Source organism: Streptomyces sp. NPDC091682 (assembly GCF_044756625.1).
GTDB lineage: Bacteria > Actinomycetota > Actinomycetes > Streptomycetales > Streptomycetaceae > Streptomyces.
The window spans coordinates 1-57,299 of record NZ_JBIVTH010000007.1; the positions used below are offsets into that span (position 1 = coordinate 1).

The 57,299-nt window shown below is 73.0% G+C and carries 49 protein-coding genes, 1 tRNA gene and 1 pseudogene (1 of these 51 running past the window's edge); 22 read left to right on the top strand and 29 right to left on the bottom strand.

Annotation, left to right across the window (positions count from 1 at the left end):
- Positions 1-248: 248 nt before the first annotated feature.
- The 5 genes from ACIQK6_RS17400 to ACIQK6_RS17420 all read right to left on the bottom strand — a co-directional run bounded on the left by ACIQK6_RS17400 (position 249) and on the right by ACIQK6_RS17420 (position 6,337).
- On the bottom strand, positions 249-1,544 hold the full coding sequence (locus ACIQK6_RS17400; RefSeq protein ID WP_329101874.1) for a hypothetical protein: 1,296 nt from the start codon (positions 1,542-1,544) through the stop codon (positions 249-251).
- A 223-nt stretch (positions 1,545-1,767) separates the two neighbouring features.
- Positions 1,768-2,985, bottom strand: coding sequence for a S8 family serine peptidase (locus ACIQK6_RS17405; protein ID WP_329101876.1), 1,218 nt, complete (start codon positions 2,983-2,985; stop codon positions 1,768-1,770).
- Between the two features lie 210 nt (positions 2,986-3,195).
- The gene (locus tag ACIQK6_RS17410) at positions 3,196-4,866 is read right to left on the bottom strand and encodes a serine/threonine-protein kinase (RefSeq protein ID WP_329101878.1); all 1,671 of its coding nucleotides are present in this window, start codon (positions 4,864-4,866) and stop codon (positions 3,196-3,198) included.
- Positions 4,867-5,053: 187 nt separating this feature from the next.
- Positions 5,054-5,536, bottom strand: a complete 483-nt coding sequence (locus ACIQK6_RS17415; RefSeq protein ID WP_329101880.1) for a GNAT family N-acetyltransferase — start codon at positions 5,534-5,536, stop codon at positions 5,054-5,056.
- A 279-nt stretch (positions 5,537-5,815) separates the two neighbouring features.
- Positions 5,816-6,337, bottom strand: a complete 522-nt coding sequence (locus ACIQK6_RS17420; protein WP_329101881.1) for a hypothetical protein — start codon at positions 6,335-6,337, stop codon at positions 5,816-5,818.
- A gap of 190 nt (positions 6,338-6,527) precedes the next feature.
- Here ACIQK6_RS17420 and ACIQK6_RS17425 point away from each other — a divergent pair, with 190 nt between their 5' ends.
- The 11 genes from ACIQK6_RS17425 to ACIQK6_RS17475 all read left to right on the top strand — a co-directional run bounded on the left by ACIQK6_RS17425 (position 6,528) and on the right by ACIQK6_RS17475 (position 21,439).
- On the top strand, positions 6,528-6,992 hold the full coding sequence (locus tag ACIQK6_RS17425; RefSeq protein WP_402695031.1) for a phospholipase: 465 nt from the start codon (positions 6,528-6,530) through the stop codon (positions 6,990-6,992).
- A gap of 276 nt (positions 6,993-7,268) precedes the next feature.
- Positions 7,269-7,733, top strand: a complete 465-nt coding sequence (locus ACIQK6_RS17430) for a hypothetical protein (protein WP_402695032.1) — start codon at positions 7,269-7,271, stop codon at positions 7,731-7,733.
- The gene (gene pstC / locus ACIQK6_RS17435; protein WP_402695033.1) at positions 7,730-8,761 is read left to right on the top strand and encodes a phosphate ABC transporter permease subunit PstC; all 1,032 of its coding nucleotides are present in this window, start codon (positions 7,730-7,732) and stop codon (positions 8,759-8,761) included. The genes ACIQK6_RS17430 and pstC overlap by 4 nt, the downstream gene beginning before the upstream one ends.
- Entirely contained in the window at positions 8,758-10,188 is a 1,431-nt protein-coding gene (gene pstA / locus ACIQK6_RS17440; RefSeq protein WP_329101889.1) for a phosphate ABC transporter permease PstA, read from the top strand. Before pstC ends, pstA begins: the two co-directional genes overlap by 4 nt.
- Before the next feature lie 71 nt (positions 10,189-10,259).
- Positions 10,260-12,014, top strand: coding sequence for a phosphate ABC transporter substrate-binding protein PstS (locus tag ACIQK6_RS17445; protein ID WP_402695034.1), 1,755 nt, complete (start codon positions 10,260-10,262; stop codon positions 12,012-12,014).
- Positions 12,014-14,731 carry a hypothetical protein gene (locus ACIQK6_RS17450; protein ID WP_329101893.1) on the top strand — a complete coding sequence of 906 codons (2,718 nt, stop codon included), beginning with the start codon at positions 12,014-12,016 and terminating at the stop codon, positions 14,729-14,731. Before ACIQK6_RS17445 ends, ACIQK6_RS17450 begins: the two co-directional genes overlap by 1 nt.
- A gap of 100 nt (positions 14,732-14,831) precedes the next feature.
- Entirely contained in the window at positions 14,832-15,827 is a 996-nt protein-coding gene (locus ACIQK6_RS17455; protein ID WP_329101894.1) for a substrate-binding domain-containing protein, read from the top strand.
- A gap of 82 nt (positions 15,828-15,909) precedes the next feature.
- The gene (locus tag ACIQK6_RS17460; protein ID WP_402695035.1) at positions 15,910-17,484 is read left to right on the top strand and encodes an Ig-like domain repeat protein; all 1,575 of its coding nucleotides are present in this window, start codon (positions 15,910-15,912) and stop codon (positions 17,482-17,484) included.
- A 144-nt stretch (positions 17,485-17,628) separates the two neighbouring features.
- Positions 17,629-19,635, top strand: a complete 2,007-nt coding sequence (locus tag ACIQK6_RS17465) for a WxL protein peptidoglycan domain-containing protein (protein ID WP_402695036.1) — start codon at positions 17,629-17,631, stop codon at positions 19,633-19,635.
- Between the two features lie 65 nt (positions 19,636-19,700).
- Entirely contained in the window at positions 19,701-20,612 is a 912-nt protein-coding gene (locus ACIQK6_RS17470; protein WP_329101900.1) for a sortase domain-bontaining protein, read from the top strand.
- Positions 20,613-20,623: 11 nt separating this feature from the next.
- Positions 20,624-21,439, top strand: a complete 816-nt coding sequence (locus tag ACIQK6_RS17475) for a phosphate ABC transporter ATP-binding protein (RefSeq protein ID WP_329101902.1) — start codon at positions 20,624-20,626, stop codon at positions 21,437-21,439.
- Between the two features lie 32 nt (positions 21,440-21,471).
- On the opposite strand, the gene ACIQK6_RS17480 is transcribed toward ACIQK6_RS17475, so the two are convergent.
- From ACIQK6_RS17480 to ACIQK6_RS17500, 5 genes and pseudogenes are all read right to left on the bottom strand, one after another.
- Positions 21,472-22,593: a sulfite oxidase gene (locus ACIQK6_RS17480; protein WP_329101904.1), complete on the bottom strand. Its 1,122-nt coding sequence runs from the start codon at positions 22,591-22,593 to the stop codon at positions 21,472-21,474.
- A gap of 96 nt (positions 22,594-22,689) precedes the next feature.
- On the bottom strand, positions 22,690-23,973 hold the full coding sequence (locus ACIQK6_RS17485) for a phosphoribosyltransferase family protein (RefSeq protein WP_329101906.1): 1,284 nt from the start codon (positions 23,971-23,973) through the stop codon (positions 22,690-22,692).
- Positions 23,974-24,074: 101 nt separating this feature from the next.
- Positions 24,075-25,475 (bottom strand): serine hydrolase domain-containing protein, encoded by a 1,401-nt coding sequence (locus tag ACIQK6_RS17490; protein WP_329101908.1) that lies wholly within the window; start codon positions 25,473-25,475, stop codon positions 24,075-24,077.
- Between the two features lie 255 nt (positions 25,476-25,730).
- Positions 25,731-25,901 (bottom strand): annotated as a pseudogene (locus ACIQK6_RS17495) (HAD family hydrolase); the annotation flags it as partial.
- 227 nt (positions 25,902-26,128) lie between these two features.
- Positions 26,129-26,204: transfer RNA gene (locus ACIQK6_RS17500), tRNA-Arg, on the bottom strand.
- A 332-nt stretch (positions 26,205-26,536) separates the two neighbouring features.
- Between ACIQK6_RS17500 and ACIQK6_RS17505 the strand changes: the two genes are divergently transcribed.
- From ACIQK6_RS17505 to ACIQK6_RS17525, 5 genes are all read left to right on the top strand, one after another.
- Entirely contained in the window at positions 26,537-28,153 is a 1,617-nt protein-coding gene (locus ACIQK6_RS17505) for a dynamin family protein (RefSeq protein WP_329101910.1), read from the top strand.
- 4 nt (positions 28,154-28,157) lie between these two features.
- Positions 28,158-30,029, top strand: coding sequence for a GTPase (locus tag ACIQK6_RS17510; RefSeq protein ID WP_329101913.1), 1,872 nt, complete (start codon positions 28,158-28,160; stop codon positions 30,027-30,029).
- A gap of 122 nt (positions 30,030-30,151) precedes the next feature.
- Positions 30,152-30,559 carry a single-stranded DNA-binding protein gene (locus tag ACIQK6_RS17515; protein WP_329101915.1) on the top strand — a complete coding sequence of 136 codons (408 nt, stop codon included), beginning with the start codon at positions 30,152-30,154 and terminating at the stop codon, positions 30,557-30,559.
- 131 nt (positions 30,560-30,690) lie between these two features.
- A complete protein-coding gene (locus ACIQK6_RS17520; RefSeq protein ID WP_329101917.1) occupies positions 30,691-31,956 on the top strand; it encodes a thioester domain-containing protein in 1,266 nt (421 codons plus the stop codon).
- A gap of 80 nt (positions 31,957-32,036) precedes the next feature.
- Positions 32,037-33,509, top strand: coding sequence for a phosphatase PAP2 family protein (locus ACIQK6_RS17525; RefSeq protein ID WP_329101919.1), 1,473 nt, complete (start codon positions 32,037-32,039; stop codon positions 33,507-33,509).
- A gap of 47 nt (positions 33,510-33,556) precedes the next feature.
- Here ACIQK6_RS17525 and ACIQK6_RS17530 read toward each other — a convergent pair whose 3' ends face one another.
- The 14 genes from ACIQK6_RS17530 to ACIQK6_RS17595 all read right to left on the bottom strand — a co-directional run bounded on the left by ACIQK6_RS17530 (position 33,557) and on the right by ACIQK6_RS17595 (position 45,815).
- On the bottom strand, positions 33,557-34,117 hold the full coding sequence (locus tag ACIQK6_RS17530) for a hypothetical protein (protein ID WP_329101921.1): 561 nt from the start codon (positions 34,115-34,117) through the stop codon (positions 33,557-33,559).
- A gap of 338 nt (positions 34,118-34,455) precedes the next feature.
- A complete protein-coding gene (locus tag ACIQK6_RS17535) occupies positions 34,456-35,703 on the bottom strand; it encodes a tyrosine-type recombinase/integrase (protein WP_402695037.1) in 1,248 nt (415 codons plus the stop codon).
- Positions 35,704-35,777: 74 nt separating this feature from the next.
- On the bottom strand, positions 35,778-36,014 hold the full coding sequence (locus ACIQK6_RS17540; protein WP_402695038.1) for a helix-turn-helix transcriptional regulator: 237 nt from the start codon (positions 36,012-36,014) through the stop codon (positions 35,778-35,780).
- Between the two features lie 449 nt (positions 36,015-36,463).
- Positions 36,464-37,936: an ATP-binding protein gene (locus ACIQK6_RS17545; protein ID WP_402695039.1), complete on the bottom strand. Its 1,473-nt coding sequence runs from the start codon at positions 37,934-37,936 to the stop codon at positions 36,464-36,466.
- Between the two features lie 2 nt (positions 37,937-37,938).
- The gene (locus ACIQK6_RS17550; RefSeq protein WP_402695040.1) at positions 37,939-38,823 is read right to left on the bottom strand and encodes a bifunctional DNA primase/polymerase; all 885 of its coding nucleotides are present in this window, start codon (positions 38,821-38,823) and stop codon (positions 37,939-37,941) included.
- Positions 38,824-38,894: 71 nt separating this feature from the next.
- Positions 38,895-39,074: a hypothetical protein gene (locus ACIQK6_RS17555; protein ID WP_402695041.1), complete on the bottom strand. Its 180-nt coding sequence runs from the start codon at positions 39,072-39,074 to the stop codon at positions 38,895-38,897.
- Positions 39,075-39,085: 11 nt separating this feature from the next.
- Entirely contained in the window at positions 39,086-39,586 is a 501-nt protein-coding gene (locus tag ACIQK6_RS17560; RefSeq protein ID WP_402695042.1) for a hypothetical protein, read from the bottom strand.
- Between the two features lie 198 nt (positions 39,587-39,784).
- The gene (locus tag ACIQK6_RS17565; RefSeq protein WP_402695043.1) at positions 39,785-41,932 is read right to left on the bottom strand and encodes a hypothetical protein; all 2,148 of its coding nucleotides are present in this window, start codon (positions 41,930-41,932) and stop codon (positions 39,785-39,787) included.
- Positions 41,932-43,557 (bottom strand): hypothetical protein, encoded by a 1,626-nt coding sequence (locus ACIQK6_RS17570; RefSeq protein ID WP_402695044.1) that lies wholly within the window; start codon positions 43,555-43,557, stop codon positions 41,932-41,934. The genes ACIQK6_RS17565 and ACIQK6_RS17570 overlap by 1 nt, the downstream gene beginning before the upstream one ends.
- 75 nt (positions 43,558-43,632) lie before the next feature.
- Positions 43,633-43,848, bottom strand: a complete 216-nt coding sequence (locus tag ACIQK6_RS17575) for a hypothetical protein (protein ID WP_402695045.1) — start codon at positions 43,846-43,848, stop codon at positions 43,633-43,635.
- A 14-nt stretch (positions 43,849-43,862) separates the two neighbouring features.
- Entirely contained in the window at positions 43,863-44,198 is a 336-nt protein-coding gene (locus tag ACIQK6_RS17580; RefSeq protein ID WP_402695046.1) for an RRQRL motif-containing zinc-binding protein, read from the bottom strand.
- A complete protein-coding gene (locus ACIQK6_RS17585) occupies positions 44,195-45,226 on the bottom strand; it encodes a DUF2637 domain-containing protein (RefSeq protein WP_402695047.1) in 1,032 nt (343 codons plus the stop codon). Before ACIQK6_RS17585 ends, ACIQK6_RS17580 begins: the two co-directional genes overlap by 4 nt.
- Positions 45,223-45,549, bottom strand: coding sequence for a DUF6303 family protein (locus ACIQK6_RS17590; RefSeq protein ID WP_402695048.1), 327 nt, complete (start codon positions 45,547-45,549; stop codon positions 45,223-45,225). Before ACIQK6_RS17590 ends, ACIQK6_RS17585 begins: the two co-directional genes overlap by 4 nt.
- A complete protein-coding gene (locus ACIQK6_RS17595; RefSeq protein ID WP_402695049.1) occupies positions 45,546-45,815 on the bottom strand; it encodes a DUF6284 family protein in 270 nt (89 codons plus the stop codon). Before ACIQK6_RS17595 ends, ACIQK6_RS17590 begins: the two co-directional genes overlap by 4 nt.
- Positions 45,816-46,375: 560 nt before the next feature.
- Here ACIQK6_RS17595 and ACIQK6_RS17600 point away from each other — a divergent pair.
- From ACIQK6_RS17600 to ACIQK6_RS17620, 5 genes are all read left to right on the top strand, one after another.
- On the top strand, positions 46,376-47,242 hold the full coding sequence (locus ACIQK6_RS17600; protein WP_390545764.1) for a GntR family transcriptional regulator: 867 nt from the start codon (positions 46,376-46,378) through the stop codon (positions 47,240-47,242).
- Positions 47,220-47,942, top strand: a complete 723-nt coding sequence (locus ACIQK6_RS17605) for an HAD family hydrolase (RefSeq protein ID WP_402695050.1) — start codon at positions 47,220-47,222, stop codon at positions 47,940-47,942. Before ACIQK6_RS17600 ends, ACIQK6_RS17605 begins: the two co-directional genes overlap by 23 nt.
- A 229-nt stretch (positions 47,943-48,171) precedes the next feature.
- Positions 48,172-49,836: an energy-dependent translational throttle protein EttA gene (ettA, locus tag ACIQK6_RS17610; RefSeq protein ID WP_329101970.1), complete on the top strand. Its 1,665-nt coding sequence runs from the start codon at positions 48,172-48,174 to the stop codon at positions 49,834-49,836.
- Between the two features lie 10 nt (positions 49,837-49,846).
- Complete coding sequence (locus ACIQK6_RS17615) at positions 49,847-50,296, top strand: thioesterase family protein (RefSeq protein WP_329101973.1); 450 nt, start codon at positions 49,847-49,849, stop codon at positions 50,294-50,296.
- Positions 50,293-51,006, top strand: coding sequence for a hypothetical protein (locus ACIQK6_RS17620; protein ID WP_402695051.1), 714 nt, complete (start codon positions 50,293-50,295; stop codon positions 51,004-51,006). Before ACIQK6_RS17615 ends, ACIQK6_RS17620 begins: the two co-directional genes overlap by 4 nt.
- A gap of 15 nt (positions 51,007-51,021) precedes the next feature.
- On the opposite strand, the gene ACIQK6_RS17625 is transcribed toward ACIQK6_RS17620, so the two are convergent.
- A complete protein-coding gene (locus tag ACIQK6_RS17625; RefSeq protein WP_329101977.1) occupies positions 51,022-51,426 on the bottom strand; it encodes a globin in 405 nt (134 codons plus the stop codon).
- Between the two features lie 104 nt (positions 51,427-51,530).
- Between ACIQK6_RS17625 and ACIQK6_RS17630 the strand changes: the two genes are divergently transcribed.
- Positions 51,531-52,520: a methyltransferase domain-containing protein gene (locus ACIQK6_RS17630; protein ID WP_329101979.1), complete on the top strand. Its 990-nt coding sequence runs from the start codon at positions 51,531-51,533 to the stop codon at positions 52,518-52,520.
- 1 nt (position 52,521) lies between these two features.
- Here the strand turns inward: ACIQK6_RS17630 and ACIQK6_RS17635 are convergent, their stop codons facing one another.
- The 4 genes in view from ACIQK6_RS17635 to ACIQK6_RS17650 are tightly spaced (at most 60 nt apart) and all read right to left on the bottom strand, a layout consistent with a single transcriptional unit that may run on beyond the window.
- Entirely contained in the window at positions 52,522-53,556 is a 1,035-nt protein-coding gene (locus ACIQK6_RS17635) for an FHA domain-containing protein (protein ID WP_329101980.1), read from the bottom strand.
- A gap of 47 nt (positions 53,557-53,603) precedes the next feature.
- Positions 53,604-54,938 (bottom strand): VWA domain-containing protein, encoded by a 1,335-nt coding sequence (locus ACIQK6_RS17640; protein WP_329101982.1) that lies wholly within the window; start codon positions 54,936-54,938, stop codon positions 53,604-53,606.
- Positions 54,939-54,998: 60 nt separating this feature from the next.
- Positions 54,999-56,528, bottom strand: coding sequence for a protein phosphatase 2C domain-containing protein (locus tag ACIQK6_RS17645; RefSeq protein ID WP_402695052.1), 1,530 nt, complete (start codon positions 56,526-56,528; stop codon positions 54,999-55,001).
- Between the two features lie 3 nt (positions 56,529-56,531).
- Positions 56,532-57,299 carry the 3' portion of a tetratricopeptide repeat protein gene (locus tag ACIQK6_RS17650; protein ID WP_402695139.1) on the bottom strand. It continues 2,058 nt past the right edge of the window, so 768 of the gene's 2,826 nt are visible here — the last part of the coding sequence; the start codon falls outside the window, past its right edge; the stop codon is at positions 56,532-56,534.

Below are 57,299 nucleotides of genomic sequence, written 5' to 3' on the forward strand. Positions count from 1 at the left end.
GCCGGCGGGGCTGGGTGGTGTGGGGCGGTGCGGGGTTGCTGCGCGGTGCTTGGCTGTGGCTGGTCGGGGGTGTTGGGGCTTGGCCCCGTCTCCTGGGCCGCAAGCGCCCGCGGGGCGGGGGGGTGTGGGGGGGGGGGCCCCCCGCGGGGGGGGGGGGGGGGGGGCGGCGGGGGGGGGGGGCCGCGGGGGGGGGGGGGGGGCGGCCCCCCCCCCCCCCCCCACCACCCTGGGCCGTGCGTCCGGACGGATCAGCTGATCGAGAAGGTCACGACCGTCTGGTAGGTGTCCGCGAACATGAAGGGCGGGAGCTGGATCATCCCGGCGCCGCCGACGGCGAACTCACCGCCGGTCAGCTCGTCCCCGCCGGCGGCCTGGGAGGCCACCTTCATCGGGACGTCGGAGATCGCGCCGGGGGTGCCCGTGGTGCAGGTGCTCGGGCTGTCCGGGTTGGTCACGGTGCAGGACGGCTGGATGCCGATCTGCGCCTTCGCCATCGAGTGGCCGGTGGCCTGGTTCAGGAACGGCGTACGCGTCGCCGTCACGTCCCAGCCGAGCGAACCGCCGCGGAAGTCCTGGACGGTCGCGGCGTTGAAGACGCCGACCACCGACTGGGCCTTTCCGTTGATGGTGACCGCGCCGAAACTGACGGCCGGCTGGCCGTCCTTCGGGCCGAGGGCCAGCGGGCCGGGCAGGACCTCGACGTCGACCGGGTTCTTCACACCGGCCTGCTCCTCCAGGAACACGAAGGCCTTGTACGGGGTGATCGAACCGTCGATCCTGATCGCGTCGGCCTTCTTGGTGACCGTGATGTTGCAGGTGGCCGCACCGGACGCGTCGGCGGTGCCCGCACCGGTGTCACCGGTCACCGCGCCCGCGAGCAGGGCGGAGCAGGTGACGGCGCCCGCCGGGAAGTTGGCGCCGGTCACGGCGACGGCGGTGCCCGCCGGGCCGCTGTTGGGCGTCAGCTTCGTGGTGATCGGGTCCTTGGGCAGGGCCTCGACCGCGACCGAGCCGAGCGAGGCGCTCGGGCGCGGCGCCGGGGTGCAGGTGGTGGTGAAGACCGAACCGGAAAGGTCCGCGTCGGTCACCGCCAGGTCGAGGGCGACCTGGACCGTGGTGCCCTCGCTGCCGTCCGGAATCTTGATCGTTCCCGAGAACGCCTTGGGGTCGAGCGGCTGTCCGGCGATGACCGAGACGGTCTCCGGCGGGCTGGTGACCACCTGGGTGGTGGAGCCGACCTTGAGGGTGATCTTGGAGGTGTTCACCGTGGTGACGGAGAACCCGGGGATCAGCGGGCTCGCGCCCGGGTCGATCGTGATCGGAACGACGTCACCGGCCTTGGCGCCGTCGGGCAGGGTGACCGTCCAGTTCTGGTTGCCCGAACCGTCGGGCTGCGGCGCCGGGGCGTCGCAGTTCTCGAAGACGGCCGTGGTCTTGGTCGCGGCCTGCGCGGAGCCCGCCAGACCCACCACCGTGCCCGTCAGGGCCAGGGACAGGGCGGCCGCCCCGGCCAGCACTCTTCGTCGATGCGTTCTCGTACTCACTGGGTCGCGACTCCTTCGTCATGACGAACCCCTCCCCCCACCCGCTGTGTGGGGGAGGCCGAGCCGGTGCGGTGGCCGATATTGACGCGTCACCGTGATGAGAAGTCAATGACTTGCTTTGCCGCGAAGCACACAGAAATTGATGGCCCATCAGAGTAGGTCTGATGGACCATCGAATACCGACCGGTCGGGGTGAGCGGGGGCGGGACTTTGACGACAGGGCCTAGCGCCGGGTGGGCGTGTGGAGCAGCAGGTTCGGGGTGCCGGCAGGGAGCCCGGTGATCCGGTCGGGCACGGCGCTGAGCAGCAGTTCCGCGGCCACCTGCGCCGGGGTCCGCGCCGTGCCGCGCGCCAGGATCAGCGCGGCGACCCCGGCCGCGTGCGGGGCGGCCATCGAGGTGCCGGAGGCGCGGGCCGTGGCGGTGGTGGAGTCCTTCCATGCCGAGGTGATGCCCACGCCCGGAGCCCAGAGGTCCACGCAGGGGCCGTGGTTGGAGAAGCGCGCCCGCCGGTCCTCGGCGTCGGTCGCGCCGACCGTGATGGCCTGGGGGACGGAGGCCGGCGATCCGCCGCAGGCGTCCTTGCCGTCGTTCCCGGCGGCCGCGGTGACGGTGATCCCCGAGGCCACGGCCCGGACCACGGCCGTTTCGAGGGCTTTGCTGCGGCTGCCGCCGATGCTCATGTTGGCCACGGCCGGGGTGGCGGGCGCCTTGGCGGCGTCCTTCACCACCCAGTCGAGACCCTTGAGGAGCGCCGACAGGCTCGCGGAACCACGGCAGTCGGCCACCTTCACCCCGACGAGCGAGACCCCCTTGGCCACCCCGTACGTCTCCCCGCCCACGGTCGCCGCGACGTGCGTGCCGTGACCGCTGCAGTCGCGGGAACCGCCGAGGAACAGCGCGTTGTAGCCGGTGCGGGCGCGACCGCCGAACTCCCGGTGGCTGGTGTTGATGCCGCTGTCGATGACGTAGACGGTGACGCCCTCGGCCCTGCTCGGGTACGTGTACGAGCCGTCGAGCGGGAGTTCGCGTTGGTCGATGCGGTCCAGGGCCCAGGGCGCGGGAGCCTGCGGACCCGGCTGCGGTGCGGGTGCGGCGACGGCGTCCGGGGTGTCGGTGGTGTGGAACTCCGCGTCCGGCTCCACCGAGGCCACCCGCGGATCGGCGGCCAGGGCGGCGGCCCGGGCGGGCGTGGTGCGGACGGCGAAGCCGTTCAAGGCGGCCTCGTAGACGGGTCCGACCTCGTCGCCGGCGTGCACGGCCTCGGCGGCCAGGGCGCGGGTCGGGGCGCGGGAGGTGGTGTCCTTGAGGACGACGACGTAGGGGGCGCTGCCGGAACGGGGAGCCGGCGGGGCGCCCGTGACGGGGTTGGTGGCCGTCGCGGCCGTGGTGGCCGCCGCGAGGAGGGCGGCGGCGGGGAGGAGCGCGGCGAATGCGGTCATGCGGCCGATGCTCGGCGAACGGCGGCGCGGGCGCGCGGAGGGTGCGCGGAGGGTGCGCCGGGTGGGCGTAGGACACGCCGCCGTGCGGGTGGACCCGGGCCGGGTGCGGAGCGGCGCCGGTCCGGCTCGCACCGGGACGGCGTCGATCCGGGCCCGGTAAGCCCTGTGTCCGCACCGGGCCCGCGCGGGCGAGCGCGGGCGAGCGCTCCGTCAGGCCGCGCGCCAGACCGTCATGTCGGCGTGCAGGGAGCTCGGCAGGTCCCCCAACCACGGAGTCGACTTGAGGGTGAGCACGAGCAGCGCGATGTCCCCCGACGGGTGCTTGATGCAGAACTCGCTGCCGGCTGCCGCCTGTCCCAAGCTTTGGGTTCTCTTGGCCCCCTTCTCGAGGGCGGTCCGGCAGGTGTCGAGGGAGCCGTTCGGTCCGCCCGACAGGAGGGTGATCGCACTGGTGTCGCTCTCCAGCGTGCAGCCCACCTGCTCGCAGTTGAGGCGCAGGTCCCCGGCGCGAGTGGCACGCGCGACCGGCTCTTTGATGGCGATCGAGTTCTCCTCGTCCAGCCTCAACGAGGGGTAGGGGATGGCCTTCGGGGGACCGCTCGCCGACGGACTCGGACTCGGACTCGACCCCGGACTCGAGCTCGACCTCGGAGCGGATTCGGCGGCCGGGCGGTTCGGGTAGCCGCTCGCCGATCGGGTCCCGCCCGCCGGTGTGCCCTTGGCCGTCGGGGACTTCGCCCGGTCGCGCAGGTTGTCGGCCGTCTGGTCGATGACCGCCCACAGCCCGCCCAGCAGCACTGTGGCGGCCGCCACCGACGCGGCGGTGACCAGCGCGTTGCGCCGCCGGCGCCGCCGGCGTTCCTCCGGCCCTTCCGGAGCCGCCGGCTGCGGAGGCTGCCACACCTGGTGCAGCGTGTGCGGCGCAACGGGCGCCGGTGCCCCTGCCGACCCGGATACGGGCTCGGGTACGGGCTCGGGAACGGGCTCCGGGACCGTGAGCTCCGGTCCGGTCACCTCGCGCCAGAGCGCGGGGCCGCCGTCCGCGTCGGCGTCCTCGCCCAGCTGCATCCGGCACCACGCCACGATCTCGGCGGGGGTGGCCCGTTCCTGCGGGTCGGTGGCCATGCACCGGGCGATCAGTGGACGCAGCTCCTCCGGCAGCCGGGACAGGTCGGGCGCGGAATGCACGATCCGGTACAGCACGGTCGCGGACGGGCCGGAGCCGTAGAGCGGCTCACCCAGTGCGGCGAACGCCGCCGTCTGGCCCAGTGCGAAGACGTCGGCCGCTGCCGTGACCTCACCCGCCGACGCCTGCTCGGGGGACATGTACTGGGGCGTGCCGATGGTGGCGCCCGTGGCGGTGTGCGCGGTGGTGTCGGACGCCAGCGAAATGCCGAAGTCGATGACGCGGGGCCCGTCAGCGGCGAGGAGCACGTTCGACGGCTTCAAGTCGCGGTGCACGATGCCCGCGCCGTGGATGGCCTGCAGGGCCTCGGCCACACCCGCCAGCAGCCACAGCACGGCGGGCACGGGCAGCGGTCCGCGGCGGGCCACGGCCTGCGACAGCGAGGGCCCGGGCACGTAGAGGGTGGCCAGCCAGGGCGGCATCCCGTCCGCGTCGGCGTCGATCAGTTCGGCGGTGTACGCGCCCCGGACCCGCCGGGCGGCCTCCACCTCGCGGCGGAACCGCCGCAGGAAGGCCGGGTCCTCGGCCAGTTCCGGGCGCACGACCTTGATCGCCACCGGTCGCCCGCCCTGGGTGTGCGACAGGTAGACCCGGCCCATGCCACCCGCGCCGAGCCGGGCCGCGATGCGGTACCCCGCCACTGTGGTCGGATCGTCCGCCCGCAGTGGTTCGAACACCTCGGTCGCGCTGTTCATCGGCCTCCCCCGGTCCCCTGGTCCACCGATGGGTCGACCAGCGAACACCCTAAGCGCCGTGCAGCGGCCGGAGGTTGCCGGGGAGGCGGTGCGAGGGGCAGCTGGGCGGAGCGGCTGCGCGGGGCGGCTGCGCGGGGCGGCTGCGCGGGGCGGCTGCGCGGGGCCGCGAGCGGACGGGGTGCTTCGACTACGGGGCGAGGGGCCAGCCGCGCATCGAGAAGACGCCCTCGTCGCGGGCGCCGGCAGCTTCGTAGGTGGCCAGGGCGGCCTCGTTGTCGGTGTCTACCCCCACCCACATGCCGTAGCAGCCGCGCGCCTTCGCCTCCTCGGCGAGGGCCAGGGTCAGGTCCCGTCCGATGCCGCGACGGCGGTACCCCTCGTCCACGGAGAGCTCGTACAGGCACATCTCGGTGCCCTTGTCGGGGTGGCTCATCTCGATGCCGGAGACCATTCCGGCGGGCACGCCGTCGACGTAGGCGATGAGCATCAGGTGTCCCGGGGCGGCGAGGAAGCGCTCGGACCACTCCTCGCGGGCAGGCCCGTCGAAGAGGGACTCGGCGGCTACGAGCTCGGCGGGGGTGAGGGCCCGGCGGATGTCCATGGCGGTCACGATAGTGCGCGCATGATGGATGGTCAGCCGATGCGCGGCACGGCGTGGCGGCCGCCGCACCCCCTGCCGCGGGACAGCCCTTGGCGGGCGTCCTGCCGATCATGTCGGGCTCGCGGGTCTGGCACCGCGCCTCATCCCCCAGACTCCGTGCCGGGCCCCCAGCCCCGGGTTGTCCTCGGTCGGCGACGCTCCGCTGCGCCTCGTGCCTGCCGCCGGGCCGGCCTGACCTGCCCGCCGGTCCTGACCTCCCGGGCCTCCCGGGCCTGCCGGTCGCGCAGAGTGGGTCAGCCGTGGGCCAGTCGCGGGCCAGTCGCGGGTCAGCCGTCGGTCAGCCGTGGGTCAGCCGTGGGTCCGGGGCTTGGAGGCGGCTCCGTCCCGGGGCCCCATGGAGCCCGGGGACGGGGTGCCGTCCGTCCAGGCGTAGACCCGCTTGCCGCGCACCGCGACCTGGTATTGGTGGGGACCCCGACACTCGGACCGCACACCCTCCCGCAGGCTGCCCGGCCACCACCTGGCGTGCAGGTCCGGAGTGCCCACCGGCTTCGGTGTGCCAGTGCTGCACTCGGGGCCGTTCAGCGGGGTCGCGCCGAGGGTGAACCGGATCAGCCGCGCCTCGCCGCCCGTACGCACCCGTATGCGGACGTCGGTGGCGTCCTTGGGTATCCAGGACGGCAAGGCGAACGGCGCCTTCTCGCGCCTGGGAGCATCGGCGGCGCTCGCGAAGCGCTTGCCCTTCTCCTTGTACACCTTGCTATCGATCGTGTCGGTCACGGGGTTGGGCGGCAGATTGGGCAGCGCGAAGGCGGCGGTGGCGAGGACTCCCACGGTGGCTGCGGCGACGACGAGCGGGCGGCGGTTCATGCTTCCAGTGTCGACGGGCGGCCCCCGCCGCGCGTCCCTCCGCAGGACGAACTGGGACTGCGCCGCAGGTCCCATACGGACTCATACCTGGGAGGGTGTCGGGTCCGGTTGCGTCGACGCGCAGTAACCGCGGCGGGCCCGCGGGAGTTGGCCGGAGGTGATCCGTCCGACCCGGCCCCGAGGAACCCCCATGCGCCGTCGCCGCCTCGCCCCAGCCCTCGCCACCGCCGCCGTCACCGTGGTGCTCGCCCTCGCCCCGGCTGCCTGGTCCGCACCGCAGGTTCCGGCCGACAAGCCGCAGGTGCTGAGCCGCTGGACGCAGCCCAGCGCCGCCAGCTACCAGGAATGGGCCGAGGCCCGCGAGCACCGGGCGGCCTGGGCCGCGTACGCCTTCGACTGGTCGACGGACCACTGCACCTCGTCCCCCGACAACCTCTTCGGCTTCCCCTTCTCGGACGCCTGCGCACGCCACGACTTCGGTTACCGCAACCACCGCACGGCAGGGCTGTTTTCGGCCGCCAAGGCACGGCTGGATCTGGCGTTCCACGCGGACATGAAGCGGGTCTGCGCGCAGTACTCGGGCCCCCGCAGGAAGTCGTGCGACGGCACCGCCTGGACCTACTACCAAGCGGTGCGCCTCCTCGGTATCTCCTAGGGATCACAGGGCGCACACACGCCCCCGCCTCTCGTTCACACGTTCTCCGTTTCTGCTTCACCGATCCGTGTGCCGAACGGCCCTACGCCCCGTGGATTGTCATGCCCGCGGCCATGGGTGGACGGCCGGTTTCAGGCCACGCACGGCTTGTGGGGGGAAGGGGGCGGACCAGTGTCTCGGCCACGTTTTCTGTTCGTGTCGTGGGTGGACGTCGCACGACGTCAGCGGCCCGGGCGCGCTACGGACCAGGGGGGTGCCGGCGGCTGTCCCGAGGCGGTGACCTGGCGTCTGGTCGGCGCCAACAACCACGAACTCGGCCGCAGTCCGCACATGCACAGCAGCCTCACGGCCTGCTGCTCCGCCGTGCAACGGCTGCGCACGGAGGCGGCCCGGGTCAGCCCGCTCGTGGTGATGTCCCCCGGGACCGGCAGCGGCACCCCCGGGACCGGCAGCACCGGTACCGCTTCGGCGGCGGCCACCGCGGCCACCGCGACCACCGCCGGGGGCGGCGCCGGCGCCTGGACCTGGCAGCTCACCCTCGACGAGCACTGCGTGGCCGTGGCCGTCCGCACCTTCCGCCGCCAGCGCGAATGCCGCCACAGCCTCCAGCTCTTCCTGTCCGCCGTCACCGAGGCGCAGGTCGCCTCCGGCGTCACCTACACCCGGCGGCTGCGCGGCCTGCGCCTGCCCGGCGCCGGTGACGCGCCGGGGCTGGCCGTCCGCGGGGGAGGCCTGCTGTGACCACCGCGACCACCACCACCGTCGTCGGCCCGCCCGAGCCCGCCGACCGGGCCGACGCACCCCGCCCCCTCGCCAAGGGCGGCGACCCGGCCGACCGGATCTTCCGCGGCTCCGCCCGCGGCGCCGGCGCCACGGTCCTCCTGATCATGACCCTGGTCGGCGTCTTCCTCGGCGGCCGCGCCCTGGAAGCCCTGACCGACGCCGGCCCGGCCTTCCTCGCCACCTCCGCGTGGGAGCCGGACTCCCACCACTTCGGCATCGCGACCGTTCTCACCGGCACCGTCCTCATCGGCGCCGTCGCCATCGTCTTCGCCGTGCCGCTCGCCGCGGGCACCGCCCTCTACATCACCGAGTACGCGCCGCGCCGCCTCAAGCAGACCCTGATCAGCCTGGTCGACCTGATGGCCGCGGTGCCCAGCGTGGTCTACGGCCTGTGGGGGCTGTTCCTCTTCCAGCCGAGCGTCGTGGGGCTGTCCCGCTGGCTCACGACCTACTTCGGTTGGTTCCCGCTCTTCGCCGTCGACGGGGACGGCCCGCGCGACCCGCTCAGCCCGAACACCTTCTACACCTCCTCCACCTTCATCGCCGGCATGGTCGTCGCCCTGATGGTCACGCCGATCGCCTGCTCGGTGATGCGCGAGGCCTTCGCCCAGGCCCCGCCGGGCGAACGCGAGGGCGCCTTCGCCCTCGGCGCCACCCAGTGGGGTGTCATCCGCTCCGTCGTGCTGCCCTTCGGCCGGGGCGGGATCATCGGCGGCACCATGCTCGGCCTCGGCCGCGCACTGGGGGAGACCATCGCCGTCTACCTGATCATCTCCCCGGTCTTCGAGGTGCAGTGGCACCTCCTCCAGAACGGCGCCAACTCCGTGTCCGCCCTCATCGCCCTGCGCTACGGATCCGCCAGCGAGTTCGGGATGTCCGCCCTGATGGCCGCCGGCCTCGCCCTCTTCCTCATGACCCTCGTCGTCAACTTCATCGCGTCCTCCGTCGTCGCCCGCAGTCGGTCCGGAGCGGGGGCCGAGGCATGACCGTCACCACGCACCCGACCGCCGCGGCCACCGCCGACGCGCCGCGCAGCACCGTCCGTCCCGAAGTCGTCCCCGACGGCCCCGGCGCACCCGTCGAACAGCGCCGCAACACCTCCTCCCTGCACGTCCGCGACGTCCTCGCGCTGCTCGGGGCCGCGGCCGCCGCACTCGGTCTGACCTCGCTCCTCTTCGGGCGGGTCCTGCCCTTCGACGCGCCGCTCGGCTTCACCGTCGTCCTCTACCTCGCCTTCATGGCGCTGTACGCGGTCCTCGTCTCCCTCGACGAGAACGGCTCGGCCGTCCGGGCCCGGCTCGCCCAGGTGTTCGTCCACAGCATCGCCGCCCTGCTGCTGGCGGCCCTCCTGCTCGTCGTCGGCTACGCCATCGTGCGCGGCCGGGAGGCACTGGCCCACCTCAGCTTCTTCACCGAGGACATGTCCGGCACCGGCCCGCTGGACCCCCTCACCCAGGGCGGGGCCCTGCACGCCATCGTCGGCACCCTGGAACAGATCGGCATCGCCCTCGCGATCACCGTGCCGCTGGGTCTCGCCTGTGCCGTCTTCCTCAACGAAGTCCCCGGCCGCTACGCGCGGTTCGTCCGCACCATCGTCGAAGCCATGACCGCGCTGCCCTCGATCGTGGCCGGCCTCTTCGTCTACGCCACCTGGATCCTGATCCTCGGCCACGACAAGTCCGGCCTAGCCGCCGCCCTCGCCCTGTCCGTCATGATGCTGCCGATCGTCATCCGGGCCTCCGACGTGGTGATCCGGCTCGTGCCCGGCTCGCTCAAGGAAGCCTCCTACGCCCTCGGCGCCGGCCAGTGGCGCACCGTCTGGACGGTGGTGCTGCCCACCGCCCGCTCCGGGCTGACCACCGCCGTGATCCTGGGCACCGCCCGCGGCATCGGCGAGACCTCCCCGGTGCTGCTCACCTCGGGCATCGCGGCCGGCCTGAACGCCAACCCCGTCGAGGGGCCGCAGATGTCGCTGCCGCTCGCCACCTTCAGCCTCGTCGGCTACCCGGACAAGACCATGATCGCCCGCGGGTTCGGCTGCGCCGCCCTGCTGATGGCCCTGGTGCTACTGCTGTTCGTGCTCGCCCGCGTCATCGGCGGCCGGGCTCCCGGCCAGCTCAGCCGCGGCCAGCAGCACCGCCGGGTCCTCGCCTCGGTGCGCGACGCGGAGCGCATGGCGGCCAGGGCCGACCAGCGCGAGCAGGACCTGACCCCGGAGCCGCCCGGGCCGGGGGAGCCGTGCGAGCCGTGCGAGCCGCCCGGTTCCGGGGAGCCGGAGGGGTTCGGGGAGCCGCCCGGGTCCCATGGGCTGAAGGGGGTGGACATCGGCGGGCCGGGAGGGCCGGCTCCGGGAGGTTCCGCTCCGCCCGCGCAGCCCGGCGAGCGGCGGACCGAGCCCCCGCCCCGGGCGTAGCCGTGCCCGCGCTCCGCGCGTCCCGCCGCACCACGCTCCGTACGAACCGTCACCGATCAGGAGAGTTCCCGATGCCCGGACGACCCCCGGCCCACCACGGACGCGCCCCCTCCGGCGTCCTCGTCCGCGCGCTCGCCCTGCTCCTCGCCGCGGTCGCCGTCGCCCTGCCCGGCGCGGCGCCCGCCGTCGCCGAGAGCTACGTACCGGTGTCCGGCGCCGGTTCCACCTGGAGCCAGAACGCCCTCGACCAGTGGCGCGCCAACGTCAAGCAGTACGGCATGACGGTCAACTACAGCGGCACGGGATCGTCCGACGGCCGCAACCAGTTCCGCAACGGCACGGTCGACTTCGCCGTCTCCGAGATCCCCTACGGCATCAAGGACTCCGGTGTCGTGGACCCGGCGCCCTCGCGGAAGTTCGGCTACATGCCCATCGTCGCGGGCGGCACGGCCTTCATGTACAACCTCAAGATCGGCAACCGTCGGGTCACCAACCTGCGCCTCTCCGGCGAGGTCGTCGCCAAGATCTTCACCGGTGCCATCACCACTTGGAACGACGCTGCCATCAAAGCCGACAACCCGGCCCTCGCCGCCTCGCTGCCCGCCCGCCGGATCGTCCCCGTCGTCCGCTCCGACGGCTCGGGCACCACGGCCCAGCTGACCAACTGGCTGGCCCAGCGCCACGGCGGCCTGTGGGACGCCTACTGCGCCAAGGCCGGCCGCTCCACGCCCTGCGGGCAGACATCCAACTTCCCGGTCGTCGCCGGCCGCGGCTTCGTCGGCCAGTCCGGTTCCAACGGCGTCTCCGGCTACGTCGCCCAGGACGGCAACGTCGGCACCATCACCTACGTCGAGTACTCCTACGCGGTCGCCACCACCGGCTTCCCGGTCGCCAAGATCCTCAACGGGTCGGGCTACTACACCGAGCCCACGGCCCAGAACGTCGCCGTCTCGCTCACCAAGGCCAGGATCGGGGCCGACCTCACCCAGGACCTGTCCCAGGTCTACGACGAGAGCAGCGACCACCGCAACTACCCGCTGTCCAGCTACAGCTACATGATCATCCCGACCGCGCAGGAAGCGAACTTCAACCCGCAGAAGGGCAAGGCGCTCGGCGCCTTCGCCTACTACTTCCTCTGCGAGGGCCAGCGCTCGGTCGACCGGCTCGGCTACTCGCCGCTGCCGATCAACCTCGTGCAGGCGGGACTGGAACAGGTCCGCCGCATCCCCGGCGTCACCGCCACCAACATCGACATCAAGAACTGCAAGAACCCGACCTTCTCCGCCGACGGCACCAACACCCTCGCCACCACCGCGCCCCAGCCCGCCGAATGCGACAAGAAGGGCGCCACCCAGTGCGAGGTCGGCACCGGCGGCAACAAGACCCCCACCCAGACGGGCAGCGCCTCGGGCGGAGCCGGCTCAGGCTCCGGCTCCGGTGGCGCCGCGACCGGCGCTAGCGGCGGCGGTACGGGCTCGGGCGCGTCCGGCGGAGGCGCCGCCACCGGCGGCTCCGCCACGGGCGGGGGCGGGGCCGACGGCGGGGCCGGCGCCACCGGAGGCTCGGGCGCCGCCGGCTCCGGCTCCGGCGGCGCGGAGGGAGGCGCCGACGGCGGAGCGGGCGCCGTCGACCCGGAGACGGGCCGGCCCCTCGCGGCCGGGGCGGGCGACCTGTTCGGCATCCCCGTCACCACCGCCACCGGCATCGGCGGGCTGCTCCAGACCGCACTGATGGTCCTGGGGGCGCTGATCCTGCTCACCCTCACCGTGGGGCCCCCGCTGCTCACCCGGCAGCTGGCCCGGCGACGCGCAGGAGGCGGTTCCTGATGCGCGGTTCCTTGATGCGCGGACTCCACAAGCTCCGGCCACTCCGCGCGCCCCGGCTGCTCGGCATACCCCGGCCGCTCCGGCCGGTCCGCATGCCCCCGCGGCTCCGTCTCGCGCTGGGCGCGCTCTGCCTCGCCCTGCTCCCCGTCGTGGCCGCCACCGGCCCCCTCGGCCCCTTCGGCCCCGGCGCGCCGCACGCGTACGCCGCCAACGGTCCGGCCGCCGACGGATCCGAGGCGACGGTCACCGGCTCCGGCGACTTCGCCACCCTCAAGGTGACCGTCAGCCAGACCCGCAACCTCGTCGACCAGGTCGTCAAGGTGTCCTGGACCGGCGGGGCGCCGACCGTCTCGGACACCGCCTACGCCGCCAACTACCTCCAGATCATGCAGTGCTGGGGCGACGCCGCGACCGGACCCACCACCGACCAGTGCCAGTTCGGCGGTTCCTCGGCGCTGGGCGCGGGCGCCGGGAACCAGGCCGCCGGCGCCTACACCAACAGCCGCCAGCTCAACTACGGCGACCGCCTCAAGGACGCCGAGAACCAGCCGCTGCCGCCGCCCACCCCGAGCGGGATCTCCTTCGCGCCCTTCCGCACCGTTGCCGACGACCCGGTCAGCCCGGGCAACTGGAACGAGTTCTTCGACGTCAACAGCACCAACGAGGTCCCCTACGCCCGCACCAACGCCCGCGGCACCGGCGAGGTCTGGTTCGAGACCCAGACCGCCATCGAGGCCCCCGGCCTCGGTTGCGGCGCCGCCGTCCGCGATCCGCAGGGCGCCACCACCGGCCGCGGCTGCTGGCTGGTGGTCGTTCCGCGCGGCACCGCCGAGATCGACGGAACCCCGTACACCGGCCAGTCCGGCGGCCAGCTCCAGTCCTCCCCGCTCAGCCCGGCGAACTGGAAGCACCGCCTCGTCGTCCCCCTCGGCTTCGAACCGCTCGGCAGCTTCTGCCCGATCGGTGCCGAGGAGCGCGGCACGCTCGGCAGCGAGATGGCCGCCGAGGCCGTCACCCGCTGGCAACCGGCCCTGTGCCAGACCGGCGGCAAGGCCATCTACGGCTACGCCCAGGTCCCGGACGAGACGGCCCGCGTCAAACTCCTCTCCGGCGCCCCGGGCCTGGTCTTCCTCGGCCGGCCCGCCGCCGCGGCCGCCCCCGGGTCCGACACCCGCAAACCCGTCTACGCGCCCGTCGCCCTCTCCGGCATCACCATCGGCTACTTCATCGAGAGCCAGGCCGGCTTCGGCGCCCCCGACGAGGTCAAGGCCCGCAACGGGACCCGCCTCGGATCCCTGCGCCTGACCCCGCGGCTCGTCGCGAAGCTGCTGACCGAGTCGTACAAGGACGGCAATTCGCGCTTCGCCGAGAGCACCGCGAAGAACCCCGAGAACCTGGGCCGCGACCCGGAGTTCATCCGCCACAACCCCGACTACACCGGCCTCGACTTCGGCGGCAAGCTCGGCGACGCCCTCGTACCGCAGCCGCTCTCCGACACCACCCGCCAGCTGTGGGAGTGGGTGGCACAGGACGCGGCGGCCCGGGAGTTCCTGACCGGGGTCCCCGACAACGCGGGCACCTACGGGGACCGCGCGTACGCGGGCATGGCCGTCAACCCGCACTACAAGGACCTGGCGCTGCCGGTCGACAGCTTCCCCAAGAGCGACCCCTACTGCCAGCCCTTCGACGACCGGCCCTCCTTCCCGCTCTGCATCCAGGACAAGCACCCGTACGCCAGCGACATGCACGCGGCCGCCCGCGCCGCGAGCCGCGGCGACACCCTCGCCCGTACCTCCTGGGACGCGACCGCCACGCCCCCCGCCTACAAGAAGGACCCGCCGCAGCCGGCCGGAGCCCGCGCCGTGCTCGCCGTCACCGACACCGCCACCGCCGACCGGTACGGCCTCGTGCGCGCCGAACTCCTCAACGCGGCGGGCCGGTTCGTGGCACCGGAGCCGGCGGGCCTCATCGCTGCGGCGGGCGCCCGCAAGGCCGGTCCGGACGGTGCGAACGGCGTCGGTTCCCCCGACCCGGCGGCCAAGGACCCGGCGGCCTACCCGCTCACCGTCCTCACCTACGCGGCGACCGTGCCCGCCGACCTCACCGTGGCGGAGGGCAAGGACTACGGCAGCCTCCTCGCCTACGCGGCCGACCGGGGCCAGACCCCGGGCGTGGCCGCCGGAACCCTGCCGCACGGCTACGCCCCGCTGCCCGAGGCCCTGCGGGCACAGACCCGCGAGGCCGCGCGCAAGGTCACGGCCGAGGCGGGCAAGAAGCCGGCTCCCGGCGGATCGGCGGGCACCGAGACGGGCGGAGCCAGCGGCTCCGGCGGTACGTCGGCCACCGCGGGCGGTTCCGTCGGCGGCGCGGCAGCCGCCCCGGGCTCCGGCGGGTCCACCACCACCGGCGGCTCCGCCCCCGCCCCCGCATCCGCCGCGGGCGGCGCGGCTCCGGCCGCTGCCGCTCCGGCCGCACCCGGCACACCTGGCGCATCCGCCGCACCCGCCGCCACCGCGGGCCGGGCGTCCGCCGCGCGGGCCACCGGTGACACCCCGCGCTGGGCGGTCGGAGCCATCCGGCACGTGCTGCTGGTCTGTCTGGTCGTGGGTGCGCTCGCGGCCTTCGCGGGCCCGCTGCTGCCGCGCTTGTGGCCCCGTCTCCTGCCCCACCTGCGCGCGCTGCGCGCGGGCGCCGCCCACCGCGACGAAGGGAGGTGATACCCGGCCACGACCGTCTGATTCGTCCGCGCCAACGGAACTTCACCCAACGCGTGCCGGGCACCACCCGGGGCGCAGCCTAGCTGAGGGGCAAACCCGCGTGAACAAGAAGAAGATCGCCTTCGCCGCCGCGGCGGCCGCACTGGCGCTCGGCGCCACCGGCGCCAGCATGGCCTTCGCCGACCCGGCCGGCCCGCCGCAGTACCGCCAGCTCTCCGGTGTCGGCTCCGACACCACCCAGGACGTCATGAACGGGCTGGCCGCGGCCATCACCGTGAACGGCCAGAAGGTCATCGGCTCCTACGACGCCACCGGCTCCGCGAACATCACCACCAAGGACCCGGCGGCCAACCCGAACTGCACGATCGCCCGCCCCAACGGCAGCGGCGCCGGCCGCTCCGCGCTGCTCACCTCCCTCCAGGCGAACAACGGCTGTCTGGACTTCGCCCGTTCCTCCTCCCTCAACCTGGCGGCCGCGGCCCCGGGCCTGACGTACGTCCCGTTCGCGGTGGACGGCGTCAGCTACGCGATCACCCCCGGTTCGGCGATCCCGCGCAAGTTGTCGCTGACCGACCTGAAGGCGATCTACCACTGCGACCCGAACTACGTGGGCGCGGGCCCCAACTACGACATGACCGTCTACCTGCCGCAGGCCGGTTCGGGAACCCGTAGCTTCTGGGAGTCCCAGATGGGCATCACCGACGCCGACGTCGTCGCGGGCGTCTACCCCTGCATCAAGGACAAGAAGGGCAGCGCCCCGGTCCAGGAGCACGACGGCCGCGTCCTCGACGACAAGTCGATCGTGCCGTTCTCCATCGCGCAGTACCAGTCGCAGTCCTCGCAGACCATCGCCGACCTGCGCGGCCGCGCCATCCTCGGCACCGTCGACGGCCTGGCGCCCACCGTGCTCAACAGCGGCTTCGGCGTGAAGCGCGACGTCTACAACGTCATTCCGACCAGCAAGGTCGCCACCGCGCCCTGGAGCACGGTCTTCGTCGGCGCGAACTCCGAGATCTGCAAGCAGGCCGCGGTGATCAACACCTACGGCTTCGCCACGAACCCGAACTGCGGCGACACCACCAAGCAGACCCCCTGAGCACCGATCACCGACCACCGACCACCAATCGCTGATCGCTGATCCACGAACGAGCCTTGATCTTCTGATTCTGGAGACCGTTGTGCTGAAGAACAGAGTTTCACGGGCCCTGGCCCTGGGCGTCGCCACGGTGACCGCCGCCTTCGCGGCAGGTCTCGCGGGCGCGAGCGCCGCGTACGCCGCCCCGATCGGCACCATCGAGATCACCCCGGCGACCGGCGCCGACACGTCCGGCATCGCCTTCACCACCTCCGGCGCCTGCCCCGCGAACGCCACCAACGTGCTGGTGAAGGTGGAGGGTTCCGGGTTCCCCGCCGGCGGGCTGAACGTGGTCGGCAACTCCCCGATCACCACCTACCCGACCGCCCCGAACGGCGGCATGGTCATCCCGCTGACCTCCACCATGCGGGACTACGCCAGCCAGGCGGGCTTCACCACCTTGCAGGGGAAGTACGAGTTCACGGTCATCTGCCGGACGGCCTTCAACGGCACCAGCCTCGGCGACTACACCGGGGCGGTGTGGTTCACCTCGAACACCACCTACCAGAACACCGACCCGGCGGTGAAGACCGACACCACCACCGCACTCGCGGTCACCCCGGCCGGCCCGACGCAGGCCGGCACCCCGGTCACGCTCACCGCCACGGTCGCCCCGGCCGGCGCCGGCGGCACCGTTCAGTTCAAGGACGGCGCGAACAACCTCGGCACCGCCGTCACCGTCGTGGGCGGCACCGCGGCCCTCACCACCAGCAACCTCGGCGCCGGCACGCACGACCTGACCGCCGTCTTCACCCCGGCGAGCGCCTCGTACAACGGCTCGAACTCGGCCCACGTCTCCTACGTGGTCACGGCCGTCCCGGCGGCGCCGACCACGACCGCCCTCGCGGTCTCCCCGGCCTCCACCGCGCCGCAGTTCAGCCCGGTGACCCTGACCGGTACGGTCGCGCCCGCGGGCGCGGCCGGCGCGGTGAAGTTCACCGACACCGTGGGCGGCGCCACCACCACCCTGGGCACCGTCCCCGTCGCGAACGGCACCGCCGTGCTGACCACCAGCAGCCTCCCGGTCGGCGCCCACTCCCTCACCGCCGTCTTCGTGCCGACCGACGCGGGCGCCTTCACCGGCTCCGACTCGGGCGCGATCCCGTACACGGTCGGCACGTTCACCGGAGTCACCGCCTCCGAGACCGTCACCACGACCGTCAACGCCGGCGCGCTGGTCATCAGCGTCGCCAACCCGCAGGTCACCCTGCCCTCGCCGGTCCTGAACGCCGACGGCGACCTGCTGGCCACCGCCGGGTCCATCAACCCGGTCACGCTCACCGACACGCGGGCCGGCAACCCGGGCTGGACCATCAGCGGCCGGGTCACCGACTTCTCCGACGGCGCCACGCACGCCATCAACGGCCAGAACCTCGGCTGGTCCCCGAAGCTCGTCGACAAGGCCCCCGCGCAGACCGTCACGGCCGGCTCCGCCGTCGCGGCGGCGCACGGCGCCGGCGCCGGTGACGCGGGCACCGCGGGCCTGAAGTCCGCCCGGACCCTCGCGAACGGCGCCGGCCTCGGCACCGCGCACGTCACCGCCGACCTGGCGCTGAACGTCCCGACCTCCACGGTGGCCGGCACCTACAGCGCCACCCTCACCCTCACCGCCATCTGATCCAGGCGTGAGCTCCGGGGCGGAACGGGCCCTTCCCAGTACGCCGCCCGTCCCGCCCCGCCCCTGACGCCTCGATCTTCCGATCGCCGAGATCGCCCCGATCACCTCGATCGTCTCCCTACGCCCGGATCGGACGCCCGCGCCATGACCTCCACCGCCCCTGCCCGGCGCCGTCCGGGCCCGTCCGCAGCCGCAGCCACAGTCGCCGCCGTGCCGATGGCCCTGCTGGCCCTGCTGCTCGTGCTGTTCGCCGTACCGCAGGCACACGCGGCTCCGGCGCCCGCGGAGGACCGGAAGTCCACCTTCGGCGTGCAGCCGGCCGGCCCCAAGGAACCCGACACCCGCGCCCACTTCTCGTACGGGGTCACCGGCGGCGCGGGGCTGCGGGACCAGATCGCCGTCTGGAACTACGGCGACGAGCCGCTGACCGTCGCCGTCTACGCGAGCGACGCCGTCAACACCGCCGACGGCGGCTTCGACCTGCTCCCGGCCGGCCAGGCCCCGAAGGACGCGGGCAGCTGGATCAAGCTGGAGAAGGACACGGTCACGGTCCCGCCGAAGGCCAACGTCATCGTGCCCTTCACCCTCGCCGTCCCCCGGGACGCCACCCCCGGCGACCACACCGCCGGCATCGTCGCCACCCTCGCGGCCGGCGGCCAGGACGCCCAGGGCAACAAGGTCCGCCTCGACCAGCGCGTCGGCACCCGCGTGTACCTGCGCCTCGCCGGGGAGCTGACCCCGCGCCTCGCCGTGGAGGACGTGAAGGCCTCGTACGCGGGCACCCCCAACCCCTTCGGCACCGGCTCGGCCACGGTGACGTACACCCTGCGCAACACCGGCAACGTACGCCTCGGCGCCCGCCAGGCCGTCCGGATCAACGGCATGCTCGGCGGCTCCGTCACCGAGGGCGGCCTGAAGGACCTCGGTGACCTGCTGCCCGGCAGCTCCCTGACCATCACGGCGAAGGCCGACGGCGTGCGGCCCGCGCTGCGCTCCTCCGCCGTCGTCTCCGTCCAGGCGGTCGCCACCCGCGAAGGCGTGGACCCGAAACTCCCGTCCCTGACCCGCTCGGCGTCGCTGTGGACGGTCCCGTGGACGCTGCTCGCCCTGGTTCTCGCGACCACCGCGTGCGGGCTGTGGCTGTGGCGCCGCCGGCGCCTGGCCCGGGCGGCGGCCACCGCGTCGGCGCGCCGGCGCACCACACCCGAGATCGTCGAGAAGGAGCCCATCGTGCACTTCACCCGTCCCTCCCGGCGCGACGCGGCCGGAGCCGCCGTGCTCGTCGCCGCCGTCGTGACCCTGGCCGCCGCCGCCCTACCCGGGGCGGCGGCCGAGGCCGCCCAGGCCGGCACGGCGGTGATCAACCCGGCCACGGGCACCGACACCACCAGCGTCGACCTCGCCACCTCGGCGGCCTGCCCGGCACCCGCCACCAACGTCCTGGTGAAGGTGACCGGCAAGGGCTTCCCGGCCGAGGGCAAGAACGTGGTCGGCAACTCCCCGATCTCCACGTACGGGCAGGCGCCATCGGGCGGCATCGTCATCCCGCTGACGATGACCATGCGCGACTACGCCAACGAGGCCGGCTTCACCACCCTGGAGGGCCGCTACGACCTGACGGTGGTGTGCCGCAAGTCCTTCGGCAGCGAGACGTACGGGGACTTCACCGGATCGATGTGGTTCACGTCGAACACGGAGTACCGGACGACGGACCCCGGCGGTGGCCAGCCGACCCCGACCCCGACCCGGACGGCGACGTCCAGTGCGACACCCACGCCCACACCCACGTCCACCCAGACGTCGACCCCGACCCCGACGCCGACCACGACCTCCACCCCCGACCCCTCCGCGACTCCGACGCCGACCACCACGGCCACCGCCACCGGCGGCACCGGACTGGGCCTGTCCACCAACGTCACCACCGGCGGCGCGGGAACCGCCGCGGGCGGCACCGCCGGCACCTCCGGCAGCGGCGCCACCGGTGGCTCCGGCTCCGGCAAGGGCGGCGGCCTGGCCAACACGGGTACGGACGCCGTCACCCTCGCCCTGATCGCCGCGGGCCTGGTGCTGACCGGCGGCTCCGCCGTCTGGTGGGCCCGTCGCCGCGGGCTGCTGAGCTTCCCGGGCGCCTCCGGCACCCCGGGCAACTGAAGCAGCCGCAGTAGCCGCAGCCGTAGCAGCCGCAGTCACAGCAATCGAGCGACGGAGAAGGACAGATGACCGCCACCGCCACCGAGCCGGTGGACGTGCGCCCCGAACCCGCCGGAGCCGCCCGTGCTCCGGCGGGGCCGGGGTCCGCCCCGGCAGCCGGGCCCGGCCTGTGGGCCGCCGGCGCCGCCCTGGCCATCCTGGGTGCGCTCCTCCTCGGCTTCGTCGCCGAGGTCGGGCCGCTCGGCCACCTCCGGCACGAACGGGACCGCCGGGTCGGGTACGCCGAGCTGCGCGACGAGCTCGCCAACGCCACCGCCCCGCTGGGCCCGACCGAGGTCGGCGCCCCCGTAGCGCTGCTGGCCATCCCGCAGATCGGCGTACGGGAGGTGGTCCGCGAGGCGACCACCGCCGAGGTGCTGGCAGCGGGTCCCGGGCACCGCCGCGACACCGTGCTGCCCGGCCAGCCCGGAACCAGCATCCTGATGGGCCGCCAGGCGGGCTACGGCGGCCCCTTCGGCGACATCGGCGACCTGGAGCGGGGCGAGACCTTCACCGTGACCACGGGCCAGGGCGAGCACGCGTACCGGGTCCTCGGCGTCCGCCGGGCCGGGGACCCGCAACCCGCCCGGCCGACGGGGGAGGCGGGCCTGCTGACCCTGATGACCGCCGACGGAACCCCGTACATGCCGGGCGGAGTGCTCCAGGTCGACGCCGAACTCGTCTCGCCCGCCCAGCAGTCCGGCGGACGCGCCCCCGGCCGGCTGCCCGCCGACGAGGCCCCGATGGCCGGGCAGAGCGCGGCCTGGATGCCGCTGATTCTGTGGGGTCAGGCCCTGCTGCTCGCGGCGGCCGCCCTGGCCTGGGCCCGCGTCCGCTGGGGCCGCGCCCACACCTGGCTGGTGGGCTTCCCCGTACTGGCCGCCCTCGGCCTCGCCGTGTCCGACCAAGCCGCCCTGCTCCTGCCCAACCTCCTGTGAACGAGGCCCACATGACCGAGACGCTCACCCTGCCCCGGGTCACCTCCACGGGTGCCTCCTCCCTGGACGCCCGCGGGATCTCCGCCTGGTTCGGCGGCCGCAAGGTCCTCAGCCGGGTCTCGCTGGAGATGCCCGCGAGCCGGGTGACGGCCCTGATCGGCCCCTCGGGCTGCGGGAAGTCGACCTTCCTGCGGATCCTCAACCGCATGCACGAGCTGATCCCGGGCGCCGAACTGGCCGGGGAGGTCCTGCTCGACGGCGAGGACGTCTACGCCCGCGGCCGCCGGCTGACGGACGCCCGCCGGCAGATCGGCATGGTCTTCCAGAAGCCGAACCCCTTCCCCGCCATGTCGGTCTACGACAACGTCACGGCAGGCCTGAAACTCACCGGTGTGCGCGCCTCGACGGCCGTGAAGGACGACCTGGTGGAGGAGTGCCTGACCAAGGCGGGGCTGTGGAAGGAGGTCCGCGACCGCTTGCGCCAGCCCGGCGGCGCCCTCTCCGGAGGTCAGCAGCAGCGCCTGTGCATCGCCCGCTCGCTGGCGGTCCGCCCCCGGATCCTCCTCATGGACGAACCCTGCTCCGCCCTGGACCCCACCTCGACCCGCCGCATCGAGGAGACCATCCGGGACCTGGCCGAGGAGGTCACCATCGTGATCGTCACCCACAACATGCAGCAGGCGGCCCGCGTCTCCGACCAGTGCGCCTTCTTCCTCGCCGAGCAGGGCACCCCGGGCCGGATCGTCGAGCACGGCCCCACCCCGGCGATGTTCTCCGCCCCCTCGGACCAGCGCACCGCGGACTACGTCGAGGGCCGCTTCGGCTGACGCCCTGACGTCGTCCCGTGCCGCCGCTCCGCTCAGCAGCACAGGACCGGGACGTGCTGGACCAGGTTGTTGCCGAAGCCGCCCCGGTTCCAGGGCTGTTCGAGGGGCTGCGTACCGCCCTCGGCGTCCGTGGCGCGAACGGTGAGCACGTGGCGGCCCGGCGTCGCCGCCCAGACGCAGGACCAGCCCTGCCACGCCCACCGGTGCGGACCCGGCGGCGCGACCTCGGCCCGGATCCAGGAGCCGCCCCCGTCGGCGCTCACCTCCACCCGGTCGACGGCCCCGTGGCCGGACCAGGCGCGCCCCTCCAGCGGTACGGGGCCGGGGTGCACGACACGGGTGCGGGACATGAAGTCGGGGAATCCGGGCGGCACCATCAGGGCGCGCGGCGCGATCCGGGTGACCGGCACACCGGGCTCGTCCGGACCGTCGGCGGCCCGCCGGTAGCGGTAGGCCACGGCCTGCTGGAACCCGGTGAACGGCGCGTCGACCAGGGTGATCTCGCGCAGCCACTTGACGTGCGCCATGCCGTACCAGCCGGGGACGACCAGCCGCAGCGGACACCCGTGCTGCGGGGGCAGGGGCAGGCCGTTCATGGCGTAGGCGATCAGTACCTCGGGGTCGTCCCCGGTCGCGGCGGCCACCGGCAGGCTGCGCCGGTAGTCCTGCTCGACGCCCCGTTCGACCCCGTGGTCGGCGCCGGTGAACACGGCTTCGACGGCGTCCGCCCGCACCCCGGCCCGGGCGAGCACCAGACGCAGCGGTACGCCCGTCCAGTCGGCGGTGCCCACCGCCTCGACCAGCCACGGCTGGCTGACCGGTCGTGGCGTCAGGCGGGCCCGGCCGTTGCCCGCGCACTCCATGGTGACGCGGTGGGTGACCGCGGGGAAGGCGCGCAGGGCCGCGAGGTCCAGGGCCAGCGGGGTACGGACCCGGCCGCCGACGGTGAGGGTCCAGCCGGCCGGGTCGGCGGCCGGTATGTCGTAGTGGACCAGGACGTAGTGCAGTCCGGGTGGTGTGACCTCGTAGCGCAGGGCCTCCAGCGGAAGCCCGTGGTTGCGGGCCGCGAGCGCCAGCTCCTCCGGGCCGATGCCCTCACCGGGCTGCGCGATGCGGCCCGGGGTGCTGACATCCTGCACCGACGCCTGCTCCATCTCCTCATGGTCGCGCCTGCCACCGCTGCCGCGCCACTGCTGCCGCGCCCCGCTGCCCCGCCACCGCTGCCCTCCTGCCCGGCCGGCCGTCGTCTCCTACGGCGGCACCAGGTGGCGGGTGAACCAGCCGCGGGCCAGGCCGGCCACCTCGTCCAGGGCTCCCGGCTCCTCGAAGAGGTGGGTGGCCCCGGGGACAACCTCCAGCCGGTTCTCGCAGCGCAGCTCGCGCTGGGCCCGCCGGTTGAGGTCGAGCACCGCCCCGTCCCGACCCCCCACGATCAACAATGTGGGGGCGCGTACGGCGGCGAGCCGCGCACCGGCCAGGTCCGGCCGGCCACCGCGGGAGACCACGGCGCCGATCTCGGCACCCGGCTCCGCGGCCGCCCAGAGCGCTGCCGCGGCCCCGGTGCTCGCCCCGAACCAGCCCGTCGGGAGGGACTCGCGGCGGCGCAGCCAAGCCGTGGCGTCCGCGAGCCGCCCGGCCAGGGTCTCGATGTCGAAGACGTTGGCCCGGTCGGCCTCCTCGTCGGGCGTGAGCAGGTCGAGGAGCAGGGTGGCGAGGCCCGCCCGGTTGAGGTCCGCGGCCACCGACCGGTTGCGCGGGCTGTGCCGACTGCTGCCCGAGCCGTGTGCGAACACCACGACCGCCCCGGCGCCCTCCGGCAGGGCGAGGTCCCCGGCCAGGACGAGGCCGCCGGCTTCCACCCCTACCTCGACGGCCCGGACGGGCGGACGCATGACGGGGTCGGCCGCCGCCCGCGCCAGCAGGAAGACGACCTCCTCGTCGGGGGTCTGGGAGAAGTCCTGGTACCACTCGCCGACGGCCCGGAAGGCGTGCGGCGTGGCCAGGCACACCACCTCGTCGGCCGCGGAGCCCAGCCGGGCGACCGCGTCCGGCGGGGCCACCGGAACCGCCAGCACCACGCGCGCCGCGCCCTGCGCCCGTACGACCTCGCAGGCGGCTGCGGCCGTGGCCCCGGTCGCGATCCCGTCGTCCACGACGATCACGGTCCGACCCTCCAGGGGCACCCGCGGCCGGTCCCCGCGGAACCTGGTGGCCTGCCGGGTGAGCTCCGCCTCCTCCGCGTGCTCGACCGCCTCGATGTCCTGCGGCCCCAGGCGGCTGCCGCGGACGATGTCCTCGCTCAGGACGCGTACGCCGCCCTCGCCGATGGCGCCGAAGCCCAGCTCACGGTGGTAGGGGACGCCGAGCTTGCGCACCACGATCACGTCGAGCGGGGCGCCGAGCGCGCGGGCCACCCGGTAGGCGACCGGGACCCCGCCGCGGGGCAGGCCCAGTACGACGGGATCCTCCCCCTTCAGGTACCGGAGCGCTTCGGCGAGCCGCTCGCCGGCCTCCGCGCGATGGGTGAACAGCACGATGGCTCACCCCCAACCCAGGGGAGACGGAAACCACGTACCCATCTCCTTCGACGCAACCGCATCCCCGGCCTTCCCGCAAGTCGGTCGGGGTACGGAGGTCAGGACGCGGCCGGGGCCCGCTGGAAGAGCCGGCCCGCGAGGTCGATGCCCACGACCGTGCCCTGCGCATCGCGGCGGAACACGCCGCGCTGCCCCTTCAGCCCGCCCTCCGTCACGATGTACTCGTCGCCGGTCCCGGACAGGAGGCCGATGGTGGCGGCAGGGTGGTCGGCGGGCATGTCCGTGTCCGCGGCCGCGCGGATCTCCGGCTTGATCCGCACCGCCAGCACGAGGCGGGCGCCGTCGTCGGCGACGTCGAGGTTCATGGCGTCGATCGCGTACCGGCCGGCGACCTCGCGGGCCCGCGCGGTGTCGTACGCGACCGGCTCCGGGTCCCGCTCCACGGCGCCCAGATAGCGCTCCAGCACCCAGCGCACCACGGCCCGGTTGAAGAGGTGGCCGTGCGCGCCGGCGTTGGCCAGCGAGACCACCGCGAAGTCCCGCTCGGGGACGATCAGCAGCTCGGCGGACTGGCCGTTGCCCGAGCCGCCGTGGCCGATCGTCCGCAGACCGTCCACCTCGCGCAGGAACCAGCCGATGCCGAGGCCGTCGCCGAGCGTACTGGCGCGCAGCTCGACCGTCCGCTCCGTCATGCGCCGCAGGGCCTCCGCGGGCAGTACGCGGTCGCCCCGGCCGAGCTGGAAGCGGGCCCACCGCAGCAGGTCGCTCACGGAGGAGGCGATGCCGCCGCCGGGGTTGTTGCCGCGCGCGCCCGCCCGCCAGGAGGCCCACGGCCGGGCGGGCCGCAGTTCCTCGCCGCCGTCGTCGGGGGTGTGCCCGACGACGAACCGCCGGACCATGACCTCGTCGAGGTCGAAGAAGGTGTTCGTCAGCCCGGCGGGCTCCAGCAGCAGCTGGTCCATGGCCTTCTCGAAGGGGAGGCCGGTGACCGTCTCGATGATCCGACCGACCACGTTGTAGCCGGCCTGGCTGTAGGAGGCGCGGGAACCGGGCGGGGCGATCAGCGGCAGCCCGGGCAGGTGTGCCACGAAGCCGGCCAGGGTGTCGGCCTCGTCGCCGCTGGGGACGAGGTTCCAGTCGAGGCCCGCGGTGTGGTTGAGCAGGTTCAGCACGGTGATCCGCTCCGCGGCCGCCTCGTCGGCGAGCCGCAGCTCGGGAACGTAGCGGCGGACGGGCGCGTCCAGCTCCACCCGGCCCTCGGCCACCAGGCGCATCAGCGCGGTGGCGGTGAAGGTCTTGGTCACCGACGCCAGATGGAAGAGCGTGTCGTCGTCGACCGGCTGCGGGTGGTCGAGATTGGTCACCCCGTAGGAGACGCAGGTCTCCTGACCGTTCGTCAGCACTCCGACACAGGCCCCTGGAATGCCGTACTCCTTGGCGGTCGCCTCGACGAACGCGGCCAGCTCGTCCCGTCGCGTGCCGTTCTCGCTGTCGCTCATGTCAGATCTCTCCTCGGGGTGCGTGCCCGGTCCTGCCCGGACATGAGGACGATGCGGCCACCTGCTGACGGCCTGCTGACGCCCGGCTGACGGCCCGCTGACACCGGTCCGCGGCCGCGGTGTCGGGTCGAACTCGCGGCGAACGGCGTGAGGTGGATGCACGGCGGCTCGGTACCAGGGGGCGCGCCCAGTGTTGCGACGGCGGCAGAACCGTTGGCACGGCCGGGAGTTGTCGAGCGTGCCGTCCGTTCGTGCTCACACGCGCGCGGGACCGGACTTCGAGGCCGAAAGGAGCCGCGGCAATTCCTTCATGTCATCGAACACGACTGTCCCCGGACCGCGACGCCAGTCCGCCGGTGTGAGACCACCGCAGGATCCGAGGGACTGCATGCCGGCCGCTCGGGCCGCGGCGACACCGCTGCCGGACGCGACGCGGGCGTTCGCTGTCCATCAGGACGCCGCCGCAGTCAAAGATCACAAGCTTGATCGGATTCCCCGTCCGGCCAGCCCGATCCGCCGGCGGCACCTCACCCTCGAGCACGTCGGAGCACGGGTCCGGGTGGCCGGCACATCTGAAAGCAACGTCCGCGACGAAGTACCGATGACCTGCGCGGAAGCCCTCCGCGGAGGGAGGGCTTCGGGCGGTGCGGAAGTGGTGCCCCCGGCAGGACTCGAACCTGCGGCCAAGTGCTTAGAAGGCACCTGCTCTATCCACTGAGCTACGGGGGCCGGAAGGCGGCCTTGGTGGGCCTGGAGCCCCCGGTGGGGGTGGGGCTGTGGTCCATGCCGGATCAAGGATAGGGCTCCGGTTGCCTTGTCCCGGTTGCTTCACTCGCGGGCCACGATGTGGAGGTTCGGTGAAGCGGTCCCGATAATCGCAGGCAGGTGCGATTCTCGCATCGCTTTTGCGCCGCGACGCCCCTGGTGTTGTGCACTCGTTATGCCTGCGCCCCACTCGTCCGTCGTGCCCAGAATGTCTCACTGGAGTCGCGGTCGGCGCGCAGAGGACGTATAAGCTTCAAAAATGGTCCTAAATTGGGCATTCTTCGCATGTGGTGACCTTGGATGTTCGGCCTCAGCTGCTCGATGCCCTGTCCGCCCTGCGCGACCGGGTCGCGTCCGTGCGTCTGCCGCTGCCCTTGCCCGGCGCTCCGCGCGCCCGCCAGACCAGAGCCGAGCTGCTCGCGCAGCTCGACGACTACCTCGTACCCCGGCTGAAGGCGCCCGAGGCGCCGATGCTCGCCGTCGTCGGCGGGTCCACCGGGGCCGGTAAGTCCACCCTCGTCAACTCCCTCGTCGGCCGACAGGTCAGCGAAGCCGGGGTGTTGCGCCCGACCACGCGCACACCGGTGCTCGTTTGCCACCCGGACGACCACCACTGGTTCGCCGGCATGCGCGTACTGCCCGACCTGATGCGGGTTTGGGTGCCGCACGGGGAGGAGGAGGTGTCCCCCGCCGCCAGATCCCGGGCCCGCGACCGCGGACCGGCCGACACCCACGCGACCCGCGAGATGCGGATCGAGACCGTTTCCAACCTGCCGCGCGGGCTTGCCATCCTCGACGCCCCCGACATCGACTCCCTCGTCGTCGAGAACCGGACCCTCGCCGCCCAACTCATCTGCGCCGCCGACGTCTGGGTGATGGTCACCACCGCCTCGCGGTACGCCGACGCCGTCCCCTGGCACCTGCTGCGCACCGCCAAGCAGTACCGGGCCACCCTCATCACCGTCCTCGACCGGGTCCCGCACCAGGTGCTCACCGAGGTCTCGCGGCAGTACGGGGCCCTGCTCACCAAGGCCGGGCTGGGCGACGTACCGCGCTTCACCGTCCCGGAACTGCCCGAGTCCACCGGCGGGGGCGGGCTGCTGCCGGCCAGCGCCGTCGCCCCGCTCTTCGCCTGGCTGGCCCACCACGCGCAGGACCCGGCCGCCCGGCAGTACGCCGTGGGGCGCACCGCGCTCGGCGCGCTGGAATCCCTCCGGCGCCGGATGCCGGAGCTCGCCTCCGCCGTCGCCGCCCAGCACGCCGCCGCCGTACGGCTGACCTCGGCCGTCGAGGACGCGTACAAACGGGAGGGCAAGCGGGTCCGGGGCCGCCTCGACCGCGGCGCCGTACTGGCCGGGGACGCCCTGACCCGGTGGCGCGGCTACCCGCTCGACACGAGCGCCGACGAACTGCTGGACTCGCTCTGCGAATCCCTCGCCGCGCTCCTCCAGTGCGCCGTCGCCGCCGCCGACGAGCGCATCGCCGAGGCCTGGCGGCGCGAGCCGGCCGCCGGCGCGCTCTCGCTGCCCGCGCCCGACCGGGAGGCGGGCGAGCGCATCGGCATGGCCGTACGCCGCTGGCGGCGGGTCCTGGAGGAACTCGCCGAAGAAGAGGTGGCCAAGAGCGACCGGCAGCCCGCACCCGATCCCGACGGCGTGGCCGCCCTGCTCGCCGCCGCCCTCCTCGGCGGCAAACGCGCCCGCCCCGCGGGGGAGAAGCTCGCCGAACGGATCGGCGCGCAGGCCGCCCTGCGGCTGCGCGACCGGGGCGGGGAACTGGTCGGCGACCACCTCGACCAGGTGCTGCGCGCCGAACGCGACCGCCGGCTCGCCCCGCTGGAGGCGCTCGAAGTGACCCCGGAACCACAGGCCGAGCTGATTGCCGCGCTGTCCGTACTGCAGAAGGAGAGGTGACGCGGTGACCGCCCTGACCGACCGCACCGACGACCGCTGGGACGACGGATTCATCGCGCGCTCGCGCCCCCGGGCCGTCGCAGGGGACCCGGACGAGGACGGGGGCGAGGGGGGCGAGGGGCGCGAGGGCGACGAGGGCGACGAGGGCGACGAGGCCCTCGTACGGGCCGTCTCCGGCGCCGGCAGCGACGGCGGCAAGTCGACCGCGCCCCCGCTCAGCCCCGAAGGACAGGCCCTGCGGCTACGCCTCGACGCGCTGCGCCAGCTGGTCGGGTTGTCCCGGACCAGGCTCGACGGAAAGACCCTCGCCGAGGCCGGGCGGGTGCTGGACGAGGCGGCCGCGCGCCGCGGGCTGTCGCCCCAGCACACGGTCGTCGCCATCGCCGGAGCTACCGGAAGCGGCAAGTCCACGCTCTTCAATTCACTCGCCGGTGTGCAGATCTCCGAGATGGGGTTGCGCCGCCCGACCACCGCCGCGCCCATCGCGTGCAGCTGGTCGGACGGAGCCGCCGGACTCCTGGACCGGCTGGAGATCCCGGGGCGGCTGCGGCGCCGGCCCCGCGAGACCTCGGAGGCGGAGGCGCTGCGCGGGATGGTCCTCGTCGACCTGCCCGACCTGGACTCGGCGGTCGGCGCCCACCGGGACCACGTGGACCGGGTGCTGGCGCTGGTCGACGCCGTGGTGTGGGTGGTGGATCCGGAGAAGTACGCCGACGCCGTGCTGCACGAGCGGTACCTGCGGCCGCTCGCCGGGCACGCGGAGGTGACCTTCGTCGTCCTGAACCAGGTGGACCGGCTGCCCGGGGAGGCCGCCGACCTCGTACTGGACGACTTGCGCCGGCTCCTCGACGACGACGGCATCGCCCTCGGCGAGCACGGTGAGCCCGGCGCCACCGTCCTCGGGCTGTCCGCACTCACCGGAGAGGGCGTCGGGGAACTACGCGAGCTCCTCGGGCAGTTCACCCAGGAGAAGGGCGCGGCCACCCGGCGGATCTCCGCCGACGTCGACCGCGCGGCCGCGCGGCTGCGACCGCTGTACGTGGCCGACGGGCACACCGGGCCGGAGATCGGGGAGGCCGCGCGCGCCGAGTTCGAGGACCGGCTCGCCGAGGCGGTCGGGGCGTACGCGGCCGGCCTCGCAGCCGAGCGCGCCTGGCGGCGCAATGCCGGAAAGGCGTGCGGGACGCCGTGGCTGCGGCTGTGGCGCTGGTACGAGGGCCGCCGCGCGCCGCGCACCCTGGCGGGTCTGGCCGCTCTCGCGGTGATCGGCGGGCGCGGCCAGGTGGTCGCCGAGGCCCCGGTCGAGGAGGAGGTGACCGCGCGCCAGCGGGTGGAACAGGCGGTCCGGGTGGTCGCCGACGAGGCGGTGTCCGGGCTGCCCGTGCCGTGGGCGCAGGCGGTCCGGGAGACCGCGGTGCGCGGCGCCGACCGGCTGCCGGAGGCGCTGGACGAGATCGCGGTGACCCTCGGGGCGGCGGTCGCGGTGCCGAGCGTCAAACCGCCGCGGCCCACGTGGTGGCCGGCGGCCGTGCTGGGGCAGGCGGCCATGACCCTGCTGCAGATCTTCGGCGGACTGTGGCTGGTCGGGCAGATCGTGGGGGTCCTGGAGCCGCGGCTGATGCCGCCGGTGCTGCTGATGGTGGCGGGCATCATCGGCGGGCCGCTCGTGGAGTGGTCCTGCTCGATCGCGGCCCGGGGCCCGGCGCGCAGGTACGGGCAGGACGCGGAGCGCCGACTGCGGGAGGCGGCGGCCGGGTGCGGCCGGGCCCGGGTGCTGGAGCCGGTGGCGGCGGAGCTGCTGCGCTACCGGGAGGTGCGGGAGCAGTACGCCACGGTGGCCGCAGGGGGGAGCCGGTTGTCCACAACCCGGCAGTAATCCACAGGCCGGAGCGGGGATCGGCGGCTCGCCCCAACATGGTTCGTACCGCGTGCGGACGGTCCGTACGGCTGGTCCGTGCGGATCCATACGGACCGCGACCATGGGGGAGGGCTGCCGGGATGTACGACACCCAGGTGACGCTGGTGGGCTATGTGGCGACGCAGATCGACTACAAGGAGACGGCGAACGGTCCGGCGGCGCGGTTCCGCTTCGCGGTGACGCCGAGGTACTTCGACCGGCGCAAGGACGCTTGGACGGACGGGACCACCAGCTTCTACACGGTGTGGGCGCGGCGGGCGCTCGCCGTGAACCTCGCCGGTTCGGTATCCATCGGCGAGCCGCTGGTGGTGCACGGGCGGCTGCGGGTGCGGGAGGACCCGCCCGACGGAGAGGGCAACCGGTGGTTCTCCGCCGAGATCGACGCGACGGCCGTCGGCCACGACCTGAACCGCGGGACGGCCGCCTTCCGGCGCGTGGTGCGGACGGACACGCCGCTGATGGCCACTCAGAAGGCGGCGGTGGTCTGAGTGTTCGAGGCGGATAGGATTCCCCGGTACTCACGGGCACCTGGGTCATTGGCCCGAAGGGGAAGACTGTGTCGATTGCCGTTCCCGCATCCTCCGCTCCTGATTCCACTCCTGCGTCTGCGCTTGAGCACGTGCCAACTTCAGCTCCGGCTCCTACTCCAGCTCCTGCTCCCGCTTCGGCTCCTGCCCCGGTTCCTCTCGAACCTGCCGCCGCAGTACGGGCCTTCGCGCGCCGGCCGCTGGCGGTGGCCCTGCTGGCCGCGGCCCTCGCCACCGCTCCGGCGGTGCCGGCGGCCGCCGACTCCGGCCCGGTGGCACCCAGGTCACCCGAGGGTGCGAGCGCCGTGCTGGACGGGCTGAAGACGTTCGGGCTGGCGGTTCTGCGGTCCGGCGACGGCTCGGTCCGGCAGATCCCGGCCGGGCTGTTCGAGATGCGGGTCGACGGCGGCGGGATGCTCCAGACGTACGGGGTCGGCGTGACGGGCAACGCCCAGCCCCAGGCCCGGTACACCGAGAGCGCCTGGAGCGGCAGCCCGCTCGCCGGCAACAAGGATGCGGGCCGGATCCGCTGGGTCCTGGAACACTCCTACCCGCAGCACAACGATCTGGCCGGGCTCGCCAAGGCGGCCGGGGCCGGGGCCCTCACGGCGCAGAGCGCGGCCGCCGGGACCCAGGTGGCGATCTGGCGGCTGGCGGACGGGGCGCAGGTCGAGGCCGCGGACCCGGCGGCCGAAAAGCTGGCCGACTATTTGCAGCGGGCCGCCGGGCAGCTGCCGGAGCCGCCGGCCTCGCTCGGGCTGGACCCGGGCGACGTATCGGGGGCGGTGGGCACCCGGCTCGGCCCGGTGACCGTACGGACCGGCGCGCCGAGCGTGTCGGTCATCCCGGACGCGGCGGCCGTCGCGATGGGGGTGCGGGTGGTGGACGCCGAGGGGCAGCCGCTGGCCACCGCCGTCAACGGGAGCCGGCTGTACTTCGAGGTGCCCGCGGGCACCCCCGACGGGACGGCCTCGGTCGCCGTCCAGGGCACGACCAAGGTGCCGGTCGGGCGGGTCTTCACCGGCGAGCTGCCGGCCCACGCCCAGATCGTGGCCGGCTCCAGCGAGTCCGCGGCCGCCGCGAAGGCCACGGCGGTCTGGCCGCAGCCCCCGGCGACGGCGGTGGAAGCCATCTCGGGCGATGCCCCGGGGGCCGGTTCCGGCGCGGCGGCCGAGGTACTGGGCGGACGGTCCTCGGCCCTCGCGACGACCTCTCCGGACGATGAGCGGCTGGCGACCAGCGGCAGTTCGGCGGCCACCCCGGTCATCGCCTCCCTGGCGGTGGGCCTGGTGGTCCTGGGCGGCCTGGTGGTGCTGCTGCTCCGCAAGCGCCCGCTGGACGAAGAGGACACGCCCTGAGGCGCCGAGGGAACGGGTTCGATGGGCCGGGTGGGCGTGCGGACCGGATTCGGATCCGCCACCCGGGGTAGGGGCAGAAGATGGCTGATCAAGAACTGACCTGGTCCGGCACCTTCGCCCGGTGGGACCGTCGGGTGTTCGACGCGGTGGCCCGGCGGCACTGGCCCGGGGCCGACCGGGTGCTGCCGCGGCTCGGCCGGGCCGCGAACCACGGGGTGCTGTGGGGCGGGGCCGCCGCGGCGATCGCGGTCTTCGGGTCGGCCGGTGCCCGTAAGGCCGCCGTGCGCGGGGTCGCCTCGCTGGCGCTCGCCTCCGCCACCATCAACACCGTCGGCAAGTGGTCCGTACGCCGGCCGCGGCCGCTGCTGGAGGGCGTGCCCCTGAACCGGCAGCTGACCACGCAGCCGCAGACCACCTCCTTCCCGTCCGGGCACTCCGCGTCGGCCTTCGCCTTCGCCACCGGGGTGGCGCTGGCCTCCCCGGGCTGGGGGGCCGTCCTGGCCCCGGTCGCCGCTTCCGTGGCGTTCTCCCGCGTCTACACCGGGGTGCACTACCCCTCCGACGTACTGGTGGGCGCCTCGCTGGGGGTGGCCGCCGGGTTCGTCGTACGCCGCCTCGCGCGCGACGCGAAGGAGGCCCGGGTCGTACCGGGCGACGAGCGGACGGCCGCCGGAGCCCCCGCGCTGCCCGACGGGGCCGGGCTCACCGTGGTGGTCAACAGCGGGTCGGGCACGGCCGCCGAGGGACTCGACGTCCTGCGCACGCGCCTGCCCGCGGCCGAGGTGATCGAGTGCGAGGGCCCGGAACTGCCCGCCACGCTCGCGAAGGCGGCCTCGCGGGCCACCGTGCTCGGGGTCTGCGGCGGCGACGGCACGATCAACGCGGCCGCCACCGCCGCACTGGGGGCCGGGGTGCCACTGGCCGTGTTCCCCGGCGGCACCCTCAACCACTTCGCGATGGACCTCGGCCTCGCCGGGGCCGAGGCGACGTGCGAGGCCGTGGCACAGGGGCACGCCGTCCGCGTCGGCGTGGGTCGCTTCTCCCCGGGGCCCGACGGCGAGAGCGGCTACTTCCTGAACAACTTCAGCATCGGCGCCTATCCGGAACTGCTGGGCCACCGACTGCGCTGGGCCCCGCGCATCGGCGGCGGCCCGGCCGCGCTGCTGGCGGCCTGGCGGGTCCTGCGCTCCCAGCGGCCCGTGCGGCTGCGGCTGGCCGGGCGGCCCCGGAGCGTATGGCTGCTCTTCGCGGGCAACGGCACCTACCACGGCACCGGCCCCACCCCCCGCCGCCGCGACAGTCTCGGCGAGGGCCTGCTGGACCTGCGGCTCGTCCACGGCGGCGGGCGCCCCGGCCCCCGGCTCCTGGCCGCCGCCTTCACGGGCCCGCTGAGCCGTTCCCCCGTCCACGTGGCCACCCGGCTGCGCAGCCTGCGCATCGCGGACATCCCCACGGGCACCCCGCTCGCCTACGACGGCGAGTACGCCGAGGCCCCGGCCGCCCTCGTCCTCGACCAGATCCCCGACGCCCTGACCGTCTACCGCCCCCGCTGACCGGGTCGGCTGACCGCCCCGCTGAACGGGTCCGGGCGCCGCGCCGGTCAGGAGTCGGCCGGCCCCGGATCCACGCCCAGGTCGGCCCGCATGATGCCGCGCATGTTCTTCCAGTGGTCCCCCAGCTGCAGCAGCTCGGCCTGTATCTCATCGAACGCCCAGCCGGGGTGCGGGTCGCCGTCCTCCAGGTGCAGGGTGCGGCTGTACGCGCCGGCCAGGGTTCTCGTCATCGCGTCCAGCTCCCGCAGTACCGCGTCCGAAGCGACCATCTGGGCCTCCGCGAAGGCCGTGTGCATGGAGTGCCGCGTCTCCTCCAGATCGGCCCGCGCCTGCGCGGTGGCCTCCCCCTTGTGGACGAGCCACAGGTACTTCATGAGCTCGATGCGGTAGCGGCGGTAGCCGGAGTTCGCCGTGACGTAGCAGGCCCGCCGCTTCTCCACCTCCGCCATGCGCTGCTCGCGCAGCCACTGGGCGTCGGCCGCCCGCTGCTGCCGTTCGAACTGCTCCGTCTGTACGCGCGCGAGCACGCGCTGCGAGAGGATCGGTGCGAGCAGGGTGCCGGTCACGGCGACGATCGCGCCGGCGAGCGCCAGCAGCGCGTTGTTCACATGTACCTCCGTACGGCCGACGGAGGCCGCGCCCCCGCACTCCCCACCATCCTGCCCGGCCCCGGTGCGGCGCGGAGGCCCTGATCGGGCCTCATGCCCCCGGGGCGGCCGCCTCGTGGACGGAGGTTCCGTCGGGCCGGCGAAAGTGGCCGCAGGCCGGGGGGTCGGTTCCGATCGCGGCCCGGGGCAGGGGCGGCTGACCTACCCATTCGCCCGCGGGTATGGACGTACGGCAAGATGGGGTGTTTCTGGCGAAAACAAGTCCCGATAGGGCCCCTGACCTGCGGCGGAGCCGCCCATCAGGGGCCGTTTGGGGGCCGTGGGCCGTCTGTGGGCCGTCAGGCCGCTTCAGAGCCGCTTTGGGAGCCGCCGAACACCGCGGCGACCGCCGCCCGTGTCCGCTGCTCGCTGCTCGGCATGAGGTGCGTATAGATCCGGAGGGTGAAGCCGGGGTCCGAGTGCCCCAGGTACACGCTCAGGGCCTTGATGCTCTCGCCGCTGTCCAGGAGCATGGACGCGTAGAAGTGCCTCAGGGCATGCATGCCGTCGTCCGGTGCCGCAGCGTACCGCTCGCCCCGCTCCTTCGGCCGGATGATGCCGGCGGACGCCAAGGCGCCCTTCCACACGTGGTCATCGAAGTAGCTTCGCCAGATGGCATGGCCGATGGCGCTCGTGAAGACGAGCTGACGGGCCACCAGAGGCCCGTCAGGGGTCTTCCAAGGCAACTTCACCTCGATCGGCTGAAAGCGCGTCATGTGGGCGCTCAGCGCCGCAGCGGTGACGGGGCTCAACGGCACGTCGCGGAGCTTGCCCCGCTTCGGCGGTGCGAACACGAGCTTTCCCCCGACCCGCTTCACCTGCTGCCGGACGTTGAGCCACCCCGTCGCCGCGTCGATGTTGTCTCGCTCCAGGCCGAAGATCTCGCCCTGTCGAAGACCACAACCGCCACCGACGTCGACCATGGCAGCGAAGCGATCGGGTAGCCCGGCACGGACGGCCAACACTCGCTTCTCAGACCACGGCTGCACCAGCCGTGGCGCAGGCTCCGGGGCTTTGACCGACTGTGCGTGGCAGGGGTTCGAACGGATCACTCCGTCGTCCTTGGCCGCGTTGAACAAGGAGGAAACCGAGTCGTAGATCGAGCGTCGGTACGTCGCGTTGGGCAGGGACGTCGTGAGGTCGCTCAGCCACGTGCGTACGTGCTCCGGCTGGAACGATCCCATGGGACGAGTGCCCAGGTGGGGGACTGCGTGAAGGCGAATCCGCCTCCTCACCGCCTCCTGACTGACGAGGTCGGTAGTCAGGCCACTGAGCCACTTCTCGGCGTACTCGCGGAACGTGATCCGGCCCGCCTTCGGGTCGAAGAACTGCCCCGAGTCCATGTCGGCTTGGATCCGGGTCAGCCACTTCTCGGCTTTCGTCTTCTGCCGGTCCGCGAAGCTCTGCGACTGCTCGGTGCCGTCGGGGCCGACGTACCGGGCGCGGTAGCGCATGCCGGTGCCGTAGCGGTCGGTCTTGACCCGGCGGGTCTTGCCGTCGGGCCCGACTTCGCTCTTGTACCAGCGGTCTTGGATGTGGCCTGCCACGTGATGTGCCTTTCCGGGCGTACGAGAGGAGGGCGGGCCCGGATGGGCCCGCCCTCGGTGGCTTGTGGTGGGGGTCAGGCTGCGACGCTGATGTCCGCCTGCATCTGGTCTGCGATCCAGCCGTGCACGGCGCCCGGGTCGTAGCGGACGTGTTTGCCGACCCGGAACCCGGGCGGCCCTGTGCGCTTCTTGCGCCACTGGTAGACGGTCTCCAGAGGGACGTCGAACAGGGCGGCGATGTCGTCGGGGGTGAGGTAGCGATCGGGGAGCCCGCCGCGCAGCGTGGCGCGGGGGTCGGAGCGGTCGGCCACGGGTTTCTCCAGCGCGGTTGCATTGTGGGCTGTGCTGTCCGAGGTGGGGATTTCTGCGTCACTGCGTCACCTGCGTCACACAGGTCGTCTGACCTGCCGCTTTCTGTGACGCAGGCTGTCCGGGCCTGCGTCACCGGGCGGGATGGGCTCCGTCACTGGTGACGCAGGTGACGCGAGGTGACGCAGGCAATGGCCCTCTGCGTCACCGGGTAAGTCGCAGGTCGGAGCCGGTTTCCGGTCCCTTAGTGACGCAGGTGACGCAGGCGTCTTTCCTTCGGACAAAAGGTGGGGGTGTCTGTCGTAGTGCGACGGCCCAAAGCGACAAGAAGGGGCCGCTGCGCGGCCCGACTTTTGGAGCGGCGGCAAGCCGCCGGGCAAGCAAGAGGAGCACCCGTCGCCTAGGCGGGGCGTGCTCCTCTTGCTTGTTCAGACGACCCGGGACCCGGGGGTCAGAACGCGTGCTGCTGCTCCGGGACGGTCGCGGCGGGTCGGGTCACCTCGATGTAGCGGGCCGAGTTGATCCGTCCCCAGTCGATGCGGACCCTGCGGGCGGCCAGGGTGGGTTGGAGTCGTTTGAGGCGGTCGGAGAGGATCTTGCCGGTGGTGGGCCAGCCCTTGGGGAGAGGACGGAAGTCGTCGCCGGTGTAGAGCTGGGTGAGGGCGTGGAGCCACTCGGATGAGGTCATACGCGTCGCCACCCCCGGTTCGAGGGTGGCGGCGTGCTTGAGGACGGTCTGGGCGAGGAGGTCGCCCTCGATGACGTCGTCGTTGAGGTCGTCCAGGGCGGCCCGGTAGGCGTTCAGCGCTCCGAGGCCGGTGGCCGCGTCGAGCTGGGCGCAGAGGTGGGCGAAGTCGGCCATGCGCAGGTCGGTGGGGATGTCGGCCTCGGCGGCGCGGACCTTGACGGTGAGGTCGAGGAGGGAGCCGAGGATGACGGGTAGGGCCTCTTTGAACTCCGCCCACAGCTCGGCCTCGGTCCGCCGCACGCGCGGCCGTTCCAGACGGAGGGGGAGGAGTCGTTCGGCGAGGTCGGGGCGGATGACGCCCACGTCGATGCCGGTGAGGAGGAGCGGGCGGCGGTAGCGGGCGCGGACGACGTCGCCGTCGGTGTAGAGGGCGCGTTTGATGGTCTCGGCGCCGGTGACGATGCAGCACATGAGGTCGGACAGGTCCGGGGCCAGGTGGGACAGGTTGTCCAGGGCGGTGACCCATCCGGCGGCCACGGCCGCGATGAGGTTCTCTTCGTCCTTGGGGGCGCGGCGCAGGTCGCCGCTCATGCCCTCGATGATCCGCACGAGCATCCGGCCGCCGGTGGACTTGCCGGCGCCCTGGGGGCCGGTGAGGAACGGGGCGGGGACGGGAACGGACGGTCCGAGGCAGCCGATCAGCCACGCGATGGCCAGGCACTCCGTCTCCGCGTTGGCGAAGTTGCACAGCCGCAGCAGCTGGTCGATGCCCTTGCCGTCGGTGTCCTTCGTCGGCAGCGGAAGCTCCCCCGTGAGCTGGGTGCGGCGCCAGCAGACCTCTGCCGGGTCGGGAATGAGGATGTCCCAGCCGGTGGGGTGGATGCGTACGGACTGCCCGTCGGTGCGTCCGAGGTCGAGCCAGGTCGCGCCGTCGAAGCCCGGGGCGACGCGGATGTGCACGGGCTGGACGTCCTTGCTCAGCGCCAGCGCCTCGATGAGGTCGAGGGCTTCTTTGAGCGCCGTCCCGTTGAACACGCCGCGTCCGTTCTCGTAAAGGCCGACCATGAGTTCCTGCCGGTGGCTGCCTGAGGTGCCCTGAGAGCGGATCGGCCGCGCGACCGGGTGCCCGTTCTTCTGCGCGTACACGGTCCCGTCGGCGGTGCGGAAGTACCGGAAGTTGTCCTGCGCGTAGCCGGTGATGATCTCCCGGCCCGAGGGCTTCTCGTCGTCAGGCATGGTCACACTCCCAGTTGCGTGCGGGCGTTGGCCCAAGCGGCCTCGCAGTGCCGCAGGGACTCGCCCTTCCCCTGAGCGGCGGTGAACAGCCGCTTGATGTGCGCGTCGGTCAGGCAGCCGCACCGGCCGTGGACGGACAGGACCGCGAGGAACATCCGGTACACGGCGTTGTGGATGGCCTCGGACGCCTCCTTGATGCGCTGCTCCGCCATGGCGATGCCACGCTCCAGGTAGGCGGGCGTGCGGTGACGGCACTCCCCGCCTCCGACCACCGTGGGCACCGTGATGGCGTACGCGGCGGGGCGGGGGGCCGGTTCGTCCTTGGTGGCCAGCGCGCGGACGTCGTCGGGCAGGGCGGTGATGGCTTCGGTGCCGGGGCCGTACCAGCGGGCGTAGGCCGCGAGGGACTTGATGTCGATGCCGGGGCGGACCTTGTTGGCGGACTGCATGGCGCCCCGATAGATCCAGTGCTCACCCCGGGTTGTCGGCACGGTCTTGGTGGCGGGGAGTTTCTCGCGGGCCCAGGTGATGGCCTCGGCGTTGTCGAGGTCCACGACGGTGAGCCCGCCGCCGCCGGGGTGGTAGGCGACAGCTGCGGCCTGGCGCCAGGCCGCCGCCCAGGCCGGGGAGGTGAGGACGGCCGGGTCGGTGGTGGCGGCCGCCCAGCCGTGGCAGGGGGCGGGGCACTGGCAGGGTCCGTTGGCCTTCATGTGGGGTCGGTCCCCGCACGCCGAATTCGCGCAGGCACGGCAGTTCCCGAACGGGACCTTGCCCTCCCGCAGCGGCAGTGCGGGGATGCCGAGTTCGGCGAGCCAGAGCGCGGTCCGCAGGTTCGGGAGTGAGACCGGACGGCCGGGGTCTCGCGGCATGTCGGTGAGTTGCGTCATTCTGGGGTCCTCCAGTGGTAGCTGGATGAGGGCGGCCCGGACTTTGCCGAGACGGGGCCGCCCTCGCTGTGTCAGTGGCGGGTGTGGTCGGTGGCGAGGTCGATGAGGTGCTTGGCCTCGTCGGGGGTGACGGCGCGGTAGCGGACGTTCACGCCGCAGCCGGGGTGCGGGCAGCGGACGGTGCGTTTGCCGGTGAGGAGGGCGACCGCGTCGGAGAGCAGCTCCGACAGTCGCGGCGGGTCCTGGCTCATGGGCGGACCTTTCAGCGGTTGTTGAGGGTGCCGCTGGCGCGGCCGAACATCCCGGACGCGGTGATGTTCTGGGTGACGTGCTGGACCGGCGCCCCGCCCCGGCCACCCGTCGCGCGTCCGGTGCGGAGGAGGAGCGGGGCGAGCGTGCCGGCGGCGATGAGTGCGAGGGCGGCCCAGAGGGCTTCGGTCATGGCGATCAGTCCCGGTGCGGCGTAGGAGATGCCGAACCCGGCGGCGGCGATCCCGCCGCCGATGGTCGGGGCGAGCAAGGCGGTGGTCTTGGCCCACGCGGGGATCGGCTGGACGGTATGTGCCGGAGCCGGGATGGGCGCCGGGGTGGCGGTGGGGTGGGTGTAGGCGAGGGTGCGGTAGCCGCCGGGGAGGGTGACGATCTCGACGCCGGGAGGGAGTTCGGCGGTCAGCAGCATCGGCTGCTGGACGGCGGTGGGGTAGTGGATCGGGTCGCTGTGGCGGGCGGTCTGGGGGGTGCTCGTGCGGGTGGGTTCATGCACGACGGGGCTCCCTGATGAGCACGGGACCACGCCTCAACGTTGAGGCGTGGTCCCGTGGTGGCTTGTCGTGTCACTTGTCGTCTGGCTTGTCGCTTGTCTTGTCTTGTCGCTTGTCGCCTCCCAGGTCAGAACCCGTTTCCAGGCCTCTGAGGGCCTGTGGAACAGGGTTTTGGGATGGGGAGGCGACAAGCGACAAGTTCAGTCCTGGGAGGGGTCCTGAGGGCTTTCCGGGGTGTGGGTGTGGTGGACGTAGCGGGTCTTTGTTCCGGTGCCGACCCGTACTGCGGTGCCGTCCTCGGCCCACGTCTTGAGCCATCCGGCGACGGTCTGGCGGGTGGTCCCGTACCGGTCGAGGTCGCGGGCGATGGCGGATGCTCCGGTGCCCTCGGACCCGGCGGCGATCAGGAGTGTGAGGGCGGCCTGCCGGGCCGCGCTGTCCTCCGCCTCACGCTCCTCGCTGCGGTGCGCGGACAGGTTCAGCCCCGGCCGCACCGGCATCTCGCCGGCGGCGGGGTTCGCTTCTCCGGGGTCGGGGGTGGTGGCGAACTGGGCGTCGATCTGCCGGCGGAACTCCGCCGCGAGGGCGTCCTCGTCCGGTACCGGGGAGGCCGGGGTGGCGGTGCGGTGGGCGGAGAGGTTCAGGCCCCCACCGGTGCCGGCCGCGCGGGCCGGGGCGGGGGTGCTGCCCTGCTCGGTCTCGGGGTCGGTGTGCTGGTGGTCGGTGATCCATGCGGTGCGGGCGGAGTCCCAGCGGCGGGCGTAGTCGGGGCCCGCCGCTTTGGCGGAGATTTCGTCCAGGCGGGGGTGGCGGTCGCTGGTGGCGTGGACGATGTCGCGGATCTGGTTGGGCAGGATCCGCCAGGTTCCGAAGAGGGCGGCGGGGGATTCGGGGCTGCCCATGAACCCGGTGCCCTTGTGGGGGGCCTGCTCGATCCGCAGTCCGGTGGCGCCGGGGAACAGCTTGGAGAGGTCCATGCCCTCGGTGGAGCCGCCGGTCAGGGCGACGCGGGTCTTGGCCTCGCGGCGGATCATCATGTTGCCCAGCACGGACCCGGTGGCGCCGAGGGCAGTGAGGACGGTGCGGATGCCCATCGCGCGGAGCATCCGGATCACTTCGAGGATCTTCTTGGCGAGCTTCTTCTTTTCGGGCTCACCGCTGACGAGGATCTCGGCGCCCTCGTCGATGACGAGCATGATCTGCGGGATGTCGGCGCTGATCGGCAGGAGGTCGGTGTTGGCCTTGGCCATGAGGTCCTGGTAGGCGCGCTTGCGCTGGAGCCCGACCCGCAGCGCGGCGTCGAGCATCAGCTCGGCTTCCTGGTGGGTGGCGGCGAGCCAGTCGATCCCGGGCCGCACCACCTGTCCCGTCCCGCCCTCCATGGCCGGTCGCACCCAGGGCAGGCCGGCCGAACCGGCGTTGAGGTCGATGACCCAGGTCAGCATGTCCTCGGCGCGGGCGAACCCGGCCAGGATGATGTGGACCATGTTCGTCTTGCCGGATCCGGTCGGCCCGACCACCAGCGCGCACTGCTCGCGTAGGTAGGCGCAGATCTCGTCTGCGTTGGTGCGGTAGCCCCACGGGATGCCGGTGTGGATCGACAGGGGGCTGTAGTCGGTGGGGTAGGGGACCTCGGCCGCCAGGACGTTGACCGTGGTCACATCGATCAGGACGCGTCCCTGGTCGATGCCCGGCGACGCGGCGGCGGTGCAGCCGTGTGGCAGCCGGGCATCCGCCGACAGGCGGGCGTTCTCCCGGGCGATCCGGTCGTAGGTGGTACCGCCCTGGGGGAGTTCGGCGTCGATCGTGAACCCACTGCCGGTGGGCCACATCTCCACCGCCAGGACGCGGATGGTGATCCCGCAGACCCGCTGGACCCGGTCCACCCACTCGGCGGCGACCGCGCGCCGGTCGGCGGACAGTTCGCGGGCGACCTGGCGTTCGGCGGCCGCGATGGCCTCCAGCTCCCGGGCCTCCTCGTACAGGCCCACGGAGCGGGCCGCCGCCCCCATCCCCACGCCGATCACGGCGAGGGAACCGAGGGAGGCCCAGGTGAGGGGGCCGGTAGCCAGCGCCCACGTCGTCCAGCCGGAGCCGAGGAGCCAGGACGCGGCACGCGCCCCGACCGTCCGTGCGGCGAGCTTCTGGCGCAGGCCGGTGGCGGTGTGGCCGATCGCGCCGACCGTGCCGACGGCCAGAGCCCAGCTGGGGGGCATGTGAGCGAGGGTGCCGATGGTGGCGACGGCGTAGGCGCCGGTGGTCGCGGACAGGGCCCCGGTCACGGGTCCATGACCGGCGGCCCAATCCAGCGCCAGCCCGTTGTGCGTGACGGTCTTGGCGGCGGTCATCAGACGTTCCAGCCCTTCTCGGCCTCGTAGCCGTTGCGGGGGTCCTCGTGGCGGGCGATGTCCGCCTCGTGGGCCTGCCGGAACGTCGGGCCGAGCTCCTCCGAGAAGTCCACAGAGTTCGCGAAGACCCCGTAGAGGTCGGAGAGCATGTCCGCCACGACCTTCTCCAGCGGGAACTCGGTGTCGGAGCGCTCGGCGAGAATCTTCAGGATGTTCGCGATGGCCTGCAGGGCCTCGGGCAGGCCCTCCAGCATGGCGAGGATCTCCATGCAGTTCTCGGGCTCGTAGGACTGCGCGGCCTGTTCCATCTCGGCGGCCAGTTCCTCGAACCGGAACCCGGAAACGTTGCTCACGTGTGCTCCTTGGCTGGTGGGCGGTGCGGGAACGTGCGTGGTGGGACGGGCAACCGTCTCGCCGATCTCCTCGGAGTCGGCGTCGCGTTCGGCCACGGCCTGCGCTTCGGCGGCTTCCTCGTCGGCGTCGAGCTGCGCGTTGATTTCGGCGTCGCGGGCTTCGCGGGCGGCGCGGGCCTGGCCGAGGAGGAAGCGGTACAGGCGTCGGCCGGGGTTCATCAGCCAGCCCCAGCCGAGCTTGCGGCCCAGCGGGGTGGTCACGATGCCCAGCAGACCGAGCGCGCCCCCGGCCAGGGCCGCGAGCGCGCGGCGGGCCTGGAAACGTGCGGCCGAGCGGAGGAGTGCCTTGCGGGCGGCGCGCTGGGCGGGTGCCTTGAGCTGCGCGATCCGCCTGCGCAGGGCCGCGTCCTGCACCCCCTGCCGGGCCCGCTGCACGGCCCGGCCGGCGTTGCGGTCCCGCACCGCCCGGGCCACGCCGGCGGCCTTGTCCCGGACGGATGTGGCCTTGGACAGGCCCTTGGCGAGGGTGCGGGCGGCCGGACCGTGAGGCTTTCCCCCGGACGTGGCCGCCGTACGCTCGGCGGCCTTGGCGGCTCGCCGGTTGTCCGCGACCTGCCGCCGCGCCTGCACAGCCGCGGTGCGCGCTGCGGCCCGGGTCGTGGCGGCGTCGCGGGTCTGGGCACGGAGAGCCTGAACCTGACCGGCCCGGCCTCCGGCCAGACCGCCAGCGGCCTGCGCCGCGCGCTGTCGGACCGACGGACCGCCGCCCTGGCGGCCAGTGGCGCCGGATCGGGGGCTGGTGGTACTGCCCGGGCGGTGAGCCCGGCGGGTGCCGGTCGCGCCAGATCCGGCCCTGGTCCCAGCGCCGCCGGTGCGTGGGGCGGTGCGGGACTGGCCGGGGACAGCGCCCAAGAGGCCACGGCCCGTGCTTCCGGCGGCGGAGCGGCCGGCAACCGGGGCGGTCTTGGCCGGGGCCTTCTTGCCGCTGGTCTTGGTCTTGATGTGCTGGTGGGCGGCGATGGTGCCGAGGACGGCGGCGCTTCCCGCCGCGATGGCGGCGGCGATGGGGCCGCCGGTCATCGCGGCGGTGGCCAGCAGCCCGGCGGCGGTGTTCGTCCCGGACAAGGACAGCGGCACCACCGGGAACCCGCCCGGCGTGTGCTCCAATCCCGTGGCGGGAGTGGTGACGCTGCCGGTGTCGGCCGGAGCCGGGATGGTGGTGGGGATGGCTTCTTCGGGGGGAGCCTGCGGTTCGGCGAGGGTCTCGGTCATGCTGAACGTGCTCCTTCACGGGAGAAAGGGCCCGGCCGAGGCTGTAGGAGGCGATTGGCCGGGCCCTGCTGGGGTTCAGATCTGGTTGGGCTCCAGGGAGAAGAAGGTGACGCTCCCGTCCTCCATCGACGGGTAGTGCCGGACCATCTCGCTCCGCAGGTGGAGGTAGAGGTCGTAGCGGGTCGCGCCGGGCACCGGCGTCAAGGCCCCGGACACCGTGCACACGCTCCGGTCACGGTTCTGAAGGGTCAGCACGTACATGTGCGAGCCCTGCGAGCTGGACGAAGACAAGACAAGCCTCCAGGTCAAGCAGCGAGTTGGGGGGCGACTGCACAGGCGTTGCACATGCCGCGCGAGGACGGGATCACATACCCGGCATCGGTGCGGCAGACGGGGCACCGGCGGCGGGCGGCAGCGGCTTTGGCCAGCGCTGCCCAGCAACCGGGAGTCATCGGCCGGACCGGGAGTGCGAGGTCGATCCGGTAGAGGTAGGCGACCAGCGGACCCCGCCGCCGGCGGGGACGCTCCAGCTGGGCGACGACCTCCTGACCGCCGGGCCGGAGCCCGGCGGCACGGAGCTGACGGCGGGTGGCCAAGCCGTCGGGGGCCAGGCGCCACCGGTAGACCGGGACGGTCTTCACCGGCCCAGAACCGGAGCAGGGGCGCCGCCCTCGCGGAGTTCCTGGTAGCGGGCGGATGCCCAGCCGACGGACCAGCCGGTCAGCTCGGCGGCGACCCGGACGGCGAGGCCGGCCGCGAATGCGGACTGCACGACCGCGCGGGCCCGGTCCTCGGGGAGCTTCTCCGCAGGCGGCCCGGAAGCCAGCAGCTCGGCGCGTTCACGCTCGATCCGCTCCTGTTCACGAGCTTGTTCACGGCGTTCACGCTCTGCCTGCTCCGCGCGCTCCCTGCGCTCCCGCTCGGCCTCCTGCCGCGCCTCCAGCTCGCGTTGCTGGGCGGCCTGGCGTTCAAGGCGTTCACGCTCGGCCTGCGCCTGTTCACGCTCGCGTTCACGGCGTTCACGGGCCTCCCGCTCGGCAGTCGCGGCGGCCTCGGCGCGGTCCCGTTCCTCACGGCGGATCCGCTCCTGACGCTCGGCCTCCTCACGAATGAGCCGGGCCTCATGTTCACGCTGTTCACGAGCGACGCCCGCTTCGTGCTCGCGACGTTCACGGCTCCGCCGCTCGCGGGCATCCTCCCGATCCTGAACGGCCTGCTCGCGAGCCTGCCGGTCTGCGCGGGCCCGTTCTTCCAGACCGTGGACGGCGGCGGTGATGGCCCGCCGGTACGCGAGCCCGGCCTCAGCCGTCACGATCAGGAGAAGCGGCGCCACCGAGTGAATCGCGACCCCGACCAAGTCCCCGGCCAGGGCGGATGCGCCGATGTTCAGGGCCAGGGTCATGGCACCGGTCATCCACCGCAGGCCGACCGGCCAGGGGCCGCCATGTCCGCCGAGGCGGGCCAGGACGGAATCGAGACGGACCACGATCACGACCGCCGCGTCCACGACCAGCGGCAGGATCGGCGCCGTCCACCGCCATGCGGCAGCAGTGTGGTCGGCCATCAACGGCGTGACGGTCAGGACGGAGTAGAGCATCGCCCCGCCCACGATCAGCCACGTACCCACGGCCAGCGCGCGTTCCGCTGAACCCACGTGAACGCTGTTCATGCCGCCCCGCCTTCCAGCGGACGGACCTTGACCGCGCCCAGCAGGAGAACCCGGACCGGGTGGGGGTGGTACTCGGGGCCGGTGTGCTCCGACCACTCCCACTCGGCGCCCTCGGCAAGCGTGAACCCGAGGCAGGCCAGAGCCGCCTGGCGCGCCTCGACGGTCGGGATCTCGGTGGACGTGGGCCAGGTGAAGGTGGGCCACTTGACGACCAGACCGGTCTGGGCCACGTACAGCTGCCAGCACGGGCCGGCGGTCCGCTCCGGGGCGGTGGTGCCGCAGCAGCGCAGCGACAGCTGCGCGCGGAAGATCTGCTTGCTCATGCCGCGTCCCCCGGCATAGCCGTGTCGGCGGCGCGGTTGGCCAGACACCGGCGGGCGGCGAGGATGCGGTTGCGGGCCCGGCGGATCCGGCGGGCGTCGAACTCCGACGCCGGCCGGTCCAGCTGGGCGATCAGGGCGTCGAGGAGGTCAACCTCCGCCAGGATCAGCGGCAACTCGACCTCGATCGCCTTCAGCTCCGCGTCCGACGGCTCCAAACCGTCCGGCCACGGGGTAACGATGCTCTGAAGTGCAACGATGGACTTCACGGGTCTAGCTCCTTCGAGAGAGGAACGGGACCCAACAGCAGCCCCGGCGTTCCCGCGCCGGGGCTGCACTGCGTTGGGGTGAAGCGGGAAGACTCCGGCTCCCCTCAACCCCGCCCGTACGGTGCCGAAGCTCCGGACGGGCGGGGGAGGCAACCGGCCGCAGCGCTACCGCTGCGGATCTGGAAACGCGAAGGGCGGCGCCCCGTGCCGGTCCAGCACGGGAAGCGCCCAGATATGTCGTCTGTACACATCAACCTCCAACAGGGGGTCGGACGTGCGGAAAGGTCTCGCCTTCAGGAACACGAGCTCCCGTTCTAGGCATGCGAGACGGTGACCTTTCGGTCTCGCCCTCCGGTTGACCAGGGATCCGGGACCCTCGCCCCGCTTTCGCGGGCCTCAATGCCTTGAGCAGTGCCTTTTGGGCAGAGCTCTCCCGTTCGAGCCTGACTTACTTGGCTAGCCCGGTCGGCATGGGAATAACGTAGCCAGCATGGCTAGCCACGTCAACATCTGGCTATCCAAGCTGCTCAAATAGTCAGGCTGGCCGTAGCATCGGAGGCATGACCTTTGCGCTTGAACCCCTGGACCCGGACGACGACCGGCCGCCGTACGAACAGGTGGCGCGGAGCCTGGGGGCCGCGATCAGAACGAGGAAGCTCGCGCCTGGGGAGAAGCTGCCGTCGCACAAGATGCTGACGGATCACTTCGGCTTCGCCCGGGCCACGATTCAGCGGGCGCTACGGGACCTGGAAGACGAAGGGCTTGTCGTGTCCCGCAAGGGGAGCGGTGTGTTCGTCCGCAGCCGCACCGAGCGGCCGGCGGGCCTGCGGCCTTACGTCGAGCAGGCTTTCGCGAGCAAGAACGTCACGATCGACTTCGCGGGGTTCTCCAGTGAGACCCTGCACGGTGCGCTTCAGGAGCCGCTGGACAAGATCCGGGTTGGGCGGCTCACGCCGACCAGCATCCGGATCCGGATCCTGGTGCCTGACATGGACGTGCCGCAGGCGGCCCCGGTCCGGCGCGAGGACTGCGCGGACGACGCCCGGCTCCGCAGCCGGATGCACGACATCATGATCGGCTACACCCGCAGCATCTCCGACGCCATAAGCGAGCTGAGCCACCTCGGTCTGGTCCAGGAGAGCAGCGTCAGCGTCCGCGTGCACAGCGGTACGCAGTTCTTCAAGCTGTACGTGATCAACAATGAGGACGCGTTCTTCGGGTACTACCCGATCCGGCCGAACAAGGTCGTCGCGCAGGGCGAGGCCATCGAGATCTTCGACCTGGTGGGCAAGGACACGATTCTGTTCCACCACTCGATGAACGACGGTGACTCGTCCAGTGGCGCGCAGCAGGTCGAGCAGGCGCGCATGTGGTTCGACAGCATCTGGGAAACGATCGCGAGGGATGCAGATGCCCAGCTCCTCTGACGCTCTGGCCGATGTCGTCGGGACGTCAACGGGGGTGCTCTTCGACTTCGACGGGCCCATCTGTGACGTTTTCCGTGGGTTGCCCGCTCCGCAGGTCGCCGTGGAACTGGCCGAGATCGTTGCGCGCCACGCGCCGGCACTCGCGGACCGCGCCCGGGCCACTGATGACCCGATGGAGATCCACCGGCTTTCGCAGGAGGGCGGCGCGACGCTGCTGTCCGACGTGGAGGCTGCGCTAACCGCTGCCGAAGTCGCTGCGGTCAAAGTGGCCGGGCCGCCTGTGGCAGGCGCGGTGCAGGCACTCGCAGCGGCCAGGGAATCGAACCGGCGGGTGGCCGTGGTGAGCAACAACTCTGCCGAGTGCGTGCGCGAGTACCTGGTGATCCATGGCATCGACGGAACCGTCGATGCCGTGGTCGGGCGCCCCGTCCTTCGGCCGGATCTCATGAAGCCGGACCCACACCCGTTGCGCGCTGCCGCCGCGACCCTGGGCGTCGAGCCTGCCGCCCTGGTGCTCATCGGCGACTCGACCACGGATGTCGAGGCGGCCCGGGCCGCAGGTATCCGGAGCATCGGCTTCGCGAACAAGCCCCGGAAGCGGTCCACGCTTGCCGAGGCGGGGGCAGACGTCGTCGTGGTCGGCATGGCTGCCGTGGCCGACGCGCTTGCTTCGGCGGGTGCAGTGCAGCGGCGGGTATGACCTCCACCTGCACAAAGGTGCACGGTGGGGTCCGATGCTGGGCCGTCCCTGGGCCGTCGGAGGTGACCCAAGGGCGGCCCAAGGTGACCAATGACGACCAGGACCGCGCGGGGGCCCTGACGCTGGACCCCAGGTCAGGGTCCCCGGACCATACGCGTTTCCCCCTGGCTATGGACGCCTGGCAAGATGGGGTGTATCTGCCCACCATCGATCTGCCGGACGGTTTCTCTTGGCTGAGTTCATCTACACCATGCGCAAGACGCGCAAGGCGCACGGCGACAAGGTGATTCTTGACGACGTCTTCCTGAACTTCCTGCCCGGCGCGAAGATCGGTGTGGTCGGCCCGAACGGCGCCGGTAAGTCCACCGTCCTCAAGATCATGGCGGGTCTGGAGCAGCCGTCGAACGGTGACGCCTTCCTCTCTCCCGGCTACTCCGTCGGCATCCTCATGCAGGAGCCCAAGCTCGACGAGTCCAAGACGGTCCTCGAGAACGTCGAGGACGGTGTCGGCGAGATCAAGACCAAGCTCAACCGGTTCAACGCGATCGCCGAGGAAATGGCGACGAACTACACCGACGAGCTGATGGAAGAGATGGGCAAGCTCCAGGACGACCTGGACCACGCCAACGCGTGGGACCTGGACGCCCAGCTGGAGCAGGCCATGGACGCCCTGGGCTGCCCGCCCGGCGACTGGCCGGTCACCACCCTCTCCGGTGGTGAGAAGCGCCGCGTGGCCCTCTGCAAGCTGCTGCTGGAGGCTCCCGACCTGCTGCTCCTCGACGAGCCCACCAACCACCTCGACGCCGAGTCCGTGAACTGGCTGGAGCAGCACCTGGCCCAGTACAAGGGCGCCGTCGTGGCCGTCACCCACGACCGCTACTTCCTCGACAACGTCGCCGAGTGGATCCTCGAGCTCGACCGCGGCCGCGCCCACCCGTACGAGGGCAACTACTCCACCTACCTGGAGAAGAAGTCCGAGCGCCTCAAGGTCGAGGGCAAGAAGGACGAGAAGCGCGCCAAGCGCCTCAAGGAAGAGCTGGAGTGGGTCCGCTCCAACGCCAAGGGCCGCCAGGCGAAGTCCAAGGCCCGTCTCGCTCGCTACGAGGAGATGGCGGCCGAGGCCGACAAGATGCGCAAGCTCGACTTCGAGGAGATCCAGATCCCGCCGGGCCCGCGCCTGGGCTCGATCGTGGTCGAGGTCAACAACCTCTCGAAGGCGTTCGGCGACAAGGTCCTCATCGACGACCTGTCGTTCACGCTGCCGCGCAACGGCATCGTCGGCATCATCGGCCCGAACGGCGCCGGCAAGACCACGCTCTTCAAGATGATCCAGGGCCTCGAGACCCCGGACTCCGGCGAGATCAAGGTCGGCGAGACCGTCAAGATCTCGTACGTGGACCAGGGCCGCGCCAACATCGACCCCAAGAAGACCCTCTGGGCGGTCGTGTCGGACGAGCTGGACTACATCAACGTCGGCAACGTCGAGATGCCGTCCCGCGCGTACGTCAGCGCCTTCGGCTTCAAGGGTCCGGACCAGCAGAAGCCGGCCGGTGTGCTCTCCGGTGGTGAGCGCAACCGCCTCAACCTGGCGCTCACCCTCAAGCAGGGCGGCAACCTGCTGCTCCTCGACGAGCCCACCAACGACCTCGACGTCGAGACCCTGTCCTCGCTCGAGAACGCGCTGCTGGAGTTCCCGGGTGCGGCCGTGGTCGTCTCCCACGACCGCTGGTTCCTGGACCGGGTCGCCACGCACATCCTGGCGTACGAGGGCGACTCGAAGTGGTTCTGGTTCGAGGGCAACTTCGAGTCCTACGAGAAGAACAAGATCGAGCGGCTCGGCCCGGACGCCACCCGTCCGCACCGCGCCACCTACAAGAAGCTCACCCGAGGCTGAGGTCGCCGTCATGGCCAGACACCACTACCGGTGCCCCTTGCGTTGGGCGGACATGGATGCCTTCGGGCACGTCAACAACGTCGTCTTCCTCCGCTATCTGGAGGAGGCGCGGATCGACTTCATGTTCCGCCTCGCGCCGGGGGAGGGCAGTGAGTCCTTCACCGGCGGGTCCGTCGTGGCCCGTCACGAGATCGACTACAAGCTGCCCCTCGTGCACCGTCACGAGCCCGTCCTCATCGAGTCCTGGGTGACCCGGATAGGCGCCGCGTCCCTGACCATCCGCTACGAGGTCAAGGACGAGGCGACCGAGGACGCGCCCGAGACGGTCTACGTGCGGGCCGAGACGGTGATCGTGCCCTACAACCTCGCTGCGGGGCGGCCCCGCCGCATCACGGCCGAGGAGAGGCACTTCCTCGAGGAGTACCTCGACGAGCCGCGCGCCGAGGCCGTCGCGGCATGAACGACCAGTTGCGCTTCGCCGATTCCGGGGAGGCGGCGGACCTCGCCGCCTTCCTGGGCCGGCTGGTGCACTACGACCGCGCCGCCGCCGTACGCCTCCAGGCCGGCGGCGGCGCGCTCGCCGTCTTCGGACGGCCGCCGTCCTTCGACATCCTGGCCGTCCGTTCGGTGCGGCTCGCCGCACCCGTCGCGATGCCGCTGGACCTGACGGTGTCCGCCGGTGAGCTGCTGGAGTCCGTGGACGAGGCCTCGGCCGAGGCCACCGTGCCCGCGCCGGTCACCGGACCGCCCTGGGCCGGCGTGCTCCCGCCCCGCGGCGGCTGGCGACAGGTTCCGGGGCTGCCCGGCCCCGAGGCGATGGGAGCGGCCGTGGCCGCCGCCGTCGCCGAGTTCCGGGCCCGGGACGAGGCCCTGCCCGTGCAGCACCGGACCCGGTCCGAGCGCGACCGCATCGGCCGCGAGATCTGGTCCCGCACCCTGGGCGACACCGAGCTCCCGCTGCGCGCCGTGCACGCCGCGCAGTCCCTGGGCTTCCTGCGGCCGGTACGGGCCGCCGTGCCCGCACCCGCCGCTGAGCCCGACGCCCCCGCCCCCGTGGCACTGCTCGCCTCCGGGACCTGGCTGCGGCTGCGCACCCCGTACGGCTCCGTCGCCATGCGCCGCCCCGGCGTCACCGGCGGCCTGGGCGCCCTCCAAGTCCGGCCGGTCTGAGTCCCGTAGCGTCCGCTATCCCGCCGTATTGATCATCGAGGCGGCGGCGTACGTCAGGTACTTCCACAGCTGCGCCTCGTGCTCCGGCGCCAGGCCCAGCTCGTCCAGCGCGACCCGCATGTGCCGCAGCCACGCGTCGTGAGCGGCCGTGTCGACCTGGAACGGCGCGTGCCGCATCCGCAGGCGCGGGTGGCCGCGGTGCTGGCTGTAGGTGGTCGGACCACCCCAGTACTGCATCAGGAACAGCGCGAACCGCTCCTCGGCGGGGCCCAGGTCCTCCTCCGGGTACATCGGGCGCAGCAGCGGGTCCTCCGCGACCCCCTCGTAGAAGCGCCGGACGAGGCGGCGGAAGGTGTCCTCGCCGCCCACCTGCTCGTAGAAGGTCTGCTCGTGAAGCGTGCCCCGCGGAATCTCATTCACCCGACCATCGTCTCAGACGCCCGGATCCAGGACCGAGGTCCTAGGACCACCCCCCGGTCCCCCTCGCGTTCGCACGCGGCGGCCCGGCGCAGGACAGTGGAGGCATGGCCGCACACACCGCGCACACCGAGACACGGGACCTGCGGGAGACCGCGCACGCAGCCCAGGTGCGGGAGCTGACCGCCGCCGGCGTGCTGGAGGATCCGCGCTGGCGGGCGGCCTTCGCCGCCGTGCCCCGGCACGTGTTCGTCCCGTACTTCTGGACCGGCCGCGGCGCCGGTCACGAGCGGCTGTGGGCCGAGGACCCCGACCCCGAGCGTCGGGCCCGCTGGCTCCGCGGGGTCTACGTCGACACCCCGCTGGCGACGCGGATGCGCGACGGCCTGCAGGTCTCCTCCAGCAGCCAGCCGTCCCTGATGGCGAAGATGCTGGCCGCCCTCGACGTGCGCGACGGCGACGACGTCCTGGAGATCGGCGCGGGCACCGGCTACAACGCGGCCCTGCTCTGCCACCGGCTCGGCGAGGAGCACGTCACCACCGTCGACCTGGACGAGGAGATCACCGAGTCCGCGCGGACGCACCTGGCCGAGCTCGGCTACCACCCGGTGGTGGTCACCGGGGACGGGGCGCGCGGCTGCCCCGCCCGGGCTCCGTTCGACCGGATCATGGTGACCTGCACGCTGCCCCTGGTCCCGCACGCCTGGCTCGGCCAGTGCCGGCCGGGGGCACGGATCCTGGCGCCGCTGTCGACCGGCCTGATCGCGCTGACCGTCCGGGACGCCGGTTTCGCCGAGGGAAACTTCCTGCACACGTCGGCGTACTTCGTCCCGCTGCGCGGGGCCACGGCCACCCCGCCGCCCGCCCCGGCCGCCGCGGAGTACGGGCTGCCGTACGAGTGGGTGGAGAACGAGCGCTTCCAGTTCATGCTCGTGCTGACCGCGGGCGCACTGCACCCCCGCGAGGCCCTGGACCTGTGGCGCCGCGAGGGCCGCCCGGCCCGCGAACGCTTCGGGGTCTCGGTCAGCACCGAGGGCCAATGGTCATGGCTGGACGATCCCCAGGGGCCGTACGTGTGGCCCCTGGGGGAGGGATGAATCAGCCGCGGCGGATCGTGATCGTCGTCCAGGCGCCCACGTGGACGCGGTCGCCGTCGGTGAGGGGGACCGGGACGTAGGGCTGGATCGGTTCCTCGCCGCCGTTGATGGTGGTGCCGTTGGTGGAGTTCTGGTCCACCACCGCCCAGCTGAGGTCGGGCTGCTGGACGAGCACCGCGTGCTGGTGGGAGACGCCCGGGTCCTCCGGGGGCACCGACAGGTCGATGTCGGGGGACTCGCCCGTGGAGGCCCGGCGGCGGCCGATGGTGATCTGGCCGCCGGACAGCGCAAGGTGCTGCTCCGGGGAGTAGGCGGGCAGGTTGAGCCCGGCGGCCTCGGGGCCGCTGCGCTGCATCATCGCCATGAAGTACGAGCGGTCGGGGCCGACCGTCGCGCTCCAGGCGCCCCCGCCCTGGGGCGGGAAGGGCTGGTGCTGCGGCGGAGACTGCTGCTGGTACTGCTGCTGGGGCGGCGGTCCCTGCTGCTGGTACTCCTGCTGGTACTCCCGCTGTTGTTGCGGCGGGGGCTGCTGCTGGTACTGGGGCTGCGGGGCCTGCTGGTACTCCAGCGGCGACTCGTGCGCGGGCGGCGGCAGCAGCCAGTCGTCCTCGCGCTGGAGCGGCTCGGCCGGCCGGTTGACCCGGGACGGCCGCGAGCCCTGGTACTCGAAGTGGTCCTGGGAGTAGGTCCCGGGAGCGGGCACGGGCGGCGGAGGCGTACCGCGGCCCCCGGCACCGCCACCGACGCCGACACCGGTCGCCTGGGGTCCCGGTTCCGGGGTCGGCGGCGCGTACGAAGTCGGGGTACGGGTGAGGTAGTTGTAGCGGCATTCCTCGCAGAACGGGGCCATGGCTTCGCGCGGGGTCCGGCACTGCGGGCAGAGCTCGGCCTGGGCGGTCGGTTCACCGGCGGTCGGGGGGAAGCCGTAGCCGTAGGAGGGCACCGGCGGCGGTCCCTCCGAGGCAGACATGCGATGGCCGCAGACCTCGCACCAGTCGTCGGACGCGGACTGGTGCCCGTTCGGGCAGGTCGGCATGGCGGCGCTTCCCCCTTCTTCTCCCTGCGTCATCACGTCAGGTCTTCTCAGGTCTTCTTCACTCGGACGGTCTGCGTCGAACGCGTGTCAAGAGTCATCTCGTCGGCATCGGCGACCTTCGCTTTCAGCCGCACAGTACCCGCCACTGCGTCCACCACATCCACCACCTTCGCCAGGAGTCGTGCCGTGTCGGCGTTTCCGGAAGAACTCGCCAGTTGTACCGCACGCCCCAGCTTGGCCGTGGCACTACCCACATCGCCCATTTTGCGGGCTTCCAGGCCCTGCTGGATAGCCTCTGCCAGTTCCGCCTGTCCGGTGTAGTGGGCGACCTGCGCGTTGATGGCGGTGGAGGCCGCCAGATCGTTCGTCCACACAGCGCGCACCAGGCCCTGGGCCAGGACGGTCGGCTTCTCGTCCGGCCCGCCCGCCGCGGCCGGCAGCACGAGCGTGGCGCGGGCGGCGAGCATCTCCTGGCCCACGGTGGCCGTCGGGACGCGGACGCACACGTGGTACTCGCGGGACTCGTCGCCCCATGACCCGGTCGGGTAGTCGCCGGCGCGCGGGCCCGCCTCGCTGCGGCGGTCGGTCAGGTCCTGGAGGACGGGAGCCACCTGCTTGACGTACTGGATCTCCACGCCGACCGGGGTCCACAGGCGCAGCGCGACGTCCGCGACCTCCTTGCCCATGACGTTCTCCATCATGCGCGTGAAGTCCTCGGCGAGGTGGGCCGGGTCGGCCACGATGTCGGCGGAGCCGAGCAGCGCGTGCGCGATCCCGGTGACCTCCTTGACGTCCCAGTCAGTGCCCACCCCACGGGCGTCGCAGGTGAAGCGGCCCGCGCACGCGTCGAGGGTGGCGCGGAGCACGGCCGGCTCCTCGTGCTCGTTGCGGCCGTCGGTGAGCAGGATGCCGTGCCGGATGGCGGCGGTGGAGCCGCGCAGCAGGCCGTCGGCGAGGCGCAGCCAGGTGCCGATGGCGGTGCCGCCGCCGGAGCTCAGCCCGCGCAGGGCCTCCTTGGCCCGGGCACGGGTGCTCGCGTCCGCGATCGCGAGGCGGCCCTGGCCGGGGTAGACCTCCTTGGCCACGTGCGTACCGGCGATCACGGCGAAGGCGGTGCCGTCGCGCAGGGTGTCGATGGCGGCGGCCGTGGCTTCACGGGCGCCGCGCATCTTCTCCGGCGGGTACTCCATGGACCCCGAGCAGTCGACCATGAGCACCACGGCCGCCGTGCCGTCGGCGACCGGCGCGCGCGTGGCGGTGGCACCGCCGGTGGCGGTGACCGTGACGATGGCGTGGACGTCCCGTCCGCCCTCGGGGAGGAACTCGTTCTGATACACCTCCACGCTGAACCGTGGGGCACTCGGCTTGGCGAAATTCGCCATCGGTTGGACTCCTAGGGGGCTCGGGCAGGCGGGTCAGACCTGCGGGCGCGCTTCCACTTCCTATTCCGGTCCTGCCGCCGGGCCCGGCTCCGCATCCGGTCCCGGTTCCTGCTCGGGGTGCGTGGCGAACGGCACGACCGCCACGGTGACGTTGTCGTGGCCGCCGCCGTCGAGCGCGTACCCCACGAGTACCTGGGCGCTGTGCAGCGGGCGGGTCGCGGCGTCGGCGGGTACCACCTGGGCCATCTCCCGCGCGGATTCCGCGTAGTTCCACAGTCCGTCGGTGCAGACCACCACCACACCGGGGTGGTCGGGCTTGAAGGTCGCGGTGTGCGGGTCGAGGTCGTACGCGTCGGCCCCCAGCCAGCCGGTGATGGCGTGCGCGCGGACGTCCGCGTAGGCCTCGGCCTCGCCCATCAGACCGGCGGCGACCATCTGGGCGGCCCAGGAGTCGTCCTCGGTGAGGCGGCGGGGCAGGGCGGCGCGGTCGTCGGGGACCCAGTAGGCGCGGCTGTCGCCCACCCAGCCGATGGTCAGCAGGCCACCTCCGATGACGGCGCCGACCAGGGTGCAGGCGGGGGCGTTCTGCGCGCCGGGGGTCTCCGGGGCCAGGGCGTTCACCGCCCGGGCGGCGGCCAGGATGGCCTCGTGCATGGCCTCCTGGGGGTTGGCGCCGCGCGGGAGCGCTTCGAGCAGCGCCTCGTTGGCGGCGACGGCCGCGGCGGCCGACGCCTCGTCGGGGCGGCTGGCGGAGGAGACGCCGTCGCAGACGATGGCCACGGTGGCGGCGGAGCCGTCGGGCAGGGCGGTGGCCGACACGGCGAACGAGTCCTCGTTGCGGTGGTGGCGCAGGCCCCGGTCGGTGACGGCGGCGACGCTCCCGAGTTCCTCCTCGATGTGGTCGCGCTCGCGGGGCTGCGCGTGCCCGCAGTGCTCGCAGTACCCGTCGGTGTCGACGTGCCCGGCGCGGCAGGCGACGCAGGTCTTCCCGCCGGCCGGTCCGCCGGGCTGGGGCGGATTCTCGTACGGGGCTTCGCCCGGCCCCCAGGGCGTCCCCTCCGGAGGCGTGCCGGGGTCGCCCCCGGGCCGGTCGTGGCGGGTCTCGGGGATGTCCGCGGCGCCGTACGGGTGCTCCGCCGCGCCCCACGGGGTGCCTTCCGGCGGGGTGCCGGTGCCGTAGGGGTTCCCGTGGCCGGAGGTCGCGTACGTGACCCCCACCGGACCCTGCCGAGGTTCCCGTTCCGGCTCCGGTTCAGCCGGCGTGGTGATCCAGGCACCCGGATCGCCGACCAGCGTCGGCGCGGCCGCTGCCACGCTGCCCCAGCCGGGGGCGGGCTCGGCCGCGGCGTGCGGGACGCCGGGGGCCGGGCTCCCGTAACCGCCCGCCGCGGCGCCCGCGGCGGCCGGCCGGGCCGGCGGCGCCGATGGGGCCGGCGGCGCTGGCGGTGCCGGTGGGATGGGGATGGTCGGGTGGTCCACGGCGGCCGGGGGAGGAGCGCTCACGGCGTAGCCGCAGACGCCGCAGAAACGGTCACCCTCCTCCAGGGGTTCCGCGCAGCTGGGGCAGCCCGACAGCCGATGCATCGACATCACTCACACCCACGTCCGGGGACGGAAACGGTTTGCCCGCTCCACCAGTTCGATCCTTTCCTCGCCACGCCGCGCCAGCCGTGCGAGGACGCGGTACGAGCGCTCCAGTCCGAAGCGCAGGCCCCGCTCGTCCAGTTGACTGCCGAGCAGCGAGGTCCGGCCGGGGTCGGAACCCCGGCTACCCGACAGTACCCAGTCCAGGGCCGAGCCCAGAACCTCCGCCCGGAGCCGCTCCTGCCGCTCCGGGTCCAGCCCGAACCGCCGCAGGGCCTCCACCTGGTCCGCTGCGGCCGCCAGGTCGGCCAACAGCGGCTCCTGCGGGGACCGGTCGCGCAGACGTGCCCGTACGGCTGCCACCCGCGCGGCGGTGTAGTGGATGGACGCTTCCGGTACGGATTCCAGCGTGCGCACGGCTGCGTCCCGGTCCCCGGCGGCCAGTTGGACACGGGCCAGTCCGAAGGCCGCGCTCACGAATCCCGGGTCGGTGATCCACACGAGGCGGTAGTACTCCGCGGCGTTGTCCAGCTGACCCAGCACCTCCGCGCACAGCCCGAGGGCCAGCTTCGGCGCGGGCTCGCCCGGGAAGGCGTCGTAGATCGCGTCGAAGGACAGGGCCGCTATCTCGTCGTCACCGGTGGCCAACGAGGCGATGCCCCGGGCCCACACCACCCGCCAGTCGTCCGGGTGCCGGGCCTCCAGCTCCGCCAGGGTGCGTCCGGCCTCGGACAGTTCGCCCAGCTCCAGGCGGGCCCGCAGCTCCCGCAGCCGCAA

Excerpts from the sequence above, each read along its gene's own strand:
- ACIQK6_RS17405 (WP_329101876.1), bottom strand. The coding sequence starts at position 2,985 with ATGACCGCATTCGCCGCGCTCCTCCCCGCCGCCGCCCTCCTCGCGGCG.
- ACIQK6_RS17410 (WP_329101878.1), bottom strand. The coding sequence starts at position 4,866 with ATGAACAGCGCGACCGAGGTGTTCGAACCACTGCGGGCGGACGATCCG.
- ACIQK6_RS17420 (WP_329101881.1), bottom strand. The coding sequence starts at position 6,337 with ATGAACCGCCGCCCGCTCGTCGTCGCCGCAGCCACCGTGGGAGTCCTC.
- ACIQK6_RS17425 (WP_402695031.1), top strand. The coding sequence starts at position 6,528 with ATGCGCCGTCGCCGCCTCGCCCCAGCCCTCGCCACCGCCGCCGTCACC.
- pstA (WP_329101889.1), top strand. The coding sequence starts at position 8,758 with ATGACCGTCACCACGCACCCGACCGCCGCGGCCACCGCCGACGCGCCG.
- ACIQK6_RS17445 (WP_402695034.1), top strand. The coding sequence starts at position 10,260 with ATGCCCGGACGACCCCCGGCCCACCACGGACGCGCCCCCTCCGGCGTC.
- ACIQK6_RS17450 (WP_329101893.1), top strand. The coding sequence starts at position 12,014 with ATGCGCGGTTCCTTGATGCGCGGACTCCACAAGCTCCGGCCACTCCGC.
- ACIQK6_RS17465 (WP_402695036.1), top strand. The coding sequence starts at position 17,629 with ATGACCTCCACCGCCCCTGCCCGGCGCCGTCCGGGCCCGTCCGCAGCC.
- ACIQK6_RS17470 (WP_329101900.1), top strand. The coding sequence starts at position 19,701 with ATGACCGCCACCGCCACCGAGCCGGTGGACGTGCGCCCCGAACCCGCC.
- ACIQK6_RS17475 (WP_329101902.1), top strand. The coding sequence starts at position 20,624 with ATGACCGAGACGCTCACCCTGCCCCGGGTCACCTCCACGGGTGCCTCC.
- ACIQK6_RS17480 (WP_329101904.1), bottom strand. The coding sequence starts at position 22,593 with ATGGAGCAGGCGTCGGTGCAGGATGTCAGCACCCCGGGCCGCATCGCG.
- ACIQK6_RS17490 (WP_329101908.1), bottom strand. The coding sequence starts at position 25,475 with ATGAGCGACAGCGAGAACGGCACGCGACGGGACGAGCTGGCCGCGTTC.
- ACIQK6_RS17515 (WP_329101915.1), top strand. The coding sequence starts at position 30,152 with ATGTACGACACCCAGGTGACGCTGGTGGGCTATGTGGCGACGCAGATC.
- ACIQK6_RS17525 (WP_329101919.1), top strand. The coding sequence starts at position 32,037 with ATGGCTGATCAAGAACTGACCTGGTCCGGCACCTTCGCCCGGTGGGAC.
- ACIQK6_RS17545 (WP_402695039.1), bottom strand. The coding sequence starts at position 37,936 with ATGCCTGACGACGAGAAGCCCTCGGGCCGGGAGATCATCACCGGCTAC.
- ACIQK6_RS17550 (WP_402695040.1), bottom strand. The coding sequence starts at position 38,823 with ATGACGCAACTCACCGACATGCCGCGAGACCCCGGCCGTCCGGTCTCA.
- ACIQK6_RS17555 (WP_402695041.1), bottom strand. The coding sequence starts at position 39,074 with ATGAGCCAGGACCCGCCGCGACTGTCGGAGCTGCTCTCCGACGCGGTC.
- ACIQK6_RS17565 (WP_402695043.1), bottom strand. The coding sequence starts at position 41,932 with ATGACCGCCGCCAAGACCGTCACGCACAACGGGCTGGCGCTGGATTGG.
- ACIQK6_RS17570 (WP_402695044.1), bottom strand. The coding sequence starts at position 43,557 with ATGACCGAGACCCTCGCCGAACCGCAGGCTCCCCCCGAAGAAGCCATC.
- ACIQK6_RS17585 (WP_402695047.1), bottom strand. The coding sequence starts at position 45,226 with ATGAACAGCGTTCACGTGGGTTCAGCGGAACGCGCGCTGGCCGTGGGT.
- ACIQK6_RS17590 (WP_402695048.1), bottom strand. The coding sequence starts at position 45,549 with ATGAGCAAGCAGATCTTCCGCGCGCAGCTGTCGCTGCGCTGCTGCGGC.
- ACIQK6_RS17600 (WP_390545764.1), top strand. The coding sequence starts at position 46,376 with ATGACCTTTGCGCTTGAACCCCTGGACCCGGACGACGACCGGCCGCCG.
- ACIQK6_RS17605 (WP_402695050.1), top strand. The coding sequence starts at position 47,220 with ATGCAGATGCCCAGCTCCTCTGACGCTCTGGCCGATGTCGTCGGGACG.
- ACIQK6_RS17615 (WP_329101973.1), top strand. The coding sequence starts at position 49,847 with ATGGCCAGACACCACTACCGGTGCCCCTTGCGTTGGGCGGACATGGAT.
- ACIQK6_RS17620 (WP_402695051.1), top strand. The coding sequence starts at position 50,293 with ATGAACGACCAGTTGCGCTTCGCCGATTCCGGGGAGGCGGCGGACCTC.
- ACIQK6_RS17630 (WP_329101979.1), top strand. The coding sequence starts at position 51,531 with ATGGCCGCACACACCGCGCACACCGAGACACGGGACCTGCGGGAGACC.
- ACIQK6_RS17635 (WP_329101980.1), bottom strand. The coding sequence starts at position 53,556 with ATGCCGACCTGCCCGAACGGGCACCAGTCCGCGTCCGACGACTGGTGC.
- ACIQK6_RS17640 (WP_329101982.1), bottom strand. The coding sequence starts at position 54,938 with ATGGCGAATTTCGCCAAGCCGAGTGCCCCACGGTTCAGCGTGGAGGTG.
- ACIQK6_RS17645 (WP_402695052.1), bottom strand. The coding sequence starts at position 56,528 with ATGTCGATGCATCGGCTGTCGGGCTGCCCCAGCTGCGCGGAACCCCTG.